This is a genomic window from Bacillus sp. ChL18, assembly GCF_026241425.1.
GTDB lineage: Bacteria > Bacillota > Bacilli > Bacillales > Bacillaceae > Bacillus > Bacillus velezensis.
Window position 1 is genome coordinate 1,664,948 of record NZ_JAPHWE010000001.1, and the last position, 57,671, is coordinate 1,722,618.

General features: G+C 45.3%; 57 protein-coding genes and 3 pseudogenes (1 of these 60 cut by a window edge). 14 read left to right on the forward strand and 46 right to left on the reverse strand.

All coding sequences use genetic code 11. From position 1 onward, the window contains the following. Window positions 1-463, forward strand: the 3' end of a protein-coding gene (locus tag OQ477_RS08030) for an aminopeptidase (protein WP_095059983.1). Its footprint begins 770 nt before the window's first position; the window shows 463 of its 1,233 coding nt (coding positions 771-1,233); its start codon lies beyond the left edge, outside the window; its stop codon occupies window positions 461-463. A gap of 29 nt (window positions 464-492) precedes the next feature. On the opposite strand, the gene OQ477_RS08035 is transcribed toward OQ477_RS08030, so the two are convergent. After that, a complete protein-coding gene (locus OQ477_RS08035; RefSeq protein ID WP_265972017.1) occupies window positions 493-1,401 on the reverse strand; it encodes a ketopantoate reductase family protein in 909 nt (302 codons plus the stop codon). 112 nt (window positions 1,402-1,513) lie between these two features. Continuing rightward, window positions 1,514-3,133, reverse strand: a complete 1,620-nt coding sequence (locus OQ477_RS08040) for an ABC-F family ATP-binding cassette domain-containing protein (RefSeq protein ID WP_007611134.1) — start codon at window positions 3,131-3,133, stop codon at window positions 1,514-1,516. A 161-nt stretch (window positions 3,134-3,294) separates the two neighbouring features. Here OQ477_RS08040 and OQ477_RS08045 point away from each other — a divergent pair, with 161 nt between their 5' ends. Further along, window positions 3,295-3,564, forward strand: a complete 270-nt coding sequence (locus tag OQ477_RS08045; protein WP_021493749.1) for a hypothetical protein — start codon at window positions 3,295-3,297, stop codon at window positions 3,562-3,564. A 37-nt stretch (window positions 3,565-3,601) separates the two neighbouring features. On the opposite strand, the gene sipT is transcribed toward OQ477_RS08045, so the two are convergent. The 14 genes from sipT to OQ477_RS08115 all read right to left on the reverse strand — a co-directional run bounded on the left by sipT (window position 3,602) and on the right by OQ477_RS08115 (window position 16,389). Further along, complete coding sequence (gene sipT / locus OQ477_RS08050; protein WP_003154568.1) at window positions 3,602-4,183, reverse strand: signal peptidase I sipT; 582 nt, start codon at window positions 4,181-4,183, stop codon at window positions 3,602-3,604. Between the two features lie 131 nt (window positions 4,184-4,314). Next, complete coding sequence (locus OQ477_RS08055; RefSeq protein ID WP_095271792.1) at window positions 4,315-6,219, reverse strand: PTS fructose transporter subunit IIABC; 1,905 nt, start codon at window positions 6,217-6,219, stop codon at window positions 4,315-4,317. Between the two features lie 14 nt (window positions 6,220-6,233). Next, window positions 6,234-7,145 (reverse strand): 1-phosphofructokinase, encoded by a 912-nt coding sequence (gene pfkB, locus OQ477_RS08060; protein WP_045207294.1) that lies wholly within the window; start codon window positions 7,143-7,145, stop codon window positions 6,234-6,236. Continuing rightward, the gene (locus tag OQ477_RS08065; protein WP_007611128.1) at window positions 7,142-7,897 is read right to left on the reverse strand and encodes a DeoR/GlpR family DNA-binding transcription regulator; all 756 of its coding nucleotides are present in this window, start codon (window positions 7,895-7,897) and stop codon (window positions 7,142-7,144) included. Before OQ477_RS08065 ends, pfkB begins: the two co-directional genes overlap by 4 nt. Window positions 7,898-8,180: 283 nt before the next feature. Continuing rightward, window positions 8,181-9,374, reverse strand: coding sequence for an ABC transporter permease (locus OQ477_RS08070; RefSeq protein WP_038457867.1), 1,194 nt, complete (start codon window positions 9,372-9,374; stop codon window positions 8,181-8,183). After that, the gene (locus OQ477_RS08075; RefSeq protein ID WP_007611126.1) at window positions 9,371-10,063 is read right to left on the reverse strand and encodes an ABC transporter ATP-binding protein; all 693 of its coding nucleotides are present in this window, start codon (window positions 10,061-10,063) and stop codon (window positions 9,371-9,373) included. The genes OQ477_RS08070 and OQ477_RS08075 overlap by 4 nt, the downstream gene beginning before the upstream one ends. Next, window positions 10,064-11,200, reverse strand: a complete 1,137-nt coding sequence (locus OQ477_RS08080) for an efflux RND transporter periplasmic adaptor subunit (RefSeq protein WP_265972020.1) — start codon at window positions 11,198-11,200, stop codon at window positions 10,064-10,066. Window position 11,201: 1 nt separating this feature from the next. Beyond that, entirely contained in the window at window positions 11,202-11,900 is a 699-nt protein-coding gene (locus OQ477_RS08085; protein WP_042635154.1) for a Yip1 family protein, read from the reverse strand. 322 nt (window positions 11,901-12,222) lie between these two features. After that, complete coding sequence (moaD, locus tag OQ477_RS08090; RefSeq protein WP_007409633.1) at window positions 12,223-12,456, reverse strand: molybdopterin converting factor subunit 1; 234 nt, start codon at window positions 12,454-12,456, stop codon at window positions 12,223-12,225. Beyond that, window positions 12,453-12,923, reverse strand: a complete 471-nt coding sequence (locus OQ477_RS08095; RefSeq protein WP_003154579.1) for a molybdenum cofactor biosynthesis protein MoaE — start codon at window positions 12,921-12,923, stop codon at window positions 12,453-12,455. The genes moaD and OQ477_RS08095 overlap by 4 nt, the downstream gene beginning before the upstream one ends. Continuing rightward, the gene (gene mobB, locus OQ477_RS08100) at window positions 12,924-13,445 is read right to left on the reverse strand and encodes a molybdopterin-guanine dinucleotide biosynthesis protein B (RefSeq protein ID WP_265972021.1); all 522 of its coding nucleotides are present in this window, start codon (window positions 13,443-13,445) and stop codon (window positions 12,924-12,926) included. It abuts the gene before it with no gap. Next, window positions 13,406-14,698, reverse strand: coding sequence for a gephyrin-like molybdotransferase Glp (gene glp, locus OQ477_RS08105; RefSeq protein ID WP_265972022.1), 1,293 nt, complete (start codon window positions 14,696-14,698; stop codon window positions 13,406-13,408). The genes mobB and glp overlap by 40 nt, the downstream gene beginning before the upstream one ends. Window positions 14,699-14,715: 17 nt before the next feature. Next, window positions 14,716-15,735: a molybdopterin-synthase adenylyltransferase MoeB gene (locus OQ477_RS08110; RefSeq protein ID WP_265972023.1), complete on the reverse strand. Its 1,020-nt coding sequence runs from the start codon at window positions 15,733-15,735 to the stop codon at window positions 14,716-14,718. Between the two features lie 51 nt (window positions 15,736-15,786). After that, window positions 15,787-16,389, reverse strand: coding sequence for a molybdenum cofactor guanylyltransferase (locus OQ477_RS08115; RefSeq protein WP_265972024.1), 603 nt, complete (start codon window positions 16,387-16,389; stop codon window positions 15,787-15,789). A gap of 145 nt (window positions 16,390-16,534) precedes the next feature. On the opposite strand from OQ477_RS08115, the gene OQ477_RS08120 reads away from it, so the two are divergent. Then, entirely contained in the window at window positions 16,535-17,527 is a 993-nt protein-coding gene (locus OQ477_RS08120) for a sporulation protein (protein WP_265972025.1), read from the forward strand. Window positions 17,528-17,550: 23 nt separating this feature from the next. On the opposite strand, the gene rok is transcribed toward OQ477_RS08120, so the two are convergent. Both rok and OQ477_RS08130 read right to left on the reverse strand, forming a co-directional pair. After that, entirely contained in the window at window positions 17,551-18,147 is a 597-nt protein-coding gene (rok, locus tag OQ477_RS08125) for a transcriptional regulator Rok (protein WP_003154591.1), read from the reverse strand. A gap of 452 nt (window positions 18,148-18,599) precedes the next feature. Beyond that, window positions 18,600-19,058, reverse strand: coding sequence for a TlpA disulfide reductase family protein (locus tag OQ477_RS08130; protein ID WP_032874741.1), 459 nt, complete (start codon window positions 19,056-19,058; stop codon window positions 18,600-18,602). Between the two features lie 287 nt (window positions 19,059-19,345). Between OQ477_RS08130 and OQ477_RS08135 the strand changes: the two genes are divergently transcribed. Further along, window positions 19,346-20,152, forward strand: a complete 807-nt coding sequence (locus OQ477_RS08135; RefSeq protein ID WP_044801353.1) for a mechanosensitive ion channel family protein — start codon at window positions 19,346-19,348, stop codon at window positions 20,150-20,152. Window positions 20,153-20,185: 33 nt separating this feature from the next. Here OQ477_RS08135 and OQ477_RS08140 read toward each other — a convergent pair whose 3' ends face one another. From OQ477_RS08140 to fadH, 14 genes and pseudogenes are all read right to left on the reverse strand, one after another. Further along, window positions 20,186-20,431, reverse strand: a complete 246-nt coding sequence (locus OQ477_RS08140) for a YkuS family protein (protein WP_003154596.1) — start codon at window positions 20,429-20,431, stop codon at window positions 20,186-20,188. Between the two features lie 60 nt (window positions 20,432-20,491). After that, window positions 20,492-21,616, reverse strand: coding sequence for an N-acetyldiaminopimelate deacetylase (locus tag OQ477_RS08145; protein ID WP_265972026.1), 1,125 nt, complete (start codon window positions 21,614-21,616; stop codon window positions 20,492-20,494). Window positions 21,617-21,686: 70 nt separating this feature from the next. After that, window positions 21,687-22,397 (reverse strand): 2,3,4,5-tetrahydropyridine-2,6-dicarboxylate N-acetyltransferase, encoded by a 711-nt coding sequence (dapD, locus tag OQ477_RS08150; RefSeq protein WP_265972028.1) that lies wholly within the window; start codon window positions 22,395-22,397, stop codon window positions 21,687-21,689. An 81-nt stretch (window positions 22,398-22,478) separates the two neighbouring features. Further along, window positions 22,479-22,934 (reverse strand): flavodoxin, encoded by a 456-nt coding sequence (locus OQ477_RS08155; protein ID WP_032874735.1) that lies wholly within the window; start codon window positions 22,932-22,934, stop codon window positions 22,479-22,481. A 26-nt stretch (window positions 22,935-22,960) separates the two neighbouring features. Next, window positions 22,961-23,854: a WD40/YVTN/BNR-like repeat-containing protein gene (locus OQ477_RS08160; RefSeq protein WP_265972029.1), complete on the reverse strand. Its 894-nt coding sequence runs from the start codon at window positions 23,852-23,854 to the stop codon at window positions 22,961-22,963. Then, window positions 23,844-24,317, reverse strand: coding sequence for a flavodoxin (locus OQ477_RS08165; RefSeq protein WP_265972030.1), 474 nt, complete (start codon window positions 24,315-24,317; stop codon window positions 23,844-23,846). The genes OQ477_RS08160 and OQ477_RS08165 overlap by 11 nt, the downstream gene beginning before the upstream one ends. Before the next feature lie 111 nt (window positions 24,318-24,428). After that, window positions 24,429-25,310, reverse strand: a complete 882-nt coding sequence (ccpC, locus tag OQ477_RS08170; RefSeq protein WP_007611101.1) for a transcriptional regulator CcpC — start codon at window positions 25,308-25,310, stop codon at window positions 24,429-24,431. A 139-nt stretch (window positions 25,311-25,449) separates the two neighbouring features. Next, on the reverse strand, window positions 25,450-25,893 hold the full coding sequence (gene cbpB / locus OQ477_RS08175) for a cyclic-di-AMP-binding protein CbpB (RefSeq protein ID WP_003154608.1): 444 nt from the start codon (window positions 25,891-25,893) through the stop codon (window positions 25,450-25,452). A gap of 143 nt (window positions 25,894-26,036) precedes the next feature. Next, window positions 26,037-26,228: an antirepressor AbbA gene (gene abbA, locus OQ477_RS08180; RefSeq protein WP_003154609.1), complete on the reverse strand. Its 192-nt coding sequence runs from the start codon at window positions 26,226-26,228 to the stop codon at window positions 26,037-26,039. Between the two features lie 140 nt (window positions 26,229-26,368). Then, window positions 26,369-26,887, reverse strand: a complete 519-nt coding sequence (locus OQ477_RS08185) for a ribonuclease H-like YkuK family protein (protein ID WP_007409617.1) — start codon at window positions 26,885-26,887, stop codon at window positions 26,369-26,371. 122 nt (window positions 26,888-27,009) lie between these two features. Next, window positions 27,010-27,249, reverse strand: coding sequence for a YkuJ family protein (locus OQ477_RS08190; RefSeq protein WP_003154613.1), 240 nt, complete (start codon window positions 27,247-27,249; stop codon window positions 27,010-27,012). 443 nt (window positions 27,250-27,692) lie between these two features. Then, window positions 27,693-28,913 (reverse strand): EAL-associated domain-containing protein, encoded by a 1,221-nt coding sequence (locus tag OQ477_RS08195; protein WP_007409615.1) that lies wholly within the window; start codon window positions 28,911-28,913, stop codon window positions 27,693-27,695. 141 nt (window positions 28,914-29,054) lie between these two features. Continuing rightward, window positions 29,055-29,602: pseudogene (locus tag OQ477_RS08200) on the reverse strand (hypothetical protein). 113 nt (window positions 29,603-29,715) lie between these two features. Next, the gene (gene fadH, locus OQ477_RS08205; RefSeq protein WP_003154618.1) at window positions 29,716-30,480 is read right to left on the reverse strand and encodes a 2,4-dienoyl-CoA reductase; all 765 of its coding nucleotides are present in this window, start codon (window positions 30,478-30,480) and stop codon (window positions 29,716-29,718) included. Window positions 30,481-30,623: 143 nt separating this feature from the next. Between fadH and OQ477_RS08210 the strand changes: the two genes are divergently transcribed. From OQ477_RS08210 to OQ477_RS08225, 4 genes are all read left to right on the forward strand, one after another. After that, the gene (locus OQ477_RS08210; RefSeq protein WP_265972031.1) at window positions 30,624-31,487 is read left to right on the forward strand and encodes a metallophosphoesterase; all 864 of its coding nucleotides are present in this window, start codon (window positions 30,624-30,626) and stop codon (window positions 31,485-31,487) included. A gap of 74 nt (window positions 31,488-31,561) precedes the next feature. Then, the gene (locus OQ477_RS08215; protein ID WP_088462390.1) at window positions 31,562-32,056 is read left to right on the forward strand and encodes a L,D-transpeptidase family protein; all 495 of its coding nucleotides are present in this window, start codon (window positions 31,562-31,564) and stop codon (window positions 32,054-32,056) included. 75 nt (window positions 32,057-32,131) lie between these two features. Next, on the forward strand, window positions 32,132-33,424 hold the full coding sequence (locus OQ477_RS08220; protein WP_007611093.1) for an MFS transporter: 1,293 nt from the start codon (window positions 32,132-32,134) through the stop codon (window positions 33,422-33,424). Between the two features lie 122 nt (window positions 33,425-33,546). After that, window positions 33,547-34,011 (forward strand): YkyB family protein, encoded by a 465-nt coding sequence (locus OQ477_RS08225; protein ID WP_265972033.1) that lies wholly within the window; start codon window positions 33,547-33,549, stop codon window positions 34,009-34,011. 42 nt (window positions 34,012-34,053) lie between these two features. On the opposite strand, the gene cheV is transcribed toward OQ477_RS08225, so the two are convergent. Beyond that, entirely contained in the window at window positions 34,054-34,965 is a 912-nt protein-coding gene (cheV, locus tag OQ477_RS08230; RefSeq protein ID WP_014304917.1) for a chemotaxis protein CheV, read from the reverse strand. Window positions 34,966-35,153: 188 nt separating this feature from the next. Here cheV and OQ477_RS08235 point away from each other — a divergent pair, with 188 nt between their 5' ends. Both OQ477_RS08235 and OQ477_RS08240 read left to right on the forward strand, forming a co-directional pair. After that, window positions 35,154-35,315: a hypothetical protein gene (locus OQ477_RS08235; protein WP_007409608.1), complete on the forward strand. Its 162-nt coding sequence runs from the start codon at window positions 35,154-35,156 to the stop codon at window positions 35,313-35,315. Between the two features lie 200 nt (window positions 35,316-35,515). Continuing rightward, a pseudogene (locus OQ477_RS08240) lies at window positions 35,516-36,729 on the forward strand (aminotransferase A). Here OQ477_RS08240 and OQ477_RS08245 read toward each other — a convergent pair. Continuing rightward, complete coding sequence (locus OQ477_RS08245) at window positions 36,710-38,530, reverse strand: PAS domain-containing protein (protein ID WP_265972035.1); 1,821 nt, start codon at window positions 38,528-38,530, stop codon at window positions 36,710-36,712. The pseudogene OQ477_RS08240 and the gene OQ477_RS08245 sit on opposite strands and share 20 nt — an antisense overlap. A gap of 177 nt (window positions 38,531-38,707) precedes the next feature. Further along, complete coding sequence (locus tag OQ477_RS08250) at window positions 38,708-40,840, reverse strand: peptidoglycan D,D-transpeptidase FtsI family protein (protein WP_265972036.1); 2,133 nt, start codon at window positions 40,838-40,840, stop codon at window positions 38,708-38,710. 336 nt (window positions 40,841-41,176) lie between these two features. On the opposite strand from OQ477_RS08250, the gene OQ477_RS08255 reads away from it, so the two are divergent. The 3 genes and pseudogenes from OQ477_RS08255 (at window position 41,177) to OQ477_RS08265 (ending at window position 42,734) form a co-directional block, all read left to right on the forward strand. After that, complete coding sequence (locus OQ477_RS08255) at window positions 41,177-41,953, forward strand: CAP domain-containing protein (RefSeq protein ID WP_014417601.1); 777 nt, start codon at window positions 41,177-41,179, stop codon at window positions 41,951-41,953. 45 nt (window positions 41,954-41,998) lie between these two features. Then, a pseudogene (locus OQ477_RS08260) lies at window positions 41,999-42,124 on the forward strand (P-II family nitrogen regulator); the annotation flags it as partial. Window positions 42,125-42,338: 214 nt separating this feature from the next. After that, window positions 42,339-42,734 carry a hypothetical protein gene (locus OQ477_RS08265; protein ID WP_083061815.1) on the forward strand — a complete coding sequence of 132 codons (396 nt, stop codon included), beginning with the start codon at window positions 42,339-42,341 and terminating at the stop codon, window positions 42,732-42,734. Window positions 42,735-43,301: 567 nt separating this feature from the next. Here OQ477_RS08265 and OQ477_RS08270 read toward each other — a convergent pair. The 9 genes from OQ477_RS08270 to OQ477_RS08310 all read right to left on the reverse strand — a co-directional run bounded on the left by OQ477_RS08270 (window position 43,302) and on the right by OQ477_RS08310 (window position 54,069). After that, entirely contained in the window at window positions 43,302-44,168 is an 867-nt protein-coding gene (locus tag OQ477_RS08270) for an NAD(P)-dependent oxidoreductase (protein WP_015239752.1), read from the reverse strand. A gap of 81 nt (window positions 44,169-44,249) precedes the next feature. Beyond that, window positions 44,250-46,217, reverse strand: coding sequence for a methyl-accepting chemotaxis protein (locus OQ477_RS08275; RefSeq protein ID WP_265972039.1), 1,968 nt, complete (start codon window positions 46,215-46,217; stop codon window positions 44,250-44,252). A gap of 125 nt (window positions 46,218-46,342) precedes the next feature. Further along, entirely contained in the window at window positions 46,343-47,371 is a 1,029-nt protein-coding gene (gene splB / locus OQ477_RS08280; protein WP_265972053.1) for a spore photoproduct lyase, read from the reverse strand. Between the two features lie 84 nt (window positions 47,372-47,455). Continuing rightward, window positions 47,456-47,695 (reverse strand): transcriptional regulator SplA domain-containing protein, encoded by a 240-nt coding sequence (locus tag OQ477_RS08285; RefSeq protein WP_003154646.1) that lies wholly within the window; start codon window positions 47,693-47,695, stop codon window positions 47,456-47,458. Window positions 47,696-47,781: 86 nt separating this feature from the next. Then, window positions 47,782-49,497: a phosphoenolpyruvate--protein phosphotransferase gene (gene ptsP, locus OQ477_RS08290; RefSeq protein WP_038457837.1), complete on the reverse strand. Its 1,716-nt coding sequence runs from the start codon at window positions 49,495-49,497 to the stop codon at window positions 47,782-47,784. Continuing rightward, a complete protein-coding gene (locus OQ477_RS08295) occupies window positions 49,497-49,763 on the reverse strand; it encodes a phosphocarrier protein HPr (protein ID WP_003154654.1) in 267 nt (88 codons plus the stop codon). The genes ptsP and OQ477_RS08295 overlap by 1 nt, the downstream gene beginning before the upstream one ends. A gap of 96 nt (window positions 49,764-49,859) precedes the next feature. Further along, a complete protein-coding gene (gene ptsG, locus OQ477_RS08300) occupies window positions 49,860-51,956 on the reverse strand; it encodes a glucose-specific PTS transporter subunit IIBC (RefSeq protein WP_265972055.1) in 2,097 nt (698 codons plus the stop codon). 230 nt (window positions 51,957-52,186) lie between these two features. Continuing rightward, on the reverse strand, window positions 52,187-53,053 hold the full coding sequence (gene glcT, locus OQ477_RS08305) for a glucose PTS transporter transcription antiterminator GlcT (protein WP_265972057.1): 867 nt from the start codon (window positions 53,051-53,053) through the stop codon (window positions 52,187-52,189). 50 nt (window positions 53,054-53,103) lie between these two features. Further along, entirely contained in the window at window positions 53,104-54,069 is a 966-nt protein-coding gene (locus OQ477_RS08310; RefSeq protein WP_265972059.1) for a LacI family DNA-binding transcriptional regulator, read from the reverse strand. 99 nt (window positions 54,070-54,168) lie between these two features. Here OQ477_RS08310 and OQ477_RS08315 point away from each other — a divergent pair, with 99 nt between their 5' ends. Further along, window positions 54,169-54,294, forward strand: coding sequence for a hypothetical protein (locus OQ477_RS08315; RefSeq protein WP_257720512.1), 126 nt, complete (start codon window positions 54,169-54,171; stop codon window positions 54,292-54,294). A gap of 57 nt (window positions 54,295-54,351) precedes the next feature. Here OQ477_RS08315 and OQ477_RS08320 read toward each other — a convergent pair whose 3' ends face one another. Then, window positions 54,352-55,446 carry a M24 family metallopeptidase gene (locus OQ477_RS08320; protein ID WP_265972061.1) on the reverse strand — a complete coding sequence of 365 codons (1,095 nt, stop codon included), beginning with the start codon at window positions 55,444-55,446 and terminating at the stop codon, window positions 54,352-54,354. Between the two features lie 113 nt (window positions 55,447-55,559). Further along, complete coding sequence (locus OQ477_RS08325; protein WP_265972063.1) at window positions 55,560-57,473, reverse strand: heavy metal translocating P-type ATPase; 1,914 nt, start codon at window positions 57,471-57,473, stop codon at window positions 55,560-55,562. Window positions 57,474-57,671 lie beyond the last annotated feature (198 nt).

A 57,671-nucleotide genomic window follows, 5' to 3' on the forward strand; every position in this document is an offset into this window, starting at 1 on the left:
TGACGGGGTGAACGGCACGGTTTCCAGCACGAAACCGCTGAGCTACGGCGGCAACATTATTGATAACTTCACTCTTACCTTTGAAAACGGCCGCATCGTTGATGTGAAAGCTGAAAAAGGCGAGGAGATTTTAAAAGGCATCGTCGAAACCGATGAAGGCTCACACTATCTCGGAGAAGTGGCCTTAGTGCCGTACGATTCACCGATTTCACAATCAAATATTTTATTTTACAACACACTGTACGATGAAAACGCCTCTAACCACTTGGCGATCGGCAGTGCGTATGCCTTTAATATTGAGGGCGGCAAACAGATGACACGGGAAGAGCTTGTCAAAGAGGGCTTAAATGAAAGCATTACACACGTAGATTTTATGGTCGGTTCCAAAGATATGAATATCGACGGCATTACGGCGGACGGCAAAAGAGAACCGATCTTCAGAAACGGAAACTGGGCATTTTAATAAAAAAGGAGGCGATTAGGCCTCCTTTTTTATTTTGCTTCATACATTTGCAAGTTGGCAAAGACAGTTTCCAAAACAGGGGTATCAACTGACAAGCCTTTCGCTTTCTCAAGCAGAAACCCGTGTAAATGATCACCTTCTGTCACCCGGCCATTTTCCATGTCTCTCAGCATCGACGATTTCATATGGTAAGACATGCTTGTCAATGTGCGATAACTCTCTTCTTCCAGACCAGGATCTTTCGGGATGCCGGCAGCCTTGAAAATGGCTCCGATTTCAGCAAAGAGGCGCTTTGCCGTGTTGCGGCCGCCTTCTGTTTCTAAAATCGGTCCGACCGGCTGTTGAAACAGAGTGGTCACTCCCGCCTGCGCGGCAATAAACATATATTTTTTCCAAATGTCCTTTTCAATATCCCGGCTGATGATGACATCCGCTTTCACACCTGCAAATGCGTTTTCCAGCTCATTCATACGTTCCGTGCGTTCCCCGTTCCATTCACCGAAAACAAAGCGGTGGGCAGCGCTCGTATGAAGAATGTCCCCTTTGTCGTTAAGGGCGCTCTCAATAAAGCAGAGGCCGCCCAGCACCTGCCGTTTTGAAAAAGCTTCAAACAGCTGGTTATAGTGCCTGTATCCGTTTAAAAAAGGAATAATGACCGACGAAGGTTTGACAAACGGTTTGACATCCCGAATGACGTCCTGCAAAGAATACGCTTTTGAAGCGATGATAACCGCGTCAAATGCTCCTTCTTCGCCCGCCATCATTAATTTCGGCTTAATTGAAACATCACCTTTTGCACTTTTGACGGTCAAACCCGTTTCTTGTAATTGTTCCGCCCGTTTCTTGCGGACGAGAAACGTAACGTCATTTCCCTTCTCTGCAAGACGTGCGCCGATATAACCGCCCACTCCTCCAGCTCCGACAACTAAAAACTTCATGATGCATTCCTCCGTCTCTTTTCAAGTTATGTATTCATTTATTGTAACGGGAAGTCAGAAGATTGAAAACTTTTTTCATAAATAAAAAAGCAGAGTCTCCCCTGCTTCTTTATTACGCGTATAGCTCTTCAAGCTTTTTCTGTACATCCGCGTTTTCAAGAAATTCGTCATAAGACATTTGTTTGTCAACAATGCCTTTAGGCGTTAATTCAATGATGCGGTTGGCAATTGTCTGTACAAACTGATGGTCATGAGATGAAAACAGCATAGCGCCTTTAAAGCTGATTAAGCCGTTGTTAAGCGCCGTAATGGATTCCAAATCTAAGTGGTTGGTCGGTTCATCCAGAATTAAGATATTCGCACCGGAAAGCATCGCTTTTGAAAGCATGCAGCGCACTTTTTCTCCTCCGGAAAGGACGTTTGATTTTTTGTTGACTTCTTCTCCTGAGAACAGCATGCGTCCTAAGAAACCGCGCAGAAAGCTTTCGCTTTGGTCATGTGGCGAGTATTGGCGGAGCCAGTCAACAAGGTTCGCATCGCTGCCGTCAAAATATTCGCTGTTGTCTTTAGGGAAGTACGCCTGAGAAGTGGTCACGCCCCATTTAAATGTGCCGCTGTCTGCTTCCATTTCCCCGGAAATGATTTTAAACAATGTTGTAACGGCAAGTTCGTTGCGGCCCGTAAAAGCGATTTTATCTTCTCTGTTCATAATAAAGCTGACGTTATCAAGCACTTTTACCCCGTCAATCGTTTTTGTTAAGCCTTCAACCCGCAGCACGTCATTTCCGATCTCGCGTTCCGGCGTGAAATTGACATAAGGATAACGGCGTGATGACGGTTTGATATCATCAAGCGTGATTTTATCAAGGAGTTTCTTTCTTGATGTCGCCTGCTTTGATTTAGAGGCGTTGGCGCTGAATCTGGCCACGAACTCCTGAAGCTGTTTAATCTGCTCTTCTTTTTTCTTGTTGGCTTCCTGAGAAAGCTTTAAAGCAAGCTGGCTGGATTCATACCAGAAATCATAGTTGCCGACGTACACTTGAATTTTATTAAAATCAAGATCGGCGATGTGCGTGCACACTTTATTTAAAAAGTGACGGTCATGGGATACGACGATGACTGTATTCTCAAAGTTGATTAAAAACTCTTCCAGCCACTGAATCGCTTTCAGATCCAAGTGGTTGGTCGGTTCATCAAGCAGCAGAACGTCCGGCTTGCCGAACAGCGCCTGTGCCAAAAGCACTTTCACCTTTTCTGAACCGCCTAAGTCCGCCATTTTCTTCGTATGCAGGTCTTCAGAGATGCCCAGGCCCTTTAACAAAATAGCGGCTTCACTTTCAGCTTCCCATCCGTTTAATTCCGCAAACTCTCCTTCAAGCTCAGCGGCGCGGATGCCGTCTTCATCTGAAAAATCAGGCTTCATATAAATCGCGTCTTTTTCCTGCATGACTTCGTATAAACGTTTATGTCCCATAATGACGACTTTCAGCACTTCGAACTCTTCATATTCAAAGTGGTTCTGCTTCAGAATGGCAAGACGTTCGCCCGGGCTCATATGGACATCGCCGGTCTGCGGCTCCAGCTCACCGGATAAAATTTTCAAAAATGTTGATTTTCCGGCACCGTTTGCGCCTATTAATCCGTAGCAGTTGCCCGGCGTAAATTTAATATTGACATCTTCAAATAACTTGCGATCCGCAAAACGCAAGCTCACATTATTTACAGCAATCATTTAGAATCCTCCATCGTGTCTATCATCATTAAAAGTATACCATGAATAAAGGGGAAGAGAAATGTTTCCCTGCGAATATACGGGTTTGAAAGATGCAGGCGTCAAACCCGGAGCGCTGTGATACAATAGATATATATACATATTCATCACGGAGGAACAAGTTGAAGCTTTTAACACTCACAGAATACTGTCTTATGATTTTCTTCACCGGGGTTTTTCTGGCCGTCACAGGCTTTACGGCACGTGACATCGGCTTGTACGTCGGAATCGCCCTCATTTATACGTTTTCGCATCTCTTCTCAAAACGGATGCTTGAAAAACGCGGCAAAGAGAAGAAGCAGGTGAATCTTTTTTTCAGCGTTCTGGCCATTGTCGGATCAGTGCTGGCCACGGTATTGTTCATCGCCGTCGCCGCCTCGTTTGCCAAATAAAAAACGCCTGCTGTCCAAATCGGGCAGCGCGGCGTTTTTATTTTGTCTGACGCATATCATGAAACGGGAAGAACACAAACTTCGAGGTGCCGACGATCCGGTTTTCGGCAATTAAACCGAGTCCGTTCCGGCTGTCCATTGAGTTCAGCCGATTGTCGCCCATGACGAAGTATTTGCCTTTCGGAACCTTTACGGGGCCGAAATCTCCCGTCAGGTTGACTCCCAGTTTTTTCGCTTCTTTTTTATTGCTCGCGAGGTACGGTTCTGCGATTTTTTTGCCGTTTATATAAAGCGTGTCATTTTTCATTTCCACCGTTTCTCCCGGTTTTCCGATGAGCCGCTTTACATAATGGACTTTCGACGTATCGCCGTTAATAATGACGATGTCCCCCCGCTCGATTTCTCCGATATAATTGACGCTTTTGTTGACAAACAGCCTTTCACCGTCATGTAATGTCGGGTACATTGATGATCCTTCCACTAAGTACGGTTCAAATAGGAAATGGCGGATTAAAAGCGCAAGAGCGACCGCTATAATGATGGCCTTTCCCCATTCCCAATACGTGTTGGATTTTCTTTTTACCGATTTTTCAGAAGTAGGTTTTTGTTCTTCAGTCAACGTGGTTCCTCCTAGACGATCACTGTTACGGTTTCATGTACTATCTTTACTTTATCACAACTCATCACAAAATACATAACGCTTCTATGCGCATATGATTGAAAAAAGCGCCCGTAAAGGACGCTTTTTGCTTATTTCTCTACAACCGGTTTTTTGACGATTCCCAAGATAACCGCCGTTACAACCGCTCCGATCACGATGCTCATTAAGTAAAGCAGCGGATGGTTCGTAATGAATGCAACGAATATTCCTCCGTGCGGTGCAGGAAGCGTTACCCGGAAAAACTCTGTCAGTCCGCCCGCTACCGCAGAACCGACAACGGCTGCAGGGATGACGCGAAGCGGATCAGCCGCTGCAAACGGGATGGCGCCTTCTGTAACGAAAGCTGCTCCCATGAAGTAGCACGTAATACCGGCTTCACGGTCACGTTTAGAGAATTTGTGTTTAAAGAATGTTGTCGCCAGTGCGATTCCAAGCGGCGGAGCCATTCCGCCCGCCATGATGGCCGCATGCGGCGCATAGTTTCCGGCCCCGATCATCGCGATACCGAAAGTGAACGCCGCTTTATTGAGCGGGCCGCCCATGTCGATAGCCATCATACCGCCTAAAATAATACCCATTAAGACAAGGTTTCCAGTTCCAAGGCTTTCAAGCCAATTTGTTAAGAAATTCATAAACGCTGCTACAGGTGTGTTAATGACAAACTGCATCAGAACCCCTGTGATAAAAATACCGAGCAGCGGATAAATCAATACAGGTTTTAATCCGTCAAGAGTCTGAGGAATAAAGACAAACAGCTTTTTCAAAAGGACTACGACATAACCGGCTAAGAATCCGGCAATCAGTCCGCCCAAGAATCCGGCATTCGCCTGCGTAGCCATAAATCCGCCGACCATACCCGGCGCAAATCCCGGACGGTCCGCAATACTCATTGCGATGAATCCGGCAAGAACGGCAACAATCAGTTTTAACGCATTATCGCCGCCGATAAAGTTCAGCGCTGCGGCAAACGTGTTGTATGTCGGGTCTTTCGGATCAGCTGAATGAATTCCCCAGAAGAATGAAATCGCAACGAGAATTCCGCCGCCGACGACAAATGGCAGCATGTTGCTGACACCGCTCATTAAGTGTTTATAGAAAGTACTTCCGATACTTGTGCCTGATTTCTGTTTCGGGCCGTCTTCATCTGAAGCGGAAGATCCTCCGCCGCTGCCCTCGTAAATCGGCGCATCTTGGTTAACGGCTTTTTCAATCAGTTCCTGAGGACGTCTGATACCGGCCGTCACAGGCACTTGAAGAACATGTTTGCCTTTAAAGCGTTCCATTTCAACCTGTTTATCAGCCGCCACGATGATCGCAGGCGCGTCTTCAATTTCTTGAGCCGTCAGCTTATGTTTGATACCGCTTGAGCCGTTTGTCTCTACTTTAATGTCAACGCCGAGCTCTTTCGCTTTTTCCTTCAGTGCGTCAGCTGCCATGAACGTATGGGCGATACCTGTCGGACATGCCGTAACGGCAAGGATTTTGCCTTTTCCTGACGGCGCTGCCTGTTCTTCCTGCTCTTCTTCTTCCTCATCGTCATCTTTGTCATGCTGATTGATGATGTCAATGATCGCATCTTCTGATTCAGCTTCAAGAAGCTGTTTGCGGATCTCCTCACGCATGAGAAGCGTTGAAAGTCTTGATAATGCTTCAAGGTGCGTATTATTCGCTCCTTCGGTTGCCGCAATCATAAAGACCAGGTGTGCCGGCTGACCGTCTAATGATTCATAATCCACACCATCTTTTGAACGTCCGAATGCGATGGCCGGGTTAATGACGCTCGCCGTCTTCGCATGAGGAATGGCAATGCCTTCGCCGATTCCCGTTGAGCTTTGGCTTTCACGATTTAAAATGGCTGCTTTGTAAGCCTCTCTGTCATTTAATCTGCCGGCTTTGTCAAGCACTGTCACCATTTCATCGATAACGTTTTCTTTCTCTTTGCTTTCTATATTGAGATGAATTGTATCTCTTGTTAACAGCTCAGTTATCTTCACTTTTCTTTCCTCCTCTATAGACGTGTGACTTTAACTTCAGGAAGAAGCTGCTGTACAAACTCTTCAGTTCCGAGTTCTTCAGAAAATGCCGTCGCGCTTCCGGAAGCAACTCCTAAACGGAACGCATCTTCCAAAGGCAGCTGTTTTGAAATTCCCGCAAGGAATCCCGCGACGACGGAATCACCCGCGCCTACCGAATTGACAAGCTTTCCTTTAGGAACATTGGCGAGGAAAACCGCCTCTTTCGTAAATAAAAGCGCACCGTCGCCAGCCATCGAAACAATCGCGTGTTCAGCGCCTTGTTCAATCAATTTTTTACCGTAAGGAACGGCAGCTTCGGCTGAATCAATGACCGTATTGAACATTTCCCCAAGCTCATGATGATTCGGCTTCATCAAAAACGGTTTCATTTCTGTCGCTTTCATCAGCGCTTCACCGGAGATGTCCACGACTACCCGGGCATTCTGCTTTCTGCATGCCTCAGCAATTTTTTCATACGTGTTATGCGGCAGGGAAGAAGGAATGCTTCCCGCTAAAACGACGATGTCTCCCTCTTCCAGAGCGGAGAACTGTTCTAAAAAGGTATTGAACACTTCGTCTGAAATCGTCGGGCCCTGTCCGTTAATTTCCGTTTCATCGCCCGTTTTCAGTTTTACATTTATACGCGTGTCTTCATCTACCTCAGAAAAAGCCGTTTCCAGACCTTCCTGCTGCAAAAATGACGTGATATAATTTCCGGTAAATCCGCCGACAAACCCCAATGCTTTTGACGGCACATGGTGTCTTTTCAGTAATCTTGAAACGTTGATGCCTTTTCCGCCGGGATACTTCGTGTCATAGCTGGAACGGTTTAAACCGCCTACGGCAAAATCTTCAACGTGAACGATATAGTCAACAGACGGATTGAGGGTTACAGTGTAAATCATGGTTTCACTACCTTTACGACAGTTTTTTCTTGGTAATTATCGAATGCAAGTTCTTCAGCTTCAGTGGTAATGATAGCTGCATCGCCCAAGGCGGCGAACGCTGCGAAAGAAATCTCGCCGAATTTAGAAGGATCGGCTAAAACATACGCGTTTTTCGCCTGTCTCACAGCCTTTGTCTTCAGAAGAGCCTCATCCGGATCGGGTGTTGTAAAGCCGGCTTCAATGTGCACGCCGTTCACCCCGAGAAAGCTTTTGTCAAACCGGTACTGGCTGACCGCCGTTAATGAGGCGCCGCCGATCATCGCACCTGTTCTATGCTTCACATATCCTCCGAGAAGATAAAAAGGAATCCCTTTCCTTATTAAAGCGTCGATATGCATAACTCCGTTTGTGACAACCACAATGTCCTTTGTATGATCTATAAAATCAATCATGTGCAATGTAGTTGTTCCCGCATCAAGGTAAATACAGTCACCTTCTTCTAATAAAGATGCCGCTTCTTCTGCGATCTTCAGTTTATCTTGAAGGTTTTTGGAGGATTTTTCAAGCATATCGGGTTCTTGCCTGCTGTTGGAAAGTTTAGACGCCCCGCCGTGAACGCGCTTTAAAAATCCGCGCTCTTCGAGTGTTGATAAATCTCTTCTGATCGTTGATTCAGAAGCATTTGTCATGCTTATCAGCTCTTGAATCTTCACCACATCACGCTTTTCAATCTGATCAATAATCAGCTGATACCTTTCAGGAGTGAGCATATTCCGCCTCCTTTGGAAACGTATTCATTTCGGCTGCAAGATAATTGTAAACGCTTTTTTTACTTCTAGCAACTAAAATCACTCAAATTCATTCAATAACTATCAAAATCTTTCACATTTGTTCATATTAACGTATGTACATAGGGTTTGTAAACTGTAAATTCGACAAAAAGGGGGACAATTGTATGACATTTTCTTTTTATCATAAATGAAAGAAGTCTATTATATTCATTCAATCATTAAAACACACAAAAAACCCCATGCAGACTGCATGGGGTGCCGGTTATTCATACCTTAACGCTTCAATCGGATCTAAGCGTGATGCTTTGTTGGCGGGCAGCATGCCGAAAATGACACCGATCAGCATACTGAACAGTACGCCGATACAAACCACCTGCCAAGAAACGAGCGACGGCCAGCCTGCGATAAGGGAAACGAGTGATGCTCCCCCGTAGCCGAGACCGATTCCGATTAAGCCGCCGATTAATGTAAGCACAACAGATTCAATTAAGAATTGTGTCAGAATCTGTCCTCTCGTGGCACCGAGCGATTTGCGGATGCCGATTTCTCTTGTCCGTTCCGTCACTGATACGAGCATAATATTCATGACCCCAATCCCGCCGACAATGAGAGAAATACCGGCGATCGAACCGATGATCGTCGTCATGACGGTCGTAACCTGGCCGATTCCCGCCGCGATTTCTTCCATATTCATAACTTGATAGGCCTCTTTTGTACCGTGATTATCATTTAAGAGACGGGCCGCTTCTTTTCCTGTTGATTTGATTTGATCAGCGGACTCCGTCTGAACGGAAACGTTGCTGTAGTCGTTAGTACCGAAAGACGTTTTCAGCATGTTGAACGGCACATACATTTCACTGAGTCCTAACGATAAAAAACCGCTCTCTTCTTTCAGTACGCCGATTACTTCAACGGGCTGTCCGCCGGCCCAGACGATTTTTCCGAGCGGAGACGTTTTCCCGAACAGCTTTTCAGCCATTTTTTTCGAGATGATTCCCGCTCTTTTCCCAGAAAGAAAATCATTGTCCGTAAATGTCCGTCCATCTTGAACGTCCAGCTTTTTTACGTCCATGTAGCCGCTGTTAATGCCGTTCAGCGTAATATCCGTGTCTTCTTCATGGTAACGGGCCGTCATGGATTTTACAGCGGAAGCGACAACCTGCTTTACGCCGTCCACTCCTTTTAATCCATTAATATCTTCTTCTGTAAAACTCGCTTCCTGTAAGGCGTTCGGATTGGCTGTTAATTCTTCATCACTCGGAAGGTAAAACAATTCAATCGTATTGCCCGGCCCGCTGATGGATTGCTTCAGCATTTGCTCTCCGCCCTGGCCGACAGCCACAACAACGATTACTGAACCGACGCCGATAATGATTCCGAGCATTGTCAGAATCGATCTCAGCTTGTGAGCTCTTACGGAACTGAGGGCCATCCGGAGATTTTCTGACAGGCTCATTCCCCCACCCTCCTCTGCTCAGCATCGCGGGAAACGATCATGCCGTCACGGACGAAAATCACTCTGTTTGTACAGTCCGCCACTTCAGGCTCATGAGTGACAAGCACCACGGTCACGCCCTCTGCATTAAGCTCTGTGAACTGCTCCATAATGGAAATGCTTGTTTTCGTATCCAGCGCGCCGGTCGGCTCATCAGCCAAAATGAGCTTCGGTTCGTTCACGATGGCTCTTGCAATCGCGACACGCTGCTTCTGGCCGCCTGACAGCTCATTCGGCATGTGACGCATCCGATCCGCCAAACCGACTTTTTCCAGTGCATACTCAGCCCGTTCCTCACGCTCTTTTTTGCCGATACCGGCGTAGATCATGGGGAGTTCGACATTTTTTCTTGCATTCAATCGCGGCAGCAGCTGAAACTGCTGAAAGACAAATCCGATTGATTTGTTTCGGACCGCCGCAAGCTCTTTTTCGGTGCATGAAGAAACATCTTCGCCCGCAAGCCTGTAACTGCCGGACGTCGGTCTGTCCAGACAGCCGATGATATTCATGATCGTAGATTTTCCCGATCCCGACGGTCCCATAATTGACACATATTCTCCTTCTTCAATCGTCAAGTCGATTGAACGGAGAACATCAAACGTCTCCTTGCCGATCTGATAGCTTTTTTTCACCTTTGAAAGCTGAATCATCTATGCTTTCACATCCGTTCCGTCAGTCAAATCGTCAGCCGGATTCAGAATGACTTTATCATCCTTTGAAAGCCCCTCTTTTATCTCCGTAAGCTGATTTGCGGTATCGCCGACTTTAACTTTCACGCGTTTGGCCTTCCCGTCTTTTACCGTAAAGACCCAGTGCTCATCTCCGTCTTTTTTGACTGCGGAGGACGGCAGTGTATCGGCTTTCCGTTTGTCGGTTTCAATGTTCATAATTAATTTAAACCCCGGCTTGCCCTCCGGAAGGTTTCCGATCAGCTTAACCTGGAACGGATACTGCACGGCCTGTTCCGTACTTTCCCCGGAAGCAGCGCTTGACTTTTGATCAGGGACGAGGCCGACAGCCGCCACTCTCCCTTTCCACGTTTTACCTGGAATGGCGTCTGAAGTAATTGTAACGCTTTGTCCCTTTTTCACTTTCAGCGTGTCGTATTCGGACAAATTGCCGGCAACGATCAGGTGTTCCGGGTCTCCTATATGTATAACCGGTTCTTGAATATCCGATTTTTTAGAAGCCGCTTCTTGATTTACCGAGATAACCGTCCCGTCCATCTCACTCTTAACATTGAGATTCGCCACTTGATTTTCAAGAGACTGCTTTTGCAAATCAGATTGCTTTAATTCGATTTCCGCCGTTTTTTGCTGAAGCTGCAGATCAGTCCGTTCGGATTCAATTTGTTTTTTGGCTTCCGCTTCTCCCACTTGTTTTTCCAGATCTTGTTCCTTGCTGTTTAATGCTCTGAGTTTTTCTTCAACTTGTTCGATTTGCATACGTTTTGATTGTTCTGTCAACTCATTTTGTTCTTTATCAAGATTGAGCTGCTCATTTGTATACGTGACTAACGACGACCCTTTTTTTACTTTGTCGCCTTCTTTTACTTTCACTTTATCAAGAGTTCCTTTATCCGCTTCATAAAAAACATACTGTTCTTTAGAGAATTTAAGTGTTCCCGGAACCATAACCGTAGATGAGATTTCTCTGTTTTCCATGGTTCCGGTTTCGATTTTTTTCCCGGCGCTGCCGCCCGCGGGAGCGGCAGACTTATAAATATTGATACCGATGAATACTGCAACAATTACGGCGATGCCGATTCCGATCCAAATTTTTTTCATGTTATACACCTGCTGTCACTGAACTTAACAGTCCTCCGACTGCCGAAACCAAAAGCATAATAACAAACAGGACAATCGCGGAAGTCCAGGCCGCTTTTTTCGAAATGCCGCCTGTATAGCGAAGTCCCAAAGCGAGCAGAATATAGCTCCAGATGCTGAAAATGTCAAACGCGCTTAAAAAGACCGCGACGCCGTCTCCGGCCGGTATGACACTCGCCAAAGATGTAACGGCGTACAGTGAGCCCGCACCGGTAAAATAAGTAACAAGACCGTTAATAACTAAGCCGATATTGGTAATAAATGCCGTAAACAGGCTGAGTGAGAGCATTTTTTTGTAAGTTGTCACGCCGCCTGAAATTTTGACGCACAGCCAGTAAATGAGCGGAACGATAAACAGAGCGATAATGCCCCCGAAGATTCCTCCGAACATCGAGCCGAATTTAGCAATGGTTTTGGTCATTTCAATCTGATCATCCGACAATCCGTCAAGAGATGAGCTGTTCAGCACTTCTTCATAATTCATCCCCAATCCGCGCAAAATACTGCCAGCCGCGATGAGAATGATGACAATCAGGAGAGGAATGCCGATGACCGGCTTTTCTTTTAATCTTTTAAACTGCACAACAGGACTTGTAATGACGCCGAAAATTGACGGCTTTTCCGTTACTGCCGTATTGCTTTTTTCCAGGTTTGGTTCCATATTGCTGATGCCTCCTATGTATTATTCTGTTTATACGTACGCTTTAGGCTGAGAGAAGTTTCAATTTTTTTGCCGTTTGCGTATTTATGCTAAATTGTAACACAAATTCTCAGCTTTACGTTCCATAATTATGTAAAAAAAAGCATTGTCAGACCGGTATGACGGGAGGTTCAAAGCCTTGTGAAGGCACTGTCTTCAGCCTATTCATGTAATCAAAACCGCCTCAATCACAAATCCCTTTAAATCCCATTTGGATATTCTCCGGAATTCAGCTTCTATATACAAAAAGCCGGATGGCAATGATGCACATCCGGCTCTTTTTTCACCCTCCGCTTACAGGAGGGATAAAGGCAATGGTATCACCTTCTGTTACGATGCTGTTGTCTTTTACATATGTTTCATTGATTGCGATCATGGCATTGTCAATCGTCTGAAGGCCGTACCGTTCCTTTAGCAGCGTTTTTACAGCAGACGCCGCCGTCTCTTTTTCGTCAAGTTCAATGACCGGTGTTCCCGCCTGCTCCGCAAGCCCGGCAAACAATAATACTTTAATCATCGCGATTCCCCTTTATCCAAATCCGGTTTTCCGTTCGGATAGGGCGTTGTTTCCAGCTGATCGCCTATCCATTCTTCTCCGTCTTCCCAGATTTCTTTTTTCCATATCGGCACAATCTGTTTTATCCGTTCAATTGCATATTCATTCGCCTCATATGCCGCCTTTCTGTGCGGTGAAGACACGGCGATTACGACCGCTGCTTCTCCGATATCAAGGACGCCGACACGGTGAGTGATTGCAGCTTCGGCTCCTTCCCATTTCGCGCTGATTTCACTGCCGATTTGAGAAAGCATTTGAACAGCCATCGGTTCATACGCTTCATATTCGAGCCGCACCGTCCGCCGTCCTGCAGTCCACTCTCTGACCGTACCGATAAACGTTGTGATGGCGCCGGCTTCACGCTTTTCAACTTTTTTTACGATATTTTCCGCAATGATAGGTTCCCTTGTAATTTGAAAACGTTCCATTTAAGCAGATTCCCCTTTCAGCTGCGAAAGCACAAACATCATGGCAGCCGGATCGTCCGCATGGAATACGGGCATGCCTGCATCTGCCGGCATATGCTCCGTATTTCTGCTGACAACTGCGATCACGCGCTCCAAATGCTTCAGCTTTTGCCAATCTTCGCTGTCTTTGATCATAATGATTTTCGGATGCGGCGCATGTTTAAATCCCTCTATGAGAAGACCGTCAATTCCCAGACATTCATACAGACTGATCAAACCCGCCAGATCCCATTTTTTTCGCGCCGTAAGCTGCAGGACGCCGTCCCCTTCTACTGCCGTAACCGCGGCTCCGGCTTTTGAAAAACGCTCCGAGTCTTTTCCGTCAGAAAAAGGTTCCGGTTCTCCGCCATGTCCGTGATGTTTTAAACATCCAATATTGCACTCTTTCGGCGCCGCTTTCAGCACACTTTCAATAAACGTTGTTTTACCGCTGTTTTGAAAACCTACGATCTGGACGATCGGGAAAGAATTGACCACGGCCATTCACTTCCATTCTCATCACGGATGAGGAGCGCGTGAACCGTCCGGCCCGCTTCATACCCCCTCGTTCCTCCCGGCAGAAGGATAAACGCGTTTGCTCCGGCTAGAGATGTGACTGAGCTTGATTTATCGAGACCGACCGGTGACGCCATCATCTTTCCGTCCTTATGATAAACAAATGCCCTCACAAATCTCGTAAACGGATTCGGTTTCGGAAAGTCGTTTGTTAACACGGCTTCCGCCCATCCGGAATGAGGTTTTTCATTCAGAAGCCATGTCTGAATCATCGGTTTGACGAACAGGGTGAATCCGACATAACATGCGGACGGATTGCCTGAAAGGCCGAACAGCAGCATGTCATCGGCCCGGGCGACAGTTGTCACGCTCCCCGGGCGCATTGCCACTTTGTTAAAAAGAACTTCCGCTCCGAGCTTATTATAAATGTCTGGAAGAAAATCAAAATCGCCGACTGACACGCCGCCGGTTGTGATCAGAAAATCAACTTTTTTCATAGCTTCCTTCACCGCATCATAGCTGTCATCAAAATCATCGGAAATTTTCCCTAAGTTCAGCGGTACCGCGCCCGCTTCAATGACCTGGGCATACACCATGGCTGCGTTGCTGTTGCGGATTTTCCCCGGCTCAAGCGGATCGCTGACATGAAGAAGCTCGGTCCCCGTTGCGATAATGCCGACAACCGGCTTTCTGACCACTGGAACAGAAGCATAGCCGAAGGTTGCTAAAAGAGCGGTTACGCCCGGCGTGATTTTCGTCCCTTTTTTTAATAGCGAGCTGCCCTTTTTCGCATCTTCTCCTTGATATGAAATATTATCACCCGCATGAAAAGGGCGTTTCACTGACATGTAATTCGTCCTGTTTTCAGAAAACGTTTTTGTCAGCTCAAGCATCACTACGGCATCCGCACCTTTTGGAATCTGCGCCCCCGTCATAATGCGGACCGCTTCATAAGGCCCGAGTTCTTTTTCTGACACGGCGCCGGCCCCGATATGGTCAATGACTTCAAAGGTGACGGCATTGTCACGGGAAGCCGTTTTTGAATCGCTCGCCCTGATGGCAAACCCGTCATACGGGGAACGGTTAAAGGCCGGCACATCATGATCCGCCTTAACATCCTCCGCCAAATAGCGGTGGAGACTGTCCTCAAGCGCCACCCATTCGGTATCCCCCTGTTTTTTATACCGGCTCACCCGGCGGACTGCTTCGTCCACCTGAATCGGCGTTCTTTTTTCAAGCATAGCAATATCTCCCCTTCCTACAGTCCGATCACCCTGGCCAGAACTGAATTTGCTTCTTTTATATCGTTTGTACCGTGAATCAGAGCCCGTCCATCCTGAAAAATAACGATTCTGAAGCGCTCATACGCCATGTGCAGCAGAAATTCATTTGCTTCCACTTTACCGATCTGCTTCAGACGTTTGACAAGCTCTTCTTTATCCAGCCTCTTTAAGGCTTCCGATCTGATTTGAACGGTGTCTCTTCCGCACAGCACGCTTGCTTTCGGCCTGTTTTCAGGCTGCAGATACGGATATACGGGCTCCGCGCCGCAGGAAGGGCAATGATCCCGTTTGATCTGATCCACATTTATGCTCAGATTGGTATTATTCCACACGTCAAACGTGAAAAAGCGCCGATTTACCGCCGCATGATTTCCTGTCAGCAATTTCAGCGCCTCAGCCTGCTGATAAGCGGAGACGATATGAACCGCCGGAGGTATGATGCCTGCTGTATCACATGTCGCTCCGCCCACGGGCATTTGCTCAAACAGGCAGGATAAACACGGCGTAACCCCCGGAATAATCGTCATGCACATTCCCTGACTGCTGACACAGGCCCCGTAAATCCAAGGTGTTTTCGTTTTCAGCGCCAGATCATTGATGACCATTCTCGTTTCAAAATTATCTGTCGCATCCACGATGCAATCCGCTTGTTCGATCAGCGGTTCGAGCGTTTCCGCCGTACCTTCCGCCGCGTAAGCATCGATATGTATATCACTGTTTACCGCCAAAAGACGCGCCTTGGCCGCCATTGCTTTCGGCAGGCGCTGTCTCGCGTCTTCTTCTGTATACAGCTGCTGTCTTTGTAAATTGCTCCATTCCACATAATCCCGGTCAATAATCGCCATACGGCCCGCTCCGGCTCTTGCCAAACCCTCTGCTGCTGCTGTTCCGAGGGCTCCGGCTCCGACAATCAGGACACTGCTGTCAGCCAGCGCCTGCTGCCCTTTTTCCCCTATCGGCTTAAATCTTGTCTGCCGCGAATAGCGCTCTTCCATCTGTGTTGTCCCCTTGCATTTTTATTTCCATCATACCATGTTTCTTCCCGATCAGTCTTGATTTGAAGACTCGACACGCGCCAAAAGTCTGGTGTAATCGTCCCGTGTGTTGATATTAGCGAACTCCTCCGGCCCGGCGCCGATGTCTTCAGCCTGCACATAACAGACAGACAGCCGTTTCAGCGTGTCTGTCATTTTCAGTTTGTTTTGTGTCAGCTGATCAAAAAGCACATCCTGCACCCGCTTATGATAAACCGCCAAGAGGGGCTGCTCTCTGTTTTCACAAACCGGTATGACAGCGTCCAGGTTTCCGGTCAGCTTCATTTCAAGCGCCGCCATCGTTTTTCTTGTCACGAGCGGCGTGTCACAGGATATGACCGTATATATTTCGCCTTCCGTTTGTTTCATTGCCGTATAGATGCCGGCAAGCGGACCCATTCCCCGAAACCGCGGCTCATCGGCCAAAACATGCCGCTCCCTGTTTGATAAGAACTTTTTTATATGTTCAGGGCGGCTGATAATTACCGTTTCTCCGCCGCCGAAGGCTTTTTTCACCTGTTCATAAAACATGCCGCCCTTCCACTTTGCAAAAGCTTTCGGTTCTCCGAATCTTCGGGAAGCTCCCCCCGCTAATATTACATTCACCCGTTTCATGTCATCTCTCTCCCATTCTATATAAAAGCATAGCAAACGCCTCAGCCGAAATACAATATTACGGTGCTTGTCTGTTTAAATAAGAGGAATAGCCGTTGTTCCTTTCCCATATTGTAGTGTTAACATCATGAGGGAGATGGTTCTTATGAAAATATCCGGTCCGTTTTTCCACGACACTTCTCAAGAGAACCTTTACTTGAAATCTGAACTTTCCAGATGCAGAAAATTAATTTCAGAATTTGAAGCAAGCTACTTCCATCAAAAAAATAATAAGCTTCAGGAGGAAAACGCCAATATTAAAGAGCGGCTTCACAAGCTTTCTGACGAATTGGAAGCCATGGCTCAAAAACACAAACAGACAAGTGACACGGAACGTTCTTTGCATGAAATCAGAGCCGGGCTGCTCGATAAAATCGTCATTCTGCAAGAACTGCTTCAGCAGGAAACGTTTCGGCGGAAAAATGAGATGGAAGAAAAGCACCGTCTGCATCTTACAAATGTAAAATTTAAAGAAGAAAATAAAAACTTACATACCCGCATCCGCTCACTTGAGACCGCCATTCAAACTGAACGGACTTCTCACGAAGATATGAAACAGCGTTATCATGCCGCTGCAGACGAAAATACCCGGCTCCAAACACAAATGATAGAAAAAGAATACCAGCTCAAACATATTAAAATAGAAATTAATCATATGAGAGATCGAATACTAGAAACAAAAGAACGGCTTGTAGAAATAGAAAAAACGAAAGAAAAGTTATTTCAAGAAACCATTCTTTCATATAAACGGCAGCTGGACGAAAGTGATGCTTGGATTGCCGGCCATTTTGCTGATATTGACAGCCGCACGGCGGAACCGGCGGAACAAGCTCTGGAAATCCCTTCTGTTTCCAAAGAGACTGTTCAGGCAGAAGACTTGCTTAAAGCCGTTACCGAACAAGTCATCTCCCTGCAAAAACAATTTGTACAATCAGAGTCCCGCGATCAGTCGTTTGATGAAAAACTGGATGCGTTGAAAGAACGTGCTGACGGCGAAAAGCCTTTCCAAAAATATGTCGTCAAGCTTGAAAAAAAGCCGGGAAAAGATGCGTCACTTCCGCAGAATAAGCGGGAAAACGCAAAAAAACTGCTTGAGTAACGCAAGCAGTTTTTACTGTTTTATTATTCAGCAGCCGTATCATTTGCCGTTTCTGCTGTTTCCTGAGAAATTTCTCCCTCAAGAATATATTGGCCGCGGTATGGTTTTTTCACTTCCGGATACATTTTAATTAAGCTTTGCATAAATGTTGTCATATTAGGAATTTCAAGGCCGCTTTCCTTTTCAATTTCCTTTTGCAGTTCGGAACTTTTGATCGCTGCATTGTGGCGTTTCAATGTTTTAATCGCTGCTTCGCGCAGTTTTGCCGCTTTTGATCCCGGTCTCGCCGTCCCTCTTCTTCTTCTTGTAGAACCGTCTGGAATGCCGGCGGGAAGAGACGTAATAGACTGCATCTGCGGCTGGGAGGATTGAGGCTGTGTCTGCGGCTTTTGATAGCTTCTCATTTCCTGTGCTGCAAGCTCTGCAAGCACCGGGAGAGAGTCACTTTTTTTCTCCGGACGAAACTCTTTTTTTGTATCGGACAGGCTGCCTGTATTGTCTAATTCTCTCAGTTTTGCATATATTTTATCACGTTCTATTTGATATTCACGAATGACTTTTACCTCTGCTTCGTTCAATTGTTCTAAACGTAAGCGCAGCGCTTCTCTTTCATTAAACATGTGTAAAACCCCCTGTCAAAAATTTAAACGCTTTTATTAAGATATTAGATTACAAAAGTAATTTTATCAACTATTATTTTATCATTTTACTATTTTATTTACTCTATGAAAAATTGCTTATTTTCTGAAAATGGTACTTTATATACAAAAATCCCTTATCATATAGGGGATTCTGGACAAAGTTCCAATTTATTCAATCATTTCAAAATATAACTTGAAATTACTTGTTTAATGAAAATTAGCGTAATATCTACAATTTTCGACTATAATATGTAAAAGATTATGATATGGATAAAACAAGCGGTACAGCGTGTTTACGGCTGTTTCTCTTATTTTTTAAGCCACACATGGCATATTGGATTTTTTTATCCAATAGGCACAAAAAAACCCTGTTACCTAAACGGCAAAGGGTTTGCGGAACCGAGACAATAGTCCGACGGAGATTGTCCCGATTACTCAGAAGCCTGCTCCGATTCTGAAAGTACTCGGCTGACGCGTTTTTCAAGCATTTTCATCCCGCTTCCTCCCGCTTGAAAATGGCGGAGCTGTCCGCTTTTATCAAAAACGTAATAAGCCGGCACATATTCATTTTCAAATGCTTCAGTCAGCGTATGATCGCTGTCGACGTAAATCGGCTGAGAGATATCGTGTTCAGCCGCTGTTTCTTTGATTTTCTCAAGGTCAAGATCATCTTCGGAACGGGGCATGTGAACGGCCACCACATTCAGCTGATCTTTATATTTATCGCGAAATTCGTTCATCTCAGGCATCGCTTCTTTACACATGCGGCAGCTGGCGGACCAGAAGTGAATCAGTGCCGGCTTTCCGCCGACCAGCTGTTCCTTCGTGACTTCTCTGTTAATCCATGCTTTAGCGCCTGTCAATTCAGGCATTTGCTGACGTAATTTCATCTTATTACCCTCCTTATGAAAAAGGTTTTTTGCCGGGGCTTTCAGTTTCGCCGGGCAACGTACTCCTGTTTTCCCTCCAAAGGATATGATTTGGCTGAATCACCATGTTAAAATGAGTGTGGCGATTTCTTAGTTCATATCTTCACAAAAATGATGATATTGAAACCGGGCAATATGAACAAATCTTAAATGAAATAACTGATTTCTATTAAAAGGTTTATTTTATTTTAAAAACGGGTATATCTCTTTTAGCTTTTTCTGCAATAGACTTGAAAGGAAGACACACTATGATTGATTTAAAACACTTTGATTGGGCCGGGCTTCTCACATCTGCCGGGATTTTCATCATAAAGCTGGCTCTCATTATTTTAGCGTACTTTATTTTCCGGACGGCAGGAAAAAAGCTGATCAAGCATCTGTTTCAGAAATTCGAGCAACAAAACAACCTCTCCAAAGGCCGCGCTTATACTTTGCGAAGCCTCGCGCTTAATGTATATGGATACATCCTGATTTTCGTTTTTATCGTAATGATTTTGGATTTATTTCACTACAATCCGAGCGCTCTCATTGCCGGCGCCGGCGTGGTCGGTCTCGCAGTCGGCTTCGGGGCTCAGGGGCTCGTCAGTGACATCGTCACCGGATTTTTTATCCTTTTGGAAAAACAGATCGACGTCGGCGATTATATTACGGTTGCCGGCTACAGCGGCATTGTCGAGCAGGTCGGTCTCCGTACGACGCAAATCCGGAGCTTTGACGGCACGCTTCACTATCTTCCCAACCGGGGCATTACGAATGTGAGCAACCATTCCCGCGGAACGATGCAGGCGCTTGTCGATATTAAAGTGCCGCTTGAAAAAAATCTTGATGAAACCATTCAAATCCTGCAAACCGCGTGTGACAAAGCAGCCGCTGAGCTCCCGCAGATTAAGGAAGGGCCGGACGTCATCGGGGTTCAGGATTTAAGCTCGTCAGAAATGGTGCTCAGAATCATTGCCAAAACAGAAAATATGGAGCAATGGCGGGTTGAACGCGTACTGCGGAGAGAAATGAAAATCGCGCTCGACCGTTTTAAAAACGCCGCTTCCGCCGAATAGAAAAACCGAAGCGTAAGCTTCGGTTTTTTCTTTTTAATGAAATTTTTTTTCCACTTCGCTGCAGATTTCGTCGGCGGTCATTCCGGAAGCCGTAATGACGGGAGCCTGAGTTGACGTATCGGCAATCCCTTGGACATTGCTGTCAAGTCCGGTTACGACACAGCAGTCACAATTCTTCGCATCCTCAGGAGTCTTCATCATCACTACGTCATATCCTTTTTGTTTTAACGCCTGTTCTACATCCGATAAAGATTGTTCAATTCCAATTTTTTTCGTCATATTGAACACCTCCGTTATGTAGAATGCTCAATTTTTGTTAGATTATTCTTCTTTTCGGATTTAATTGGCATACTTCGAAAAATATCCGACCATGACATTTACCGCGGTTTCCATCGCATCTTCATCCGGGTTCAGCTTTGCGTGATGAAGCCCGTGGGATGAATCGGCCCCCAGCCAGAACATAAAGCCGGGATATTTTTTCAGCATATACCCGAAATCTTCTCCGGTCATCGCTTCTTTCGCCGTTCTCACGTCAGCAAGCTGCTGATCGCTGACAAATTGCATAAATTCTTCGGTCAGGCCGCTTGTATTATAAACTTGATGATAAACGGACGGATATGTAACTTTTCCTTTGCATCGGAAGCCGATTTCAATTCCTTTGACAAGCTCTTCAACCCGCTTTTTCACCATACGCATTGATTCCTCGGAAAGCGTCCGGATGGTTCCCTCCAGATGAGCATGCTCTGCGATGATATTTTGCGCCGTGCCCCCGGTAATCGTTCCGACAGTGATCACAGCGCTGTCAAGCGGATCCGTATTTCTGGATATGACCGTCTGCAGCTGCGTGACAAGCGTGCTCGCGGCGACGACCATGTCGTCTGCTGTATGCGGATATGCCGCATGCCCGCCTTTCCCCTCGAGATCGATGACGAGTTCGCTCGTATTGGCAAACAGCAATCCGCTTTTGGTGGAGATTGTGCCTACAGGAAGCTCAGGTGCTATATGGAGAGCGGTAATCAAATCCGGTGTCCATTTTTTCAGCACATCGCTTTCAAGCATCGGTTCCGCTCCGCCCGGTCCTTCTTCAGCCGGCTGGAATAAAAAGAGCAGATCATGTTTGACGGGATGATGGACAAAATGATCAATAATGCCGAGCGCGATGGTCATGTGCATATCGTGGCCGCATGCGTGCATAAAACCGGGGTGTTCAGATGCAAACGGAAGCCCCGTCTGCTCTTCAATCGACAGAGCGTCTATATCCGCTCTGTAGGCGAGCATTTTTTCCGGAGCCGTGCCGTTGACTTTGACAAAGATGCCGGTTCTCCAAGTTTCGATTTCAATTCTTTCCTCTGGATATTGGTTCAATAGATTCAGCAGGTACTGTTGGGTTTTATATTCCTGAAAGCCGATCTCCGGAATGCGGTGCAGATCTCTTCGGATGGCAATGAGCCGCTCTTTTTCCATATGTATTCCTCCTTGAGATAAGAATAAGGCGTGGATTTTATCATCCACGCCCATTCTATCAAACCATTCCTTACAGCTGGCGTAATTCCTGTTTGATTTCTGTTTTGCCTTTTGTTTTTTCATCGATATCTTTGATTTTTTTCGCAGGTGTTCCCGCTACAACGGTATATGGCTCGACGTCATTTACAACGATGGCTCCGGCAGCGACAACCGCGCCTTTACCGATTGTTACGCCTTCAAGCACAACCGCATTTGCGCCGATCACAACGTCGTCTTCCACGACAACAGGCTTAGCGCTAGGCGGCTCAATAACGCCCGCTAATACAGAACCCGCTCCGATGTGGCAGTTTTTGCCGACAGTCGCGCGTCCACCGAGCACAACGTTCATATCAATCATCGTACCTTCGCCGATGACTGAACCGATATTAATAGATGCACCCATCATGATAACGGCATTGTCGCCGATTTCGACTTGGTCGCGGATAATAGCGCCGGGCTCGATTCTCGCTTTAACATCTTTTAAATCAAGCATCGGGATCGCAGAGTTGCGGCGGTCATTTTCAATGACATAATCCTCAATTTTGTCTTTGTTGTCTTCGATTGCGCTTTTAATTTCAGCCCACTCGCCAAAAACGACGCCGGATTGGCCGTTCAGGAATGTTTTAGCGGAATCGCCAAAGCTGATTCCTTCAAGATCGCCTTTTACATACACTTTTACAGGCGTTGATTTTGTACTATTTTGAATAAATGAAATAATTTCATTTGCATCCATCATTTTCATATGTATTGTCCTCCTCTGATTTTCTACCTCATTACTGTAACAAAGGAAGGATACAAAGACAAGAAAAAAAGGAACAAGCCTTTATTCTGCCGGCTGGCTGCACAGCGCGGCAAACTGTCTTCCGAATTCCCGGAGCTCTTCTTCCTCACTGCCCTCAGGGTTGTTTTCAATTTTGACCGACGGCAGCACTACCCGCCCGCCGCGGGCCGTGATTACTTTTTCCAATTCGTCAAGCGCTCCGCAAAAAAACTCATAGGACGTATCTCCGGAACCGAACAAAGCAAATGTTTTTCCCGTAAACTCCAGGTTTTCCATATCTTCAGCAATATCGAGCATTTCATCAGGAAGATCCCCGTCTCCCCACGTATATGTGCCTAATAAAATATACTCGTAATCATTAAAAAGTTCGGCATGAATATCCATCGCTTCATATCTGTCTACGGATGCTTGTGCTTCGATCAGCCCTTTTTCAATTAAATCCGCCATCGCCTCGGTGTTTCCTGACATTGTAGCGTAAACAAGCAATACATTCCCCATCTTCGTCTCTCCTTTATGCATAAAAACTAATGTGCGAGCCGAACCGCCTCATACGGTCTGACAAACTTACTTTCGTAAAGGCCCGCGCAAAAAAAGTTTTCTTCCCGGTTGGCCACCCGCCATCCGTGACCGCGGATCGTATCAAACCACTTTAATTCACCGGCGGCGAGATCAGCTTGATAAATACGCGAAAATCCGTTTTCGCCCTGTGACGATGTGACATAAATAATCCCGTTATCCTCAGAAACGTCGAGAAATGATTTTTCCCGTACGGCGGGCCCGGCTGTAATGGCAAACTCCTCTTGCATCCGTACGTTTCGGACGGCAACCTCGCCCCGTTCTCCCTTTGCCGCGCCCTTTGCTGCAATGAGCCAGTCATTCTGATACATCATCATTGAAGCCGTCATGCGCTGCCTTTCGCGGCTTATACGCCAGATGCGTTCTTCCGTAAGATCATACGCCCAAATGCCGCCATGATTCATATGAATCCGGGTGCCGATATAAATCGTCTGACCGTGTAAACAAAGCGAACGGATGACAGGCGGCTCCTTTAATTGTGAAAAGGGCTTAGCCACATGCCAAGTGACGCCGAAATCATCAGATAAGTAGAGGCAGTATGTGCCGTGCGCACAGACAAACCCGTCATTCCGCCCGGCAACGGCCCATACGGAGGCGCTGGTCGGAAACCGAGAGGCCGTCCAGGTCTTTCCCTGATCGGCTGATCTGAGGACGGCGCCTTTTTCTCCAGCCGCGAATATGTAGGGCCCTATGTAAGTCAGCACATGAATTCTGCTTTTCACTCGGAACAGTCTTTTCCAGCCTTCTTCCGCGGAAAAATGAAAAATACCTTCGTCTTTCACTGCGACAAAATATCCTGAGGTCACTGATGCCATGACAGCCGTCGCGCCTTTATGAAACATGGCACCGGTCTCCGTAGTGAGCGGCCCATGCAAGAAAACCGCGGACAAATTCTTTGCAGCATTCCTGATCTTCAGCCGTCTCGGGCGCCAGCTCAATTTTCAGCGTTTCCGGATATAAATTGGCTCCGGCCTGTTCAAACGCATCGCAAAACAGCGTGACCGCTTCGCAAAACTTCGGGTAGGCGTGATCGCCTGAACCGAAACAGGCCGTTTTCAGTCCGTTGAGCTGGCTGTGCAGAATATCTTCGTAAAAATCTTCCGCTTCGTAAGGAAGGTCACCATCCCCCCATGTGTATGTGCCGACAAAAACATAATCATATGCTTCGAGAGAATCCGCATCTGCTTCGTCCATGGCGAGACAGTCAACTGCTATCTGATGCCCGCTCAGTGTTTCTTTTATAATGCCGGCAATATCCTCTGTATTCCCCGACATGCTTGCGTATATCATTAATGCTTTCTGCATATGATCACCTCGTAATTGATAATGATTTTCATTAACATATATAACACTTTAAATGATAATGATTTTCATTGTCAATAAAAAATAAAAAAAGACAGCATGATTGCTGTCTTTCTAAAATGGGCGTTCCTGCTTCAGCATATCTTTAATGACAGAAACAAAAGCCTGCACCTGTTTTAATTCAAATGCCGGCTCATATCCGAGCAGCCATGTGTCACGGCCGATCGGATGGTCCTTTGTATCAAGCAGGGGCATTTTATTTACTTTATCTTCCTCTTCTAAGGTGACTGACGGCAGAATGGCATAACCGATCCCGTGCAGCGCCATCTGCTTGCACGTTTCAATCTGATCGACGAGGATGGTCTGTTTCGGCGAGGTTTTGAATTTTTGATGCCACCAATGCTGAATTTCCTGAAAATATGTACTGTCACTTTTGAATTGGATAAACGGCCGATCGGTATGGGCTATATCATCAATACAGGAAATTTCCGTATCAACCAAATATAAATGATCGGTCATTAAATAATCTTTCCGGCCTTTCCATTCCGGATTTCCCCGGATAATGCCGATATGTACCTGATCTTCATACAGACTTTTCAGCATTTCGCTGCTCCACCCTGTAATGAGAGAGACCTTTGCATTCGGATAACGCTCCACATATGTTTTTAACACTTTCGGAAGCCAGTGCTGCCCGATAATGGAGGCGACGGCAAGCTTTAATGTGCCGTGAATCTCACCCTCAAGTTCATCAATGTTTTCTCTGATTCTTTCTTGCCGATCCGTGACGTCATTTGCAAATTGTATGATTTTTTCTCCTGCCGGCGTTACCGTAAGTCCTTTTTGAGATCTTAGAAAGATCTTTGTTCCCCAGGCTTTTTCAATGGTCTGCAATCGCTGGGACAGAGCCGGCTGTGACACGAATAACCGTTCGGCAGCCTTCCTCATGTTTAATTCCTCAGCTAAAACTACGAGCATATGAAGCTCTTGAAGCTGCATGTCGTCCTCCTTTTCAATGCCTTTTCGTATTTCTTATCTACCATTCTAATAAAATAAAGGCTGCCGAGGCAAGCGCCACTCATATGTATGCGTTTTCTTTTTCCGGCATCAAAAGAACAAATAGGCTGATCGTGCGAGCCTACTTATTCAATGATCTGATATGGCTGCTCAACTGTTTTAACACGACTCTTCTCGTGAAAATGCCTTCAAAGACGCCTTCATCATTTTCAACGCAGACAAAGCCGTTGTTAATGACCATGCTGAACCCTTTGATAATCGGATCATTGATGTGGAGACGGGGAATGTCTTTCAGCATGACTTCCTCAACCGTAATTTGATCCAGCTTCTCAAACTCGATCCGTTCAAGTCCGAAAATGCTGTTCATAATCATATTTGTCCCGATCAAACCGTGCAGACGGTACGAAGCGTCAAGGACGGGAATGGCGGTATAGCCGGTTTTCGTCAGCACTAATAGAGCATGCTCAAGGTTGTTTCCGACTTGAACGTGCGCCACTTTATCCGCCTCGATCATAAATTGTCCGACTGTTGCATCAAGAAGCTGATCTGATTGTAAGCTAATCATGTCACTTCGACCCCTTTACATTTTTCATCAAAGCATGTATTCCCTATATTGCAATAATATAAACATTATCATTTTTTGTCGAAAAGTTTCCGTCAATAAAAAAGATACTCTTTGCAATCGAGTATCAATTTATAGGCCGCTGATTAATTTTCATTCCGAAAACGGTCATAGAGCGTTACGAGTTTTTTATAAGTGGTTCCATCAACGCTTTTTGACCCTGCTTCTATATCGTTGATTTCGCTGGTCAAAAGCTCAATGGCATATTCTTGATTGATCAGGATATTCAGCAGAAGTTTCTGTTCTTCTTCCGTAAATCGTTCACTGATAAGACTCATACGTAATCAGGCCCCCTATTTTTAACTGAATACCTCTGAAAGCAATGTGAAATTTGCTTTCAGCTCTACCGCTAGAATAAGTAAACAGAAAAAAATCGTCAACCGCATAATTCGACATTTTGCGGATTCTGTATGAAATATTATTTTGTGTAACGATTGGCATAACTGAATGCTGTGCAGGAATCAGGCTTGATTTTCGCTTCAATGCCCATCGAGGTAATGCGGCCGGTCATTTCTTGTATCAATTCTTTTGTCAGCCCTTTTTGACCGATATCCAGATGCACTTCAAATGAAAGATCCGCCCCTTCATCCGTAAAAGGCAAGAGCAAATCTGTCAGTTCCATAAGACGGCCGTCGAGGATATGCGCTGCCATCTCCTGGCTGAACGCGGTTTCCAGCGAAATTTTTTCGCGAAGGCTATGTATCGGTCTTGCAAGATCATGATTTTTCAAACAGCCCCAAGCTCCCTTGCCTGTACGGTGCAAGTGTATAGCCGTAATAAACTTTGTGAAGTCGCGGTAAACTTGTGAATCAGTCCCTACAGACAGCACGTATGCTGAACGGGGGTCTTTATTGACAAAGCGTTTCAGCCGCTCCGTCACGTCTTGAAAGGTCATCTGTGCCTCAGAAAGATTATAAAACAGAAAAGAATCAGCCATGTACGGACACTCCTCTTTCCAGAGTCTACAACCAAACGAACAAGCACGTTCCTTTGCATAATTTAATAAAGCTCCGCTTGCGGAAGACCGGAAGCTTGGTCAGCCTGAAAAATCAAATCAAATTACTGAAGGAGCTCAAAAATTTCAATAGAAATCATGTCAATGTTATCAAACGGATATGTGTTAGGTTTTTCACCTTTTTGGAAAACCGTCAGTTCAAACGTTTGATTTTTTTCGAAATATTTAACACTGCAAATTTTTTCGCCGTTAACTTCAAAATAACGCTGCATCGGCTCGTTAGCCGCTTCCGCTGTTTCTTGCAGACTTTGCAGCCGCGTGATGATACCCATTAATTGTGACATTCTAAAAAAAGACTCCTTTCAAAAAACAACTTCAAATCAACAAGTATTTATTATAATACAAGTTCTACAGAGCATCATACCATAAAGTAGACCGGGATGGCATTTTCCCGCTGGATTTTCAAAAAGAAATAAACGGGAAAACCGTGTTTTCGAATAGTTTGAAGCTTTTTTCGGAATGTCATACACCTTTCAAAAATAATTTTTCGCTTTTTGAGCCGCCATTGTCAGATGTATGTGAGGAGAAGCCCTTTTATGAGGAAACAGCATAAAAAAACTTGGCGGGGGTAGCGCCAAGTTTTTTCGGATCTTGATCTGATAGAGGGGTTGGGGAACAGAGAGTAACTTCTCTCTATAACTAAATGATAATGATTATCAGTATCATTGTCAAACGTTTTTTAAAACTTTTTTCAAATGAACAAAAAAAGCGGCATACAGCAGCCGCTTTAAAGTAATCCGTCCTGTTCATATAAATAAGAGTAAGGCAGATCGATAAATAAATACATATTGTCATCCATCGGGTATGAAAAGGTTCTGATCATCTCACCTGTCTCAATATCACTGTACAGGTCACTGAAAAAGCCTTTTCTTGAATTCCGCATCTTCATGATATTTTCTAAAAAGTACGGACGCCAGCTCCAGTTTTTCTCCATGTATTCAGGCTGATAAAGCCATTCGCCGGACTGCTTGAACACATTTCCCGTCAGCTGATAGCCTTCTTCATCACACATATAAATTCTGAAGCAGCAGTCGGTCAGGTTTTCCGCCAGTTTTTTAATAAACTCATCGTCCGCCTGATGGGTTTTCTTCAGCTCGGAAACTGCCTGATTGACCCGCTTATAAAAATTCTCAGAGTGTTCATATACCGTTTCCAGCTTCTTTTTTTCTCTCGTAATAAATTGCTGAAACTCCGTTTTCAAGCGTGCTTTTAACAGGCTCCGGTCTATAAAATCGCCACTCGGCGCCTGCAGATAATAGCCTTGAAAAAATCGGCCTCCGTTTCTCCATGCGTACTGGAGCTGGAAATCAGCTTCTATATCTTCATACAGCAGCGCGGCGCCGATTTTTCTCGCCAGCAATGAAATGCTGTACAGCACATGCTCATATGATGGTGACGGCTGAGATACCTTCAGCGCCTGCAAATCTATTTTCAGAAGGTCCGGTGAAAGGAGCGCGATTCTGTCCAGGTTGCTGCTCTCCTTACCTATATTGTCCACCGCGATTTTAATGCCGTATGTACGATAGTAGGCAAGCATATGGTACAGCTGTTCAATGTCGCCTTCGAAATTGTGCTCGGTGATCTCAAGCACAATACGGTTCAATTCAATGCCCTGCTCTTCGTATTCTTTCAAAAGCTCAAGAAAGCTTTCGCCGTGGTCAAGCATCAATACATTCGCATCCTGATTGATAAAAATCAACAGATCACGATCAGCTTCTTTAAACCTCTCCAGCGCCTGCCTGATGACTCTGTCATCGACCTCAAGCTTATATTCTTCCGGAATGCCGGAATCTAAGAAAAACGGCCCAAGGCTCTCAATCTCCGCATCTGCCAAAATCCGGCCAAGCACTTCGTAGCCTACGACTCTTTGTTCCTCAGCGTTAAAAATCGCTTGGTAATACGGAATGACATCATCAATATTCGTCAGTATATCAAGTGGGTCCAACATGTTATCACCTGCTTCTCTATCTTTGTCTGATTATACACAATTATATCAGCACCACAAATGTTTAGATTAGGGGAAAAGGAGGCAGTATGGCAGCAGCTTAAAATAAAAGGGGAACATTTTTAAGATCACTCTTTAGACCGGTTAATTAAGGACGTTGTTCATTTGTTTCACAATCACAAATAAAAGGATAAATATAAGAGCATTATAACCGGCAGCTGTCCAAAAATAATGGCTCCAATCAGTGCTGTTAATATCCAATCATCATCATGTTTCAACTGAAAGAAAGTTCCTTTTTTATCTAAAGTGCCAAATGTAAGAGTTGTTAACCCGCCAACACTCTCGGAAACGTCAACTCCATACATTGAACCGGCATGATCAGTATGATTTATTGGCATATACGTATAATCAGATAAAATTGTTTCCGCCAGCTTAGTTGGCAGAGACACATATAATACAGCCGATGTATCGCCTCCGAGCCCACTCAAATACTCCCTGGCTTTAATAAATTTCGTTTCATCAGGAAAATCTATGTGATATAGCTTTTCAAATCTGATTATTTCATCAGATGTAAGATTGGTATTTTGATAATACTCCGGAGTAAAAGCGCAAATGATAAAGTACCAAATATTAAAGATGATAACGAAACTGCTTACAAATAGTACAACGAACCATTTTAATAATTTCTTCAATTAACCGCCCCTTAATCTTTCAAAATTATATCATAATTTTGAATAGAAAATAAAACAAGCGAACGGCGGCTTTAACGTTCGCTTGTTTTGCAAAATAATCAATATATGAAAAATTAAAACGGATAAGGATTCAGCCATTGCCCTCCGTCCATTGTGATACAATCCCCGTTTATGTAGGACGCTTCATCAGAAAGCAAAAACGCTGCCAACGCGGCGATTTCTTCCGGTGTGCCCAGCCGGCCGAGCGGCACACTGTTCATAGTGCGGGACACCGCTTTTTCCGATTCAAACAGCTTCTCCGCACCGCCTGTCCGTTCAATCGGGCCTGGGGCTATCGCGTTTGTGCGGATGCCGTATTTGCTCCCCCATTCAACGGCCAGCGTTCTTGTCAGTGACAATACCCCCGCTTTGGCTGCAGCGGAATGAACGACACCCGCTCCCGCTCCCCATGCGTATGTAGCGGCCATATTTAAGATGACGCCCTTCTGCTCCTGCTCGATCCAATGCCTTGCCGCGGCTTGGCTGCAGAAAAATGTGCCGTTTAAAACAATCTCAATAACAGCTTTCCATCCATTAGGCGTCAGCTTCTCTGCCGGGCAAATAAAGTTACCGGCCGCATTGTTAATCAGCGCATCGAGCCGGCCAAAGACTTTTTTCGCTTCTGTAATCATGTCTGAAGCGGCGGAATCAGAACGGACATCCATTTGAAAACAGGCGACCTGCCCCTCAAAGGTCTCAATTTCTTTTTTTGTTTCCTCAAGTGCTTCATGGTTCCTCCCTGTCACCATGACGTGCCATCCTAATTCTGCCTGTTTTTTCGCCATTGCTTTTCCCATGCCGCTTGAACCGCCTGTAATGATTACCGCTTTCTTATCCATAACAAACCCACCCCTTTTATTGAATGAATAATCATTCATAATTCTATCATAGATGTCTTTCCGCGTCATTACATGCTGAGAAGGGATTTTTCAGCCAAGCTGATGATATAATAGAACAACTCTGACAAAGGTTGGTTTTACATATGGAGAAAATGACCAGAAGAACATTTTTAAAAAGAGGATTCGGCATTTTGGGTGCAGCTCTCGCAATGGCTTGCGGAGGTTACGGCTATGCCCGGTATATTGAACCGCGCATGATTGAGATCACCCGGCATACAATCACCAACCGCCTGATCCCCCGCAGCTTTGACAATTTTAAAATCGTTCAATTCAGCGATACGCACCTCAGTGATGTGTTTACATCCGGTGACATGAATAAAGCAGCGGAAAAGATCAATCAGCTGAAACCCGATCTGCTCATCTTTACGGGAGATTTAATTGATAAGCCGCATTTATTTAATGATCACCAGCGTGCACTCGCCGTGCTGCAAAATCTTGAAGCTCCCTTCGGCAAACTTTGTGTTTACGGAAACCATGACCACGGAGGCTACGGCACGAACACGTACAAGGCTCTGATGGAAGCGGCTGATTTTCAAGTGTTTCGAAACGGCTATCGTCAGGTGCAGCTGACAGACGGAAGCCGGATTGAACTCGCGTTTTTGGATGATGTAATGCTCGGAAAACCCGATTATGAAGCCACCCTGTCCCGCCTTTCCGAAGATGTATTTTCCATTTTAATCGTCCACGAGCCTGATGCCGCTCTCAAGATAGGCGGATATCCCGTAAACCTCCAGCTGTCGGGACATACTCACGGCGGCCAGGTCCAGCTCCCGTTTTTCGGCCCTCTCATTACGCCTCCTTACGGAAAAACGTATACCCACGGCATGTATACGCTGCATGACACAGCCGTTTACGTCAATCGCGGGCTCGGTACGACAAGACTGCCGTATCGATTTTTATCCAGACCGGAAATCACGCTGTTCACATTGAAATCCGAGCAAAAATAAGACTTTTATCCTGATGCACAGACACCCCCTCCGTAATATGTATATGGAAAAGAGCAAAAAGGAGGGTGATGAAACTGCTGACATATCAAGTGAAACAAGGAGAAACCATCTCAAGCATTGCGCAAGACTTCAGAATAAGCACTGCTGCTCTCCTTCAGGCAAATCCCTCAATCCAATCGGTCATATACGCGGGACAGCACATTATCATACCGAATCTTCCCGATCCATCCACCATTCCCTACTCCATCATCGTGTATATCGGAGCGAAGAAACTGGAGTTATACCGCCTTGGCAGGCTCATCCGTACGTACCCCATCGCAGTCGGAAAAATATTGACGACCACGCCGACCGGAGAATTTTACATCGTGAACCGCCAGCCTAAGCCCGGCGGCCCGTTCGGCGCTTATTGGCTCAGCCTCTCTAAAATTCATTACGGCATTCACGGAACAAATAATCCTTCCTCCATCGGCAAAGCGGTATCAAAAGGATGCATCCGGATGTATAATCAGGACGTCACTGAACTTGCCGCTACCGTTCCTAATGGAACAAGGGTGACTATTATAAGATAGAAAGATCTTATTTGTTAATGGAACGAGCTGATGATAATATATTACAGTGGGACCTTTAGGGTAAGGAGCGTGTTTATGGATATATTTAAAAATCGCAATTTTGTCCGTCTCTTTTTCGCAGCACTCGCTTCTCAAATGGGAACGACTGTAGGTAATATGGCTTTTGCTTTTTACTTGCTGGACCATTTTTCAAACCAGCCGGCATACACGACTTTGGCTGAGCTGATGTATTCACTGCCGACAGTTTTCGTATTTCTGATTGTCGGTGTCGCAGCTGACCGGCTTGACAGGAAAAAGGTCGCAGAGAATTGTGACTGGATCAGAGCCGGACTGACGATCGTATTGTTTGCCGCATTATACACCGGGAGCATCCCTCTCGTGTTCTGTATTTTGTTCATCAGAAGCGCCGTGACCAAGTTCTTTTTCCCGGCGGAAGCCAGCCTTGTACAAGCTATTCTGCCTAAGGAGCATTACGCGAAAGCGGCGGGACTTAACCAGATCCTGTTCAGCATCTTCATGGTATTCGGCGTCGGTATAGGCGCGTTTATGTATAAAACGATCGGTATTCACGGAGCCATTATCCTTGATTTTGTCAGCTTTATTGTATCAGGCTTTCTGATCCGCGCCTGCCGCATTCCGAAAGAAGCCCGTCAGCCGAATGGCCCTTTTAAATGGGGAGATTCGTTTCTGAAAGACTCGGTCGCTGATTTTAAGGAAGGGATCGTATATATTGTTAAAAACAAATTGCTTGCTTCCCTTATTTTCGGCTTTTTTATCTTTGGTTTTGTCAACGGCGGCTTTGCCGTACTGCCGATGTTTACGATGAAATACGGACTTGCGCCTGATCATTACGAATCACATACTTCCATCTTCACCGTCGCACTCGGCTTCGGCCTGCTTGCAGGAAGTGTAATCGGAACGATGATCGCAAAAAAAGTCAAACCGCATCATTTGATGTCGATTCCTATTTTGGCAGCCGGACTGCTCATTTTTGTCCTCGGCTATACGGATAAGCTGTGGATTTATTATGCGGCGGCTTTCGTCCTCGGCATGTGCATCGGCCCTGTCAATATCGCCATCGGCGGCTGGATGCCGAAAATCGTTCATCCGAAAATAATGGGCCGGGTCAGCGGCTGGCAGGATCCTTTTATGATGTTTGCCCAATCGATTACACTCGGACTGGTCGCCCTGTTATTTCCGAAATTCGTTACCAATATTGATTACCTTTATTACGGCATGGGAATCGTGATTTTAGCGGTATTTGTGTTCTATTTTATCGCTCTTCCGAAATACAGCGCCGAGGCAGCAGAGGTCGATGTGCAGCAATCATTAAAGGCTGATTCCGAAAAACATGCGAATCCTGTCTAATAAAGGAAAAAGATGCGCCCTTTTCATCAGAAAAAGGCGTATTTTTATAATCAATATTTGCATTTCAACGCTAAAAAAGTATAATCTATATATGAACTTGATCAATGCAAAGGAGAGAAATAATGGACGACCACGCTTATTCGAAAGAGCTGCAGCCAACCATCGAGAATCTTTCAAAAGCTGTTTATACTGTGAACCGCCATGCAAAAACCGCCCCCAACCCTAAATACCTTTATCTGCTGAAAAAACGGGCATTACAAAAGCTTGTGAAAGAAGGCAAAGGGAAAAAAATAGGGCTTCACTTTTCAAATAATCCCAGGTTTAGCCAACAGCAGTCAGACGTACTTATCTCTATCGGAGACTACTATTTTCACATGCCTCCAACAAAAGAAGACTTCCAGCATCTTCCGCATTTAGGTACGTTAAATCAATCGTACCGCAATCCTAAAGCACAAATGTCTTTGACAAAAGCGAAAAACGTATTGCAAAAATATGTGGGCTTAAAGGAAAAACCGCTTGCCGCCAACAGGCAGCAGCCCGTTTATCATAAACCCGTATTTAAAAAACTTGGTGAGAGTTATTTTTAATTCCGCCGCAAAAAAGCCGATGCGTCATGCATCGGCTTTTTTCTATTCAATCACGTACGTATCCACTTTTTTAATGAGCTCGCTGATTTCAGGCTTGCTGATCTGTTCATCCGCTCCGACTACTTCGCCCCGGTGGCGCAGGTCGTCCGTAATCAGAGACGAGAAAATCATAATCGGCACATCAGAGCTTTGCGGGTTATCCTTAAGGAGCTTCGTCAAACGGTGCCCGTCCATTTTCGGCATCTCAATGTCACTGATAATCATGTCAATATGGTCTGACAGGTTTGCTCCGTTATCCGTCAATTCCACGACGTAATCATACGCTTCTTTTCCGTTTTCAAACGTAACGATTTCACTGTACCCCGCCTCAGTCAGCTCATCCGTCAAAAGACGCATCAGAAGCGGCGAATCTTCAACGATGATCAGTTTTTTACCCGCCCGTCTTTCATCAAATCCTTCCTGATGGACATGATAAGTCTCAACTCCGGATGCCGATTCAATATCGTAAATGATCTTTTCATAATCAGGCAGAAAGATCATCGTGTCTTCCAGTTTGATGATTCCCGTTAAATGCCGCTCCATGCCCTGGTTCAGGGAAGTCGGCTTTTCAATCGCCTCCCAGGACACCCTGTGGATTTGTGAAACGGAACCGACGTGAAAGACGATTTTCCGTTTGTTGAATTCCGTTACGATATATTTATCGTCTTTTGCTCCTTCGGCATCAACGCCGAAAAAGGAATACAGACTGATGACGGGAAGAATTTCGCCTCTCAGCTTAATCATCCCTTCTACGTCTTTATGAGACTGAGGCACAGATGTGACATCTACCGGCTGAATGATTTCCCGGACTTTCATCACATTTATGCCAAATGTATTGACGCCTACTTCAAATTTGACGATTTCTAATTCGTTTGTGCCTGAATCCAATAAAATATCGTATTGTTGTAAAGACAATTCAATCCCTCGCTATCCGCATTCAGTATTGTACTGTATATATCGGCTGGAAACGGAAAAAGTGAATGTATTCGGTCCAACTGGCCATGAACTCTTTATAAAAAAATGCTTTTTTCTGATATCCCATTGACTTTTTGACATCGAGTGGTAAAATAGTCAAGGATTTTTCAGGAAGAAGGGTGTAATAAATGGGTACAGTAGTCATATTCGACCAAGATCAAATGACGGTGTTAGAAGATATCAGCAAAACGGCTTACCTGCAAATGAAAAAAGAGGCGAAAGAGCGTCCCGACAAGCCCGCTCCATACATCTTATGGCGGGAAGACGTCAGCTTTGAATACGGGTATTAATGACATTCGCCACATATCACAATAGATAGATCATGATACAATGAAGACAATCATTTCAGCTGGTTGTCTTATTTTTTTCTGAAAGAAGGTATGTTTTCACATATCGGACATATACTCGGGATAGTTCAATAAAAAGATGACAAATGCTCAGCTAGTGGTAAAATAGGATAAACTCAATATATAGTATAAGGTGATGAATTATGGAACATTTGCTTAATCCGAATGTAAAAGAAATTGAAATTTCAGGAATTCGCAAATTCTCAAATCTTGTAGCTCAGCACGACAATGTCATTTCGCTTACGATCGGTCAGCCGGATTTCTTCACGCCGCACCATGTCAAAGCGGCTGCCAAAAAGGCAATCGACGAGAACGCAACGGCATATACTCCGAATGCGGGCGGCCTTGAGCTGAGACAGGCCGTACAGCTTTATATGAAGAAAAAAGCTGATTTGAATTATGAAGCTGAAACTGAAATCATCGTCACAACCGGGGCAAGCCAAGCGATTGACGCGTCTTTGCGGACGATTTTATCTCCGGGCGATGAAGTTATTCTCCCCGGACCGATATATCCGGGCTACGAACCGATCATCCGCATGTCGGGCGCCGTTCCGGTTCATGTGGATACGACGACACACGGATTTAAGCTGACGGCGCGGCTCATTGAAGAATCGCTGACACCAAAAACAAAATGCGTCATTCTTCCTTATCCGTCAAATCCGACCGGAGTGACATTGTCTGAGGAAGAGCTGCAAAACATCGCGGCCGTCCTGAAGGGCAGAAATGTTTTTGTCCTGTCTGATGAGATTTACAGCGAATTAACCTATGACAGACCGCATTATTCGATCGCGTCTTATTTGAGAGACCAGACGATCGTCATCAACGGCCTGTCAAAATCACACAGCATGACGGGCTGGAGAATCGGTTTCATTTTCGCACCGAAAGAAATTGCCAAGCACATCTTAAAAGTTCACCAATACAGTGTGACATGCGCGTCTTCAATCTCTCAGAAAGCGGCTCTTGAAGCGGTGACAAACGGTGTTGATGATGCGCTTATTATGAGAGAACAGTATAAAAAGCGGCTTGACTATGTATATGACCGTCTAGTTTCAATGGGGCTTGACGTCGTAAAGCCGTCAGGCGCATTTTATATCTTCCCTTCCATTAAGTCATTCGGAATGTCATCGTTTGATTTTAGTATGGCTCTTTTAGAGGATGCAGGTGTGGCTCTTGTGCCCGGCAGCTCGTTTTCAAAGTTGGGTGAAGGGTATGTGAGGCTGTCATTCGCATATTCACTGGATACATTGAGAGAAGGCTTGGACCGGCTGGAAGCATTTATTTTAAAAACGAGAGAATCCATGCAGACTATTTAAACAACGGCATAACGCCGTTGTTTTTTATTGTTTCGGGAATGTAATATGAAAGGCGGTGCCTCTATCCGGTTTGCTGTCTACTTGGATAGCTCCCTGGTGGTTTTTAATAAGGTTGAATGTGACCATCAGCCCTAGGCCGGTTCCTTTTTCTTTCGTTGTCAAAAACGGTTCGCCTATTCGTTTCAGCACGTCTTCCGGTATCCCGTCACCCTCGTCTTTCACCGTCACATTAACGGAATACTCATCTTCTGTCATGATGATGTGAACCGTTCCCCCATCCGGCATCGACTCAACGGCATTTTTAATCAGATTGATAAACACCTGTTTCAGCTGATTTTGATCACCGTTAATATACATGCTGTCATGTTCGTAATCCGTTTTGATAAAAATCCCTTTAAGATTTGCCTGCGTCTCTAAAAGAGCGGTCACTTCACTTATAATTTTCTTTAAGTTTACACGCTCTTTCACGGCGTTTTGCTGAGGTTTGGCAAGCATTAAAAGCTCACTTAAAATTAATTCGATTCTGCTCAGTTCAGAAAACACAATTTCAAAGTAATGTTCGTTTTCCTCCATCGTCGGCTTCATGAGCTGTAAAAATCCTTTGATCGCCGTCAGCGGATTGCGGATTTCGTGAGCGATTCCCGCCGCCAGCTGCCCTGCGATAGACAGCTTTTCCGACTTCAGCATTAATTCCTCCGTCTGCTTCCGCTCAGAAATGTCACGCAGAATGACCTGTACGGCCGTTTCTCCGAAAAACGTCGTCGGAATGCAGACCATTTCCGTGTAGATCAGCCGGTTTTTAAAGGTAAACCATGATTGCTTAATAATTTCTGACTCGGTCTTTCGGTTGATAATATTTTGGATCCGCTGTTTCACGCCGTCATGATCACAGGGATGAAGCTGATCATAGACGTTTTTCCCAATTAAATCTTCATATGTTTCAGCCTCAAACAGCGAAATGCCCGACTCATTCATGAATACCCATTTATCATTGTGAATCACGGCGATCGTATCAATTGAATTCTGAATGAGGAGCTGATAACGCTCTCTGCTTTTTTGCAGAATCGTTTGGAATTTTTTCCGTGAAGAAATATCAATCAGAAGCAGCAATTCCGCCCGCTGATTTTTATATGTCGTCGGTGCCGCCTTTACTTCTAAATGAACGGGCGTGCCGTCGAGCCTTCTCCACGTCTGTTCGATCATTCCGACTTCCATTCCTTTTTGCATCCGCACAATTCGGTTTTTCACAATGTCGTGATACTCTTCTTCAATAAACTCATAAGAGCGCCTGCCGATTACCTCGTCTTTGCTTTCAGCTCCCAGCATGGCAAGCATCGCGTTGTTGGCGTAGGCGATTGTGCCGTTGATGCTGACATATAAAGGATTCGGCAGCATTTCAACAAGACGCTCGAATTCGCCGTTTCCTACCGCATCTTCCGACTGTTGTTCTGCCTTTTGCTTCTTTTGTTCATACATATAAGGCCGGCGGGGCGTCTTCTCCTCAAGCACCTTGATTTTGAGGATGATTTCCCGATCCGTCCCCTCCATTTGCGGTGTGACAATTTCCACACCCGCTTCAAGCCATACGATGGTATGATCTTTTTTAATAAGACGAAAGGTGCAAGGCATTAAATGATGCTCATTGTAGAAGTAACTTTCAACCAAAAATTGATCTTCTTCATGCAGGAACGTTTTGAGAAATGACCCGATCATCTCTTCCTGAGAATAACTGAAGTACGATTTGCAGTTTGCAGAAATATACATAATACGCCCGTTAGACGTCAAAACGGCATGAAGATCGGTTTTCGATTGAAACTGTTTGACATGCTGAGTATCCTGTTCCACAGAATCCCTCCTTTGCATTATACTCGCACTGCAGGCTGGACACGGACTGATATAAAAAGAAATTCCACTAGATTGATTCGCTAAAAAATAAGCATTCTCCTTCTATTCTTATTGTGAACGTCAATTTTCCTGAATGAAAGAAAGGGCGCACGAGATGTTCGGCCGCCCTTTCATTTGTTATTTTTTATTGTATTTCTTTTCAAGCTCTTTGTAAGCGTCAATTGCTCCTTTGGCAATGTTTTTGCTGACATGATCGTGATCATCCTGAACAGACGGAACGACGACGCTGAATGCCACTCGTGGATGTTCTGATGGATAATAGCCGACAAAGGTCAGGTTATACGTGTCTTTCCCCCACCAGTTTTTGTTCGTGCCGTAATAGCGCGTCTGCGCGGTTCCCGTTTTTCCGGAAACATCAGCGCCGGATCCCTGGAATGTTGAATAAGCCGTTCCTTGAGGTGAGCTTGTAACCAATTTCATCCCTTTATGAACTTGGTCAAAATCGCTCGGGCTGTTATTTACTTTGTTCAAAATTTTACTATCTCGCTGTTCAATCGCTTTTCCAATCTTGTTTTTGCTGTCCGGTTCATGAATGCTTGTGACGATCCGCGGCTGGACGCGATACCCGCCGTTTGCGATGGCTGAAATATATTGAGCCATTTGAAGCGGCGTATACGTATCAAACTGTCCGATCGCAAAGTCAAGCAGCAATCCCCCGACCATTTGCGGATTTGACTGCATGCCCGCTGATTCCTGCGGAAGATCAATCCCGGTTTTCACACCCAGGCCGAATTGGGCGTAGTAGTTGCGCATTTTTTTAATATCGTCTAATCCGGCAGGCAGCGTGCCGTGCGGGACGTAAGTAATGCCCGCAATATGCATGGCCACATGAAACATATATACGTTTGAACTTCTTTGCAGCGCGGTCAGCTCAGTAATAGCTCCCATTTGTGTCCACGATTGTTTTTTCGTGTCGCCTTTAAATACAAGCGGTGCATCGACAAACGTTTTATAATGCGGGAGGCCGCTTTGGTAACCTGCGAGAACAGTCGCTCCTTTAACAGAAGAGCCCATCTCATATTGGGTCGTAAATGCTCCGATCGCAAAATCCTGTGTTTTATTCGTTTCGAGCTCAATGCGTTTCCCCGCCATTGAGAGAATATCCCCGTTGTTCGGATCCATCATGACGGCAAATCCTCTGTCAACCATATAGTTGCCTGCAGCGCGGCTTCTTCTCAGCTCTTTTTCAATGACTTTTTCGACTTTCGACTGTAATTCCATATCGAGCGAGAGCTGCAGATCGTAGCCTCTGCTGCCTTCATCGACGGGCTTTTGACTGACGACTTCACCTTTGCTGTTTTCCACATACTCTACTTTTTCTTTATGTGCGTTTAAATAGTCTTCATACTGATATTCAATGTAGCTTTTTCCCACCCGGTCATTCAGTGAGTAGCCTCTTGTGACATAGTAATCTTTCCGTTCGCCTAACAATCCCTGTTCCGGTGTCGTTACACCGCCGAACAGAGAGTACAGCGTTTTGTCATACGGATATTTACGCGTCCAGTCATTGATCACGTCAATGCCGGGGAGCTCTTTCAGGTGCTCGGATACGACGGAAACTTCTTCATATGTCAGGTCGCTTTTTGGTTTTTGCTTATTGTTGTCATGCTCGTCAAGCAGTGAACCGCTGTTTCCGTTTCCGTTCAGCTTATTCGGGTCCATTGATTTGACGACTTGCGGCTGATAGGCGTTGCCGCTTGAAAAACGCGTATAAATCGCCGCGACTTCCAGCTCTTTTTTATTTTTTTTGATCGCGTCAATCTCCTGCTTTGGGACGCGTTCAATCTGGCGTTTGTATACTTCTTGCGGTTTCAGGCTGTTTTCTGAATCCTTCATAAGCTTTTCCGCCTTCTTCGGATGTGCGGCAAGCCAGTAATCAATGATATTTCGATCCTTCATAAATTCAGTATCAATATGAATCAGTGCGGCGAGATTTTTTGCCGTTTTCAATTTGTCCTTTGCCGAGGTTTTTGAGGTGGATACATATACAATTTCAGGCACAGCCTGGTTATCAACCGCCACCCTATTCCGCTTGTCATACATCTTTCCCCGCGGTGTCGGATAATAGGCGGTTTTTGCATTTGCCTTCTCCGCATCCTGGCGGTGTTTATCCCCTTCGACAATCTGGACGATGCCGAGTTTAAAAATCAGTGCCGTAAAGAGAAGAAAAACAATCAAAAAATAGAGATTCATTCTCAGCGCTCTGTAACGTTTCGTTTTTTTCTTTGGTTCGCGCGCAACTTCAGCCACTTTCTGTTACACCTCTCAAATCATTGAATATATTTACATAAACAGATTTTAATTGTAACATTTTTGTAAAAGTTGTTACAGCGAAAACGGGTAAAAAAAACTGTCAAGATCAAATTATCTTAAAATATATCTAACACTTCAAATAATTTGAAGAGATGTAACGGGTTTTAAAAAATAAATACAGATCGTTTTTCCCGGTATAGAGCCATTTTTCTGCGCTCAATTACAATTATGACAAGAGTTTGTTGTCAAAGGAAATGGCTGCCTGCAATATGACAAAAAAGCTGTGATAAGATTTTTCATGTAGAAAAAAACTTCTCTGGGAGGCTATTAACTATGAAAAAAGCATTTCTCTTATCTGCCGCCGCGGCAGTCAGTTTGATTACATTCGGAGGCATTCAGCAGGCATCTGCCAAAGAGCTGTCATGCCAGCACGTCGTTACCGTGAAAAAAGGAAACACTGTACAGCATCTGACTCTTCAAGAGGCTGTTGAAAAACTACATATGAAAACGAGCGTGAAAAAGCTGAACGTTAAAAATGAGAAAGAGCTGACTCAGCTGCTGCAAAAACACGCAAAGCATTCTGACATGACAGTTAAAGACGTTCAAAAAGAAACACCGGCAAAAACGGCTCCGGCAGCTGCCGAAAAACCGAAAGCCGATCAAAACCAGACGGCTGACAATGCAAAGCAGACAGATAACACAAACAACAGCAGCGAGAAAACTCCTTCATCTGTCAGTGCGTATGAAAAGAAAGTCGTTGAATTGACAAATGCAGAGAGACAAAAGCAAGGCTTAAAACCTCTGCAGATTGATGAAAAATTAAGCAAATCAGCTCACGCAAAATCACAAGATATGAAAGACAAAAACTATTTCGATCACCAAAGCCCTACTTACGGCTCACCTTTCGATATGATGAAGTCTTTCGGAATCACTTATAAAACTGCCGGTGAAAATATCGCCAAAGGACAGCCGACTCCTGAAGCTGTCGTTAAAGCTTGGATGAACAGTGAAGGCCACAGAAAGAACATCATGAATCCTGAGTTCACTCAAATCGGTGTCGGTTACGTAGAATCAGGAAACATCTGGACACAGCAATTCATCGGAAAATAAATAATAAAAAAGATTGCCCCTGCGGGCAATCTTTTGTCTGTCGAAAAAGTGGCTGAGACGGCGCAAAAAGTGCTCAAAACCCGTGAACGCGGTGACGGCAAAATCTTAATTTTCGAAGTTCCCAATACAATCAACATCCGTACGGGCGAAGAAGGGCCTGACACTTTATAAATTTATAAATTTTAAAGCTCCCGGCACATAAGTGCTGGGAGCTTTTTTGTAAAATCTTAAACGTGATGATTAAATTGGTTTTGTTAGCCTTTGCTTCTTTAGTAATACTTTATTTAATAAAAAGTAGAATTTACCTATTTTCTGTTGAATAATTTTTCAAAATTTAGTAATATATTGAATGGGTTTCTAAATGAATGGAGAGAGGAAGTTTAAATTGAAAAAAATTGTAATGACACTATTCACAGTTGCTCTATTGACATTCGGGATTTTCTCAAACAGTTCAGAAGCGTTAGCCATGACTTCAAAAGGAGCAATTAAATTCCAAACAGATGCTAATACTTACTCAAAACACGCTACTTCTATTGTCGTAACAGGTACTGTGTCTACAAGATATGCTGAGGTAAACAAGGGTGTTAATGTTCTTCTTGTCAATAAAAAAAGAGATGTAGTCAAAGACATATATGTTAATGGCCGTAATATTCGCAGTTTTAAAGTGAGCTTCTTGACAAAAAATATTCCAGCAGGCAAGTATGATGTGGTGGTAGCATTGACTTGGGGAAATCAAACCCATAGAGGAGAACTGAAACACTATATTACTGTACAACATTAAAATTCATATTATTAACAAATGGGTTTAACGTTGATTTCATCTGGAATTCTCAAAAAACAACATGTAATGATGAAGTCTCTGAATCGAGGATGTTTTCGTAAATCTCTTGAATTTTTTACGATACATCCTCTTTTATTTTTCAGTTTTGCTAGAAGGCTAATCTGTAGAGTTTCAATTTCGGATGCCCAATTATTAGGTTTGAATTGCGGGAATACGAACTCGATTTATTGCTATGTACATTTGGGTTACTCGAATTCATAGTTGAATCAAACATGATACATCCTACTGTTGGAAAAGTTGTATTAATCCTAATCATTATTCGGAAATCCCCCTTTTGATTTATAATAGACAGTCTGCGTCAAACAAACGAGGGGGATTTTCCAAATTATTCACAGTAGAGCATTATAAACGGATACACGTTAATACATTATCCTGCTAAGTTCCTGTCTTCATTAAAGGCTCTAAGAATACAAGGTTTGCAGATCATTGTTTACAAAACACCATCAACAATACCGTAAGCCTTCTCTTCCTCGGCATCCATAAAATAGTCCGTTCGGGCAATCTTTTTTATTTCACCCAAAGCTTATAAATACTTTGAGTCCCGCTGTTTTCTTCTCCTTGCGCGGAAAGCTTGTCGTATAATGATTTGGCGAGCGCCAATCCGGGCATCTCTTCTCCCATGAGCTCCGCTTCTTCAAGGGCAATGCCCATGTCTTTAATAAAGTGTTTCACGTAGAATCCCGGTGCAAAATCGCCTTTCAGCATACGGGGAGCGAGGTTGGACAATGACCAGCTGCCAGCCGCTCCGGTTGTAATGCTTTTCAGCACTTGTTCCGGGTTCAGACCGGATTTTTCAGCGTAAGCCATCGCTTCAGCCACTCCGACCATTCCCGCTGCAATCGCGATCTGATTGCACATTTTCGTATGCTGGCCGCTGCCAGCCGGCCCTTGATACTGAATGTTTTCCCCCATAACGGAGAAAAGCGGCAGGCATGCTTCAAACGCTTCTTTTTCTCCTCCGGCCATAATGGCAAGCGTTCCGTTCCTCGCGCCGATGTCTCCGCCGGAAACGGGTGCATCCAAGGCGTGAATGGACTTTTCTTTGGCCTGCTCCGCAATCTTTTTCGCCAGAGACGGTTTTGATGTCGTCATGTCAATGACAAACGCCCCTTCTTTTGCGTGGCGGAGAATGCCGTTTTCGCCGAGATAGATTTCCTCGACATCACTCGGATAGCCGACCATGGTAATAATAATGTCAGCTTTCTCTGAAAGGTCTTTGACCGTCTCCTGCCAGACCGCTCCCTTATTCAGAATCTCTTCCGCTTTTTGTTTCGTACGCGTGTAGACTAAAACAGGATAGCCCGCTTCTAAAATGTGCGATGCCATACTGTTTCCCATGACGCCCAAACCGATAAATCCGACCGTTTTGTTCACTGCGCTTTCCTCCCCTGATGCGATTCATAATATTATTCTTCCATGTCTATATTACCATATTATAGGCTGATAGAGACCGCGTTACAAGGTGAATTTAGAAATGGCGCTGATCAGATCTTCGCTTGCGCTCTTTAACATATCAGTCGATTGCTTCACTTTTTCAAGCGTAACGAGCTGTTCATCAGTAGAAGCATTCACTTCTTCCGCCGCTGCCGCAGATTCTTGAGAAATGGCGGAGATGCTTTGAATCGCTTCTTGAATCGCGGCTTGTTCTTCACTCATTTTTTGAATGTCATTGTAAATATGATCTATACCTTGAACAAGAGACTGCATTTCCGTCGTAATCAGATTGAGGACCTCACCCGTTTCATGAATTGCGCTGTTTTGTTCATCATTCATTCTGCTTGCCTCAATCATCGCGTGTGACGCTTCTTTTGTCTCAGATTGAATCAGACGGACCGTCTCACTGATATGGCCGGAAGAAAGAGCTGATTGTTCAGCAAGCTTGCGGACTTCTTCCGCGACGACGGCAAAGCCCCGTCCGCTTTCTCCCGCTCTTGCGGCTTCAATGCTCGCATTCAGCGCCAAGAGGTTCGTCTGGTCTGAAATGGCGGATATTGCCGTCACGACTTCTTCTATGTTTTTCGTTTGTTCTTCCAGGTCATTCAGCATTGCCTCTACTTTTTTCGTTTCTGAATTGGCTTCGTTTGACTTCATCAGCAGCTGCCCGAGCGCGTCCAGTCCTTTGTAGCTGGCATCCTCTGAAGATTTTGAGAGTTGTTTTATGCTGCCTGCGCGATCTGCGATTCCTTTTATTTTGACCGAGAGATTTTCTGATTTTTCGTTGATCGTCTCAACCTCTGACGCTTGCTCTGTCGCTCCGGCGGCGACTTCCTCTATCGCTTTTGCGATTTGTCCGCTCGTTTCATTTGTTTCTTGTGAAATGACGGTTAATTGGTCAGATGTATCGGACACATTTTCCGAAGAGGCTTTGACCTGTTCGACCATCTCTTTCATATTTTCAACCATTTGGTTAAAGTCTTTTGTTAACTCGCCTACTTCATCTTTTGATTTCGTCTGGGCGTGGACGGTTAAATCTCCCGCTGAGACTGAATTTGTTTTGGCGATCAGCTGCTGAATCGGCCCGGTTATCGTTTTTGCTAGGAAATAGCTGAGTCCGATCGTAATCACAAGGGCGATCAGTGACATAAAAATGCTCACCGTGTTCATTTTGTCGGCTACTCCCATCAGCTGATCTTTTTCAAACTGCGTTCCGACTTTCCACCCTGTTTCTTTTACCGTTTGGTAGACGACCATGTTCCCCCGCAGCTCTTTGATACCTTCTTTATCCGCAGTGATGTCTTTTAACGTCTGATCTTCCGAAATATTTTTCCCCTGTTTTTCCGGATGCGCCAGAAGAGAGCCATTTTCATCCGCTAAAAAGGCAAATCCTTTATACGGAACCTTTTGCTCATTGACCATGCTCTGAATGGAGGACAGCTTCAGATCTAAGCTCGCCACCCCGACGACGGTTCCGCTGTTTTGAATAGCTTTTGACGCCGTCACGATCATGTCTCCCGTCACTGCATCTTTATAAGGGTCAGTCCAGACAACCTTATCGGGTTTTTCAGCCGCCATCTTATACCACGTTCTATTTGTCGGATCATAGTCTTTGGCAAAATCGGCCTTTGGATATGTAAACATTTGTTTGTTTGCGGTTCCGACGTACGCAAGCGCGACATATTTGTCATTCTGTCCGATCTGTTTTAACTCATCGTTAAAAAGCCGCGCGGTTTCTTTCTTCCCATCTGATAGAAAAGACCGGGACAATTCACCGCCTGCTAATCTCATTAATACGGTCTCATCATTTTTCAGCTGAAGCTCAATGTTCTGACCGAGTGAATTGGTGACATTCTCTGTCGTACGTTTTGCTTCCTCCGTCATCATCGGCTTTAATGTCAAATATGAAGAAACCGTTAAAAAAACAACCGTTACAATAAGCATTGCCGATACAAACACAGCAATTTTGATATGCATTTTTTTAAACATAACCATCCCCTCCTGAGAGTTATATCGGTCTTTCGGCCAAGAAAATGAATAAACCTTGAAATAAATATCAAACATTTCCGCCATTTGAAGCGGCAAAAAAAGAGCCGTCGTATTGACAGCTCCCCTTACGTAAAATATTCGATTTTCGCTTTCGGAAAATAGGTTTCGATATAAGATTCGAGTGTTTCCCTTAAGTCATGTTCTTCGTCTTTTTGGTATATATACTTGCCGATTCCGTAGCGTCCCCATTTGTATCTGCGCTTTTCTTCATCAAGCTCAAGCTTTGTTTTCGGATAGTTCTTCTCAATCACCCGTTTGGCCGGTTTTGTAAAACGGTGCTGGATCAGTTCAAATGTGATGTCATGCCGAACGTCTTCATCAAGCGCCGCATCAAGTTTCTCAAACAGTTCCTTATAGCCTTCCTCCCAGCCATCGTGAATATAAATCGGCGCCACGATGAAACCGAGCGGATAGCCCGCTTTAGCGACTTTGACGGCGGCTTCTACCCGTTTGTCGAGCGGAGAAGTTCCCGGTTCAAAGTTTTTAATGACATAGTCCGCATTGATGCTGAATCTGAACCTTGTCTTTCCGTTATGTTTTGCATCAAGCAAATGATCGACGTGGTGAAATTTAGTCACGAATCTGAGCTGTCCCAATTCGCTTTGTCCGAAATGTTCAATGGCTCTTTTTAATGTATGTGTCAGATGATCGATTCCTACGATATCAGACGTACAAGAGGCTTCAAATCTTGTAAATTCCGGCGCCCGTTCTTTCATATACTCATCAGCCTGATCCAGAATCTCTTCCACATTGACATATGTCCGGATGTAAGGCTTTGACCCCATCGTCGTCTGCAGGTAGCAATAGTGGCAATGCCCCATACAGCCCGTCGCAAACGGAATGGCATATTCGGCGGACGGCTTTGAAGAATCGAATTTCAGTGTTTTCCGGACGCCGATTACCAATGTTGATTTCGCGTTCCGGTATTGCTGCAAGTGATTTTTCCCCGGAATATTCCGGACTTGATTATGCGATGTCGTTTCTCTGATCTCAAGCCCCATGTTTTCAAACTTATTCTTCAGCTCTTGTCCTAACGGGTATTCGAGCGCTCTCGGTTCAATATAAACAAGCTGGGGCACAAACGGCTTCAGCATAGACAGACACTCCCTTTACATATTCTCATGTTGTTACTTTCCGTTCAAAAGAGAGTGAATATGCGTTGTAAACATTTCCTTTGATCAATGATATCGGTCTTCTTCAAAAAGCTCGCTGTAAAGTGCTTCCGCTTCCTCATATGTCGAAAAGACCGCGTCATCTTCGGCCAGCGGATGATAGGTTTCGTATAAAAACAGAGACAATTCTCCCTCGTGATACGGGTGATGGACGATCTCCGCCTCTTTAATATGGGCAACATTAGCGGCATGCGGATTGCGGTAAATCACATAGACCGTATCCCCCGCTGCAAATGATTTTGTCATGATAATCCCTCCTGTTGAAAGTTATTGTTCCCCCTTTTTTTCCGAATATGAAAAAACCAGACGGCTTACACCGTCTGGCTGTTGTATTACTTATTGAATGTTTCTTTAACGAATGCGACAACCTCTTCTGTCGTGCTCATAGACAAGATTGTTTCTTTGAATGATTCAGCTTCTTTTTTAGAAAGCTTGCTGATCTGCGTTCTTGCCGGAAGGATGGATGTAGCGCTCATCGAGAACTCATCTAAGCCTAAGCCGAGAAGAATCGGAATCGCAATTTCGTCTCCCGCCATTTCTCCGCACATGCCGACCCATTTGCCCTCTTTGTGAGCGGCTTCAATAACAAGGGTGACCAGACGGAGAATCGCCGGATTGTATGGCTGATACAGATAAGCTACGCGCTCGTTCATGCGGTCAGCAGCCATCGTGTATTGGATCAAGTCATTTGTTCCGATACTGAAGAAGTCTACTTCTGCGGCAAACTGATCTGCGATAACGGCTGTAGACGGAATCTCTACCATCATACCGACTTCAATATCGTCAGAAACCGCTACGCCGGCTTCGACGAGTTTTTCTTTTTCTTCGAGAAGAATCGCTTTCGCCTGTTTAAACTCGTTTACTGTCGCAATCATCGGGAACATGATTTTTAAGTTTCCGTATGTACTTGCACGAAGCAGCGCACGAAGCTGAGTTCTGAAGATTTCTTGCTCTTCAAGGCAAAGGCGGATGGCTCTGTAGCCTAAGAACGGGTTCATTTCTTTAGGGAGCTGCAGGTAAGGAAGCTCTTTGTCGCCGCCGATATCCAATGTCCGAACGACAACTGATTTTCCTTCCATACGCTCAAGAACCGTTTTATAAGCGTCAAACTGCTCGTCTTCCGTCGGAAGCTGGTCGCGTCCCATGTAAAGGAATTCCGTACGGTAAAGCCCTACAGCTTCTCCTCCGTTTTCAAGAACGCCTTTTACATCATCCGGGGTGCCGATGTTTGCGGCAAGCTCTACATGATGGCCGTCTTTTGAAACAGTCGGTTCATTGACGAGCTTCGCCCACTCAGCTTTTTGCGCCAGGTAAGCACTGTGCTTTTCTTCATATTTCTTTAACGTTTCACTGGAAGGATCGATGATTACATCACCATCGATGCCGTCTACGATTACCGTAACACCGTTTTCAATTGTCCCTGTAGCCGCTTTTGTGCCGACGACAGCCGGAATTTCAAGCGAACGGGCCATGATCGCGGAGTGTGAAGTGCGTCCGCCGATATCAGTTGTAAAACCTTTTACAAACTGGCGGTTTAATTGCGCCGTATCAGACGGTGTCAAATCTTCAGCCACGATAACAACCTCTTCTGAGATCATGCTCGGGTTCGGAATTTCCACGCCCAGCAGGTGCCCCGTCACACGTTTTGTTACGTCGCGGATATCCGCCGCACGCTCTTTCATGTATTCGTTATCCATTGATTCAAACATAGTAACGAACATGGAAGCTGTTTCTTTCAAAGCGAATTCAGCATTGACTGAATCTGCGCTGATTTTCTCCTTTACCGGGTTCAACAGCTCAGGATCACTCAGAACTAAAAGGTGCGCGGAGAAAATGTCAGCTTTATCTTGTCCCAGTTCTTTTAAAGCATGCTCTTTAATTTTTTCAAGCTCTTCTTTAGAACGTACAATCGCTTCATCAAAACGGCTTACTTCAGCCGCAGCATCAGCAATGTTTTTCTTTTCAACCGTTAAGTCCGGCTCTTCAAGCCGGTATGCTTTCGCAATCGCAATTCCGGCTGAAGCGCCTATTCCTTTTAATTCTTGCATTACTCGCCGAGTCCTTCGCTTTTCATTGTTTCTTCTAAAGCGTTAAGAGCATCGTTTTCGTCAGCGCCTGAAGCGGAAATTGTGATTTCAGCGCCTTTAGCAATACCTAGAGACATAACGCCCATGATTGACTTAAGGTTTACTGTTTTGCCGTTATATTCTAAGTTTACGTCAGCATCGTATTTGCTTGCAGTCTGTACAAGAACTGTCGCAGGACGAGCGTGGATTCCGGAATCTGCTGTTACTTTAAATGTTTTTTGTGCCATGATTATCATTCTCCTTTAAATTAAAGCTATTTTACTACACAATATTATATCATACAGCCGTACTTGTCATCTGACAAGCACGGCGTATTTATATGCTTATTTTCCGATTTTCACAATATCTTTTTGTTCCCGTTTTACGGTACCTTCGGCCGAAAGGGAAATCGCTTCACCCTCGGCAAGATTTGTAAAGACAATCGGTGTCATTAATGAAGGAACATGAGGTTTAACCGCTTCAAGATCAACTTCAAGCAGCTTTTGCCCCGGTTCAACCCGGTCACCCTCAGAAACAAAAGAAGTGAATCCTTCGCCTTTCAGACTGACTGTGTCGATTCCGAAATGAATGAGGATCTCTCTTCCGCCGTCAGACTGAAGGCCGATCGCATGTTTTGTCGGAAAAACATTCAGCACTTTTCCACGGACAGGCGATACGACGATTCCTTCTTCAGGAAGAATCGCAAAACCGTCACCCATCATTTTTCCTGAGAACACCTGGTCAGGCACATCGGAAATCGGATGGATTTCGCCGGTGATCGGAGAAGCGAACACTTCTTCACCCTGCTCGTTTCGGAGCGGATCTGCGATAACCTCTTCAACCTGCTGGCTGACTTCTTCTTGCGCAGATACTTTCGGTTCAGGGCGCGGCGTGCGTCCGGCGATAATATCCTGCATCTGTGTTTTTAAACCGTCAGAACGCGGGCCGAAAATGGCCTGAATGTTGTTTCCGACTTCAAGAACGCCTGAGGCGCCAAGCTGTTTCAAACGGGCCTTATCCACTTTCTTCTGGTCGTTGACCGTAACGCGGAGTCTCGTGATACAAGCGTCAAGGTGCTTAATGTTTTCCTGATCACCCATTGCCTGCAGGATTTCATAAGGAAGGTCGCCGGCTTCGCCTGAGGCGCCCGCACCTTCATCCGCAGCCTCTTCTTCACGGCCCGGCGTTTTCAGATTGAACTTTCTGATCGCAAACCGGAAACCGAAGTAGTAAATGACGGCTAATCCTAAGCCGACCGGAATGACAAGCCACCAAGCCGTCCGGTTAGGCAGAATTCCGAACAGGAAGTAGTCAATCAGACCGCCTGAGAAGGTCATACCGATTTTTACATGCAGCAGCTGCATGACCATAAAGGAAAGTCCCGCGAATACGCAGTGAATCGCAAACAGGATAGGAGCCACAAACAAGAATGAGAATTCAAGCGGCTCGGTAATTCCCGTTAAGAAACTTGTCAGAGCGGCAGAACCCATGATTCCGGCTACAAGTTTTTTCTTTTCAGGCTTCGCTTCATGATAGATTGCAAGCGCTGCCGCCGGAAGACCGAACATCATAAACGGATATTTCCCCGTCATAAATGTTCCCGCCGTCAGCTGTACGCCGTCTTTGATCTGAGCCATGAAAATCCGCTGATCTCCGCGGATGATGTCTCCGGCGGCATCTTTATAGCTGAAAAATTCATACCAGAACGGCGAGTAGAAAATGTGATGAAGACCGAACGGAATCAATGACCGCTCAATCATCCCGAAAATAAAGGCCGCCAAGGTTGGATTCGCTTCCACAAGACCCGTGGAGAAGGAATTCAGACCGTGCTGGATCGGAGGCCAGATCACTAACATAATAAGACCGAGAATTAATGCGGAAATTGATGTGATAATCGGGACGAACCGCTTACCCGCAAAGAATCCGAGGTACTGCGGAAGTTCAATTTTATAAAACTTGTTGAACAATAACGCGGCCAGAACCCCGACGATAATACCGCCGAACACGCCCGTCGCCAAAGTGGGTATCCCCAGCATGTTAATATAGGCCGGATGGTTTTCCGCAAAAAACTTTGCCCGTTCAATTTTGTCAGACGGAATACTGCCGTTTGCCATAAGCACGGCGCTCATGGATACGTTCATGACCAAGTATCCGATAATAGCCGCGATTCCGGCAACACCGTCTCCGTTGGCAAGACCGATCGCAACCCCTACTGCAAAAAGAAGCGGCAGGTTGTCAAATACGATTTGGCCGGCGCTTTCCATAACGTTCGCCACAAGCTGAACGTTATCATTGCTTAAGAAATGCATGACTTGAATCATATCTTTGTTCTGCATGGCATTCCCTAACGCAAGCAAGATCCCCGCAGCCGGTAAAATCGCAACCGGAAGCATAAGAGCACGGCCGATTTTCTGGAGAACGCCGAATAATGCTTTAAACATAAAAGATGTACCTCCTCTGTTAGCTAGTGTGACCTTACAGCGAAAATTCATGACAACGAATTCACTGGCGCAAGTCTTCAGTTTAACCGTTTACATTTGCCCTTTTACACAACAAAAAAGGCATGAGTAAAAAGGGTGTGCAAAATAACGGGATCGTTCTTCCCGTTTTTTACCCTCAATCACTCATGCCTGATCGAATCAGTGACACGTTTTTAAGGTTTCAACTGAAATTATGAAATTTTATTGGTTAATCGGTACAAATGAAGCGTGAGATAAACCGCTTCCGCCTCATGAACTGGTTTTTTCAGTATTTGCTGCAAGATTTTTATCAGTTTCCAAGCAGTATTGTAGCATAGCGGGTATTCATTTTTCAATAATAACATTAACTTTTCTGGTTCTTTTGTCTGCTCTTCCCGATTAATCCTGTCTATGGTAAATCTGATATGCCGGATCAGCCGCAAATAGTGGACGCTTTCTTTATTCACTTTCATCTGGAAAGATTCCTCAATCACCTGAACGAGCCGGGACATCAGCTGTGAATGCTGATTGACCTCTGAAAGGGGCCGATTACTCAGGGCGGAGTGGATATGCAGAGCGATAAAGCCGATCTCTCCTTCCGGAAGGCAGATTCCCGTCTTTTCATTAATCATGCCGACGACTTCACGGGCAATTTGGAATTCTTCCGGATAAAGCGTTTCGGTTTCCATGAGAAACGGGTTTTTAATGTCAAAACCCTGCTTCAGCCGCTTTACCGCAAAGGCGATATGGTCAGTCAGCGCAATATGGATGTGCTCATTTAACGGTTGGCTTGTCCGCTTCTTGATATGATAAATGACGTCATTGGAGATGTCGACAAGTGTCTCGTCCACATAACCGAGGAGCTTTTTAAATTGTTTTTGTTCTTTTTCATCCTTTAAGATGAACATCTTGTCATACCCTTTATCTTCAATGACATCCGCTTGTTTTTTTCCAAAGCCGATCCCTTTTCCGATTAAGACGACCTCATTGTATCTATCATGTGTTGCGATGAGCACATTGTTATTTAATACCTTTTCAACTGTAAAGGACCCCTTCATGATCCTCAGCTCCTTTGTCATTCAATACATCATATCGTACAAAACGAACGGAAAGCGCGTCAATTCTTTTTTTAGACGGTTGATCGTTCAATAAGGCGGTAATCAAGAACTTTCCTTGCCGGAGGCCCGCCGCTGATCCGGTTCTCAAGCATGTGAAAAGCCTGATTTCCCATTTCTTTTGTTTGTATATCTATTGTGGAAATACCTAACATCTTGCTGATATCATGATTGTCGATGCTCAAAATCGCAAGCTCTTCCGGGATGCGTGTCCCATTTGCCTTGGCTTCAAGGTAAAGACCTGCGGATACTTGATCATTCGCCGCAAACAGCGCAGTCGGTTTGTCATCCCAGCTCTTCCATCTATGAAAAAGGGCTTTCCCGTCAAGCAGCGTCAGCGCCTTTTCCACAACCAGCTCTTCTCTGTAAGGCTGCCCGGTCTTATTCAGCGCCTCTTTGTATGCGGCAATGCGGACTTGACTGTTTTTTCCCTTTTTTCTGGCCAGGCTGATCGCTATTTTCCGGTGTCCCTTTTCTATCAGATAATCCAGACCGTGCCGAAATGCTTCCCGATGCGGATTACTGATGGAGGAAAGTCCTGCCGCATCAGTGTACTGGCAGAGGATGAGAGGTTCTTTCACGGTAAGCAGATGCTCATCAGGAATTGCTTTGGAGCAGATAATCAGGCCGTCCACTTGGCGCTCCTGTAATTGTGATAAGGCAAAACATTCTTTTTGCTGCTGATAATCTGTCTGGTATAAAGAAAGATGCACGCCTGACGCTTCGGCAGCCTCGGCAATACCTGCAACAAGGTCTGCAAAATACGGAAGATTCACCGACGGAAGCACAACGCCGATCATATCGGAAAAACCTTTGGATAAATGCACAGCATGAATGTTGCGCGTATATCCGAGCGATTGCATCGCTTTTTTCACTCTTTCTCTTTTGTCCTTACTTACATAAGGATGATCGTTTAAAACTCTTGATACCGTTGTAACAGAAACCCCGGCAGCGCCGGCAATGTCTCTGATCGTAGCCATTGCGTCCCCCCTTTCTTTTTTTCCCTTGATCTGGAATGCGTTTCATACAGTAAGCTAGAAACAGATACATCCTATTCGTTTGAAAGGAGAAGAACAGCGATGGGGATTCTTTGCTTAATCGGTTTGTGTCTGGCCATACTCGGCGGCAGTTACCTTGCCCTGCGGCCCCTGAATGAAAAGCATGAAATCAAACCATTTCAGCATTTTGATGATTTTTTCATTTAAAAGGTGATAAAAAAGGACGCTGCGTTCCAGAACCGTCCTTTTTTATCACAAAGCTTTCTATTTCAGAATCGTTAATTCTTTCGGATACTGCGTTAATGCTTCGGCGCCGTCTTTTGTGACGAACACATCGTCTTCAATACGCACGCCGCCGACATCCGGCACGTAAATCCCCGGTTCTATCGTGTAGACCATGCCTTCTTTGAGGAGTGTGTCGTTCGCGCTGCTCATTGATGGATATTCGTGAACCGAAATCCCGAGTCCGTGGCCGAGGCGGTGCGGGAAATAGTCTCCGTATCCGGCTTTTTCAATAATGCCGCGGGCTTTTAAATCAAGATCGCCGATTCTGACACCTGGTTTGCTTAATTGAAGCGCCGCCTGTTCAGCTTTAAGCACCGTTTCGTAAATCTCTTCCTGTTTCGGGCTGATTGATTGGTATGCGAATGTTCTCGTAATGTCTGAACAGTAGCCGTCAATAATAACGCCCAGATCAAACAGAACGAAATCGCCTTTTTTCAACCGGTCTGCACCCGGATTCCCATGGGGCTGGCCTGATTTTTCCCCGAACAGCACCATCGTTGAAAATGACATGCCCTGCACACCTTTTTTCTTCAGCTCAAACTCAATCTGCGCGAGTACTTCCGTTTCACTCACACCCTCTTTAAGCGCCGCGACACCGACTTCAACTCCGTAATCCGCGAGTTTTGCCGCTTCCCTGAGAATGCTGATTTCCTTCTCATCTTTCACGAGACGGAATTGGTTTAGCGTTTCTTCTGCCGAAACAAATGCCGCGCCCCCTGAAGCTTGTTTGAGCTGTTCTGAGCGGGAAAGAGAGATCGAATCCTTTTCAACCGCGATGGAATCAAGCCGCACATTTCGTTTTGTGAGCTCGGCTTTGATCAGCTCCCACGGATCTTCGTGATCGCTGTAGCCGATAATACCATGCTCCCACCCGGTGCTGCGGGCTTGTCCGGCTTCCATTCCCGGACAAACGAAAAACGGCTCCTGTTCCTGAAACAGGAACAATCCCATTAACCGCTCATGCGGATCTGTGTAAAAATCAGTTAAATAAAATACGTTTTCCTTTGTATGTATAAATGCCGCATCATGTCCTTCTTTTTTCAGCCAAGATGAAACACGTTCTAATCTGTTCATTTTTTGCTTTTCCTCCTTACCAAAGTGACTCTTTATTCATTCTATCAGTTTTCCGGCGTTTATGCTGTGAACGAACATTAAAAAAACAGCCGCCCGATGTGCGGCTGTCATGTTTATTTTAATAATCTCAGTCCGTTCAGTATGACCAGAATCGTGCTCCCCTCATGCCCGATCACACCAAACGGCAGTTCCATCACCTGCAGAAAGTTAGCGCAGATCAAAAGGCAGATGACCGCGAGCGAGAAAACAATATTCTGCTTAATAATCCGGTTCATTTTCCTTGAGAGTCTGCACATTTTCACAAGCTTGTGAAGATCATTTTTCATAAGGACTAAGTCAGCCGTTTCAAGAGCCACGTCCGTTCCCCCGCCCATCGCAATACCGACGTCAGCGGTTTTCAGAGCGGGCGCGTCATTAATGCCGTCCCCCACCATGGCGATTGTGCCGTACGTTTCTTTCAGCTTCTTCACTTCCTTTGCCTTTTGGTCCGGCAGACAATCGGCAACAACCGTCGTCATGCCCGCCTCTTTTGCAATGGCAGCCGCAGTTTCAGACTGATCGCCGGTGAGCATGGCTGTTTGAATGCCCAGTGATTCAAGCTCAGCCATCACGGCTTTGGCTTCAGGTCGGATTTGATCCTTTAAGGCGAAGCAGCCCGCAATCCGGTCATCTTTTTTAACAAAGACCCGTGTAAAACCTTTATCCTTTAATTCTTTTCCCGATGTCTGCAAAAAAGCATCTGCCGCATCTTCACCTGCAAACCCCGCTTTTCCGACCATCCATTTGACGCCTTCTATTTCAGCCTGAACACCGAATCCGGACGTCTCGTCAATCGATAGATGTCCTGCGGGCGCGGCGCCCCGGCTTTCGGCAAATTCAGCTATCGCTTTTGCAAGCGGGTGGCTTGATTGCTTTTCCATCGCATACACCGCCTGCATGATCTCATCTTCACTCACATGTTCCGCAGCTTGAAATGCCGCGACTGCCGGCTGTCCCTTTGTTACCGTGCCGGTTTTGTCAAAAGCGATCATCCGGACGCTTCCCAGCTGCTCTAAAAACACACTTCCTTTAACCAATAATCCGTTGCGGGCCCCATTTGAGATAAGGGAAAGCGCAGCGGGCATAATAGAAGCGACAAGCGCGCACGGGGAGGCGACCACCATAAACACCATCGCCCTGTAAAAGGTTTCACTCCAGCTCCAGGCTAAAGCGAAATGAGGAATGAATAAAAGCAAAGCCACGGCTAACAGCACGCCTTTTACATAGACACTTTCGAATCGTTCAATAAATGCCTGAGCCGGTGACACGCTGTTTTGGGCTGATTCCACCAGCCGGATGATTTTTCTGAATAAAGACTGTTCATTTGTTTTCGTCACACGGACCGTTAAGGAGCCGTTTCCGTTTACCGTTCCTGTAAACACAGAATCTCCTGCTGTTTTTTCCGCCGGCATCGCTTCACCCGTCAGCGCCGATTCATCGAGGCTCGTCACGCCAGACTCAATGATCCCGTCTGCTGCTACGCGTTCGCCCGGCTTAATGACGATCATGTCACCGATCTTAAGTTCAGCAGCCGGCACCCGCTTTTCCCGTCCGTCCGCAAGCAGTGTCGCTTCCTCCGGTTCCAGTTTCATTAAAGATGTTAAATCACGGCTGCTTTTATTCATCGTATATGTTTCGAGCGCGCCGCTTAACGAAAAAATAAAGATAAGAACAGCGCCTTCAGCCCAATAACCGATCAGGGCGGAGCCGACAGCCGCAAAAATCATCAGCAGTTCCACATTTAACGCCTTCGTCTCAATGGTATCCTCAATTCCCTCTTTCGCTTTTGCAAATCCCCCGATCAGGAAGGCAAGGATATACAAAGTGACGGACAGGCCTTTTGTTTCGGTAAAAAACCAGGCCGCAAGAATAAGGACGCCGGATACGAGCGCCGCAATGAGTTCTGCATGCTGGAGCCACTTTTTTCCGGCCCGCTCTTCTTGTATGTGCTGTTGTGAATGGGTTTGTGTCATCACTTGTTCATTCATTATGAATTCTCCTCTCTAATTGAGAACGCAAATCATCTTCAATTCCCCGATAAAAGCAAAACAGCCGCCTGACAGGCAGCATTTTCACAGTGTTATCGCAGTGTTTTCTTTATTATAGCATGCCGGCGGAAGATTTCAATTGTAATTGTTTTAATTTCTTTTTGATAATAATTATCATTAGTGTTTCTTCAGCTGTTC

Excerpts from the sequence above, each read along its gene's own strand:
- OQ477_RS08165 (WP_265972030.1), bottom strand. The coding sequence starts at position 24,317 with ATGCAGAAAGCATTAATGATATACGCAAGCATGTCGGGGAATACAGAG.
- OQ477_RS08195 (WP_007409615.1), bottom strand. The coding sequence starts at position 28,913 with ATGTTGGACCCACTTGATATACTGACGAATATTGATGATGTCATTCCG.
- OQ477_RS08135 (WP_044801353.1), top strand. The coding sequence starts at position 19,346 with ATGATTGATTTAAAACACTTTGATTGGGCCGGGCTTCTCACATCTGCC.
- OQ477_RS08155 (WP_032874735.1), bottom strand. The coding sequence starts at position 22,934 with ATGGGGAATGTATTGCTTGTTTACGCTACAATGTCAGGAAACACCGAG.
- glp (WP_265972022.1), bottom strand. The coding sequence starts at position 14,698 with ATGCTTGAAAAAAGAACGCCGATTCAGGTGGACGAAGCAGTCCGCCGG.
- mobB (WP_265972021.1), bottom strand. The coding sequence starts at position 13,445 with ATGGCCGTGGTCAATTCTTTCCCGATCGTCCAGATCGTAGGTTTTCAA.
- OQ477_RS08275 (WP_265972039.1), bottom strand. The coding sequence starts at position 46,217 with ATGTTTAAAAAAATGCATATCAAAATTGCTGTGTTTGTATCGGCAATG.
- fadH (WP_003154618.1), bottom strand. The coding sequence starts at position 30,480 with ATGGATAAGAAAGCGGTAATCATTACAGGCGGTTCAAGCGGCATGGGA.
- splB (WP_265972053.1), bottom strand. The coding sequence starts at position 47,371 with ATGCTGAAGCCGTTTGTGCCCCAGCTTGTTTATATTGAACCGAGAGCG.
- ptsP (WP_038457837.1), bottom strand. The coding sequence starts at position 49,497 with ATGCAAGAATTAAAAGGAATAGGCGCTTCAGCCGGAATTGCGATTGCG.
- ptsG (WP_265972055.1), bottom strand. The coding sequence starts at position 51,956 with ATGTTTAAAGCATTATTCGGCGTTCTCCAGAAAATCGGCCGTGCTCTT.
- OQ477_RS08235 (WP_007409608.1), top strand. The coding sequence starts at position 35,154 with ATGGGTACAGTAGTCATATTCGACCAAGATCAAATGACGGTGTTAGAA.
- ccpC (WP_007611101.1), bottom strand. The coding sequence starts at position 25,310 with ATGCAGCTTCAAGAGCTTCATATGCTCGTAGTTTTAGCTGAGGAATTA.
- OQ477_RS08120 (WP_265972025.1), top strand. The coding sequence starts at position 16,535 with ATGAAAATATCCGGTCCGTTTTTCCACGACACTTCTCAAGAGAACCTT.
- OQ477_RS08225 (WP_265972033.1), top strand. The coding sequence starts at position 33,547 with ATGGACGACCACGCTTATTCGAAAGAGCTGCAGCCAACCATCGAGAAT.
- OQ477_RS08325 (WP_265972063.1), bottom strand. The coding sequence starts at position 57,473 with ATGAATGAACAAGTGATGACACAAACCCATTCACAACAGCACATACAA.
- OQ477_RS08110 (WP_265972023.1), bottom strand. The coding sequence starts at position 15,735 with ATGGAAGAGCGCTATTCGCGGCAGACAAGATTTAAGCCGATAGGGGAA.
- OQ477_RS08190 (WP_003154613.1), bottom strand. The coding sequence starts at position 27,249 with ATGTCACAATTAATGGGTATCATCACGCGGCTGCAAAGTCTGCAAGAA.
- OQ477_RS08130 (WP_032874741.1), bottom strand. The coding sequence starts at position 19,058 with ATGAAATTACGTCAGCAAATGCCTGAATTGACAGGCGCTAAAGCATGG.
- OQ477_RS08255 (WP_014417601.1), top strand. The coding sequence starts at position 41,177 with ATGAAAAAAGCATTTCTCTTATCTGCCGCCGCGGCAGTCAGTTTGATT.
- glcT (WP_265972057.1), bottom strand. The coding sequence starts at position 53,053 with ATGACAAAGGAGCTGAGGATCATGAAGGGGTCCTTTACAGTTGAAAAG.
- OQ477_RS08065 (WP_007611128.1), bottom strand. The coding sequence starts at position 7,897 with ATGCTCACTCCTGAAAGGTATCAGCTGATTATTGATCAGATTGAAAAG.
- OQ477_RS08040 (WP_007611134.1), bottom strand. The coding sequence starts at position 3,133 with ATGATTGCTGTAAATAATGTGAGCTTGCGTTTTGCGGATCGCAAGTTA.
- moaD (WP_007409633.1), bottom strand. The coding sequence starts at position 12,456 with ATGATTAAAGTATTATTGTTTGCCGGGCTTGCGGAGCAGGCGGGAACA.
- OQ477_RS08210 (WP_265972031.1), top strand. The coding sequence starts at position 30,624 with ATGGAGAAAATGACCAGAAGAACATTTTTAAAAAGAGGATTCGGCATT.
- pfkB (WP_045207294.1), bottom strand. The coding sequence starts at position 7,145 with ATGATTTACACTGTAACCCTCAATCCGTCTGTTGACTATATCGTTCAC.
- OQ477_RS08285 (WP_003154646.1), bottom strand. The coding sequence starts at position 47,695 with ATGACAAAATCATTTGCAGCGGGGGATACGGTCTATGTGATTTACCGC.
- OQ477_RS08185 (WP_007409617.1), bottom strand. The coding sequence starts at position 26,887 with ATGGCTGATTCTTTTCTGTTTTATAATCTTTCTGAGGCACAGATGACC.
- cbpB (WP_003154608.1), bottom strand. The coding sequence starts at position 25,893 with ATGATTAGCTTACAATCAGATCAGCTTCTTGATGCAACAGTCGGACAA.
- OQ477_RS08070 (WP_038457867.1), bottom strand. The coding sequence starts at position 9,374 with ATGAGCCTGTCAGAAAATCTCCGGATGGCCCTCAGTTCCGTAAGAGCT.
- rok (WP_003154591.1), bottom strand. The coding sequence starts at position 18,147 with ATGTTTAATGAAAGAGAAGCGCTGCGCTTACGTTTAGAACAATTGAAC.
- dapD (WP_265972028.1), bottom strand. The coding sequence starts at position 22,397 with ATGAAAATGATGGATGCAAATGAAATTATTTCATTTATTCAAAATAGT.
- OQ477_RS08075 (WP_007611126.1), bottom strand. The coding sequence starts at position 10,063 with ATGATTCAGCTTTCAAAGGTGAAAAAAAGCTATCAGATCGGCAAGGAG.
- OQ477_RS08115 (WP_265972024.1), bottom strand. The coding sequence starts at position 16,389 with ATGAAACGGGTGAATGTAATATTAGCGGGGGGAGCTTCCCGAAGATTC.
- OQ477_RS08320 (WP_265972061.1), bottom strand. The coding sequence starts at position 55,446 with ATGAACAGATTAGAACGTGTTTCATCTTGGCTGAAAAAAGAAGGACAT.
- OQ477_RS08140 (WP_003154596.1), bottom strand. The coding sequence starts at position 20,431 with ATGACGAAAAAAATTGGAATTGAACAATCTTTATCGGATGTAGAACAG.
- OQ477_RS08220 (WP_007611093.1), top strand. The coding sequence starts at position 32,132 with ATGGATATATTTAAAAATCGCAATTTTGTCCGTCTCTTTTTCGCAGCA.
- OQ477_RS08160 (WP_265972029.1), bottom strand. The coding sequence starts at position 23,854 with ATGTTTCATAAAGGCGCGACGGCTGTCATGGCATCAGTGACCTCAGGA.
- abbA (WP_003154609.1), bottom strand. The coding sequence starts at position 26,228 with ATGAGTCTTATCAGTGAACGATTTACGGAAGAAGAACAGAAACTTCTG.
- OQ477_RS08295 (WP_003154654.1), bottom strand. The coding sequence starts at position 49,763 with ATGGCACAAAAAACATTTAAAGTAACAGCAGATTCCGGAATCCACGCT.
- OQ477_RS08035 (WP_265972017.1), bottom strand. The coding sequence starts at position 1,401 with ATGAAGTTTTTAGTTGTCGGAGCTGGAGGAGTGGGCGGTTATATCGGC.
- OQ477_RS08095 (WP_003154579.1), bottom strand. The coding sequence starts at position 12,923 with ATGGAACGTTTTCAAATTACAAGGGAACCTATCATTGCGGAAAATATC.
- OQ477_RS08310 (WP_265972059.1), bottom strand. The coding sequence starts at position 54,069 with ATGGCTACGATCAGAGACATTGCCGGCGCTGCCGGGGTTTCTGTTACA.
- OQ477_RS08080 (WP_265972020.1), bottom strand. The coding sequence starts at position 11,200 with ATGAAAAAAATTTGGATCGGAATCGGCATCGCCGTAATTGTTGCAGTA.
- OQ477_RS08085 (WP_042635154.1), bottom strand. The coding sequence starts at position 11,900 with ATGGAACCAAACCTGGAAAAAAGCAATACGGCAGTAACGGAAAAGCCG.
- OQ477_RS08145 (WP_265972026.1), bottom strand. The coding sequence starts at position 21,616 with ATGGAAAAAGAGCGGCTCATTGCCATCCGAAGAGATCTGCACCGCATT.
- OQ477_RS08315 (WP_257720512.1), top strand. The coding sequence starts at position 54,169 with ATGGGGATTCTTTGCTTAATCGGTTTGTGTCTGGCCATACTCGGCGGC.